The sequence below is a fragment of the Streptomyces sp. NPDC031445 genome, from assembly GCF_055581365.1.
The window spans coordinates 113,927-170,188 of sequence record NZ_JBVIJO010000006.1; the positions used below are offsets into that span (position 1 = coordinate 113,927).

Sequence of the window (56,262 nt, forward strand, 5' to 3'; positions counted from 1 at the left end):
AAGGAGACCGATGGTGGAAGCCGTGCAGGATGCGGGAGTGGTCGTCACCGGAGCCGGCGGGGGGATCGGGGCGGCGCTGGCCCGGCGGTTCGCCGCCGAGGGGGCGCGGGTCGTGGTGAACGACCTGGACGCCGTGCGGGCCAAGGCGGTGGCCGACGAGATCGGCGGGACCGCCGTGCCCGGTGACGCCTCGGCGATCGTCGCCGAGGCCCGCGACGCGCTCGGCGGCACGGTGGACGTCTACTGCGCCAACGCCGGCGTCGCCTTCGAGGACGGCGACCTCGCGGGCACCCTGGACGAGAAGACCTGGGCCACCTCCTGGGACGTGAACCTGATGGCCCACGTCCGGGCCGCGCACGCGCTGCTGCCCGACTGGCTGGAGCGGGGCGGCGGGCGGTTCGTCTCCACCGTCTCGGCCGCCGGGCTGCTCACCATGATCGGCGCGCCCTCCTACAGCGTCACCAAGCACGGCGCGTACGCCTTCGCCGAGTGGCTGTCGCTGACGTACCGGCACCGGGGGATCAAGGTCCACGCCATCTGCCCGCAGGGCGTCCGCACCGACATGCTGGCCGCCACCGGCAGCGCGGGCGACCTGGTGCTCCAGCCGACCGCGATCGCGCCCGAGGCCGTCGCCGACGCCCTGTTCGAGGGCATCGCACAGGACCGCTTCCTGATCCTGCCGCACCCCGAGGTCGCCGGCTTCTACCAGGCGCGGGCCGGCGAGCCCGACCGCTGGCTCACGAACATGAACCACCTCCAGCGCAAGTGGGAGGCCGCCCGGTGACCGCCTCCCCGTACGCGGCCCGCCCCTGGCTGGCGCTGCTGACCGAGGCCCAGCGCGCCCCCGTCGACGCCGCCGACTCGCTCGTGCACGCCCTGGGCGACGCCGTCGCCCAGGCCCCCGACCGCACCTTCCTCGCCTACTTCGACGGCCGGATCAGCTACCGGGAGGCCGACGAGCTGAGCGACGCCGTCGCCGCCCACCTCGCCGCGCGCGGCCTGGAACGCGGCGACCGGGTGGCCGTCCTGCTCCAGAACTCCCCGCACTTCGTGCTCGCCGTGCTCGGCGCCTGGAAGGCCGGCGCGACCGTCGTCCCGGTCAACCCCATGTACAAGTCCGGGGAGGTGGCGCACGTCCTGCGGGACGGCGAGGTGGCCGCGCTGATCTGCTCCGACCGGGCCTGGGAGGCGTACCTGCGGGAGACGGCCGCCGGCTCGCCCGTGCGGATCGTGCTCACCGCCTGCGAACGGGACCTCCAGACCCGCGACGACCCGCGCGTGCTGGGCTTCGAGCGGCTGCCCCAGGCCCCGGACGCCGACGACCTGGTGGCCGTCGCCCGGCAGGGCGGCCGGGCCCCCGAGGGCCGCTCGCCGCGCCCGGACGACATCGCGCTGATCAGCTACACCTCGGGCACCAGCGGCACGCCCAAGGGCGCCACCAACACGCACGCGAACGTCATGCACAACGCCGGGCGGCAGGCCGCCGGGCTCGGCCTGCCCGAGGCGCCCGTGTACTACGCGCTCGCGCCGCTGTTCCACATCACCGGCATGGTCTGCCAGTTCGGCGCCTGCCTGGTCGGCGCCGGCACCCTCGTGCTCACCTACCGCTTCGAGCCCGGCGTCGTCCTGGACGCCTTCGCCGAGCACCGCCCGCACTACACCGTCGGCCCCTCCACCGCCTACATGGCGCTCGCCGCCCGGCCCGACGCCACCCGCGAGCACTTCGCCTCGTTCGTGAACCTGTCGTCGGGCGGCGCCCCCGTGCCGCCGGCCCTGGTGGAGGCGTTCCGGGAGCGCTTCGGGCCGTACCTGCGCGTCGGCTACGGCCTCACCGAGTGCACCGCCCCCTGCGCCTCCGTCCCGCCGCACCTGGAGGCGCCCGTGGACCCGGTCTCCGGGACGCTCTCCGTGGGCCTGCCCGGCGCCGACACGGTCGTGCGCATCCTGGACGAGCAGGGCGCGGAGGTGCCCTTCGGGCAGCACGGCGAGATCGTCGTGCGCGGGCCGCAGGTGGTGCCGGGCTACTGGCGGCGGCCGGACGCCACCGCCGAGACCTTCCCGGACGGCGAGCTGCGCACCGGCGACATCGGGTTCATGGACGAGCGGGGCTGGCTGTACGTCGTCGACCGCAAGAAGGACATGATCAACGCGTCCGGCTTCAAGGTGTGGCCGCGCGAGGTCGAGGACGTCCTCTACACCCACCCGGCGGTGCGCGAGGCGGCCGTCGTCGGCGTCCCCGACGGGTACCGTGGCGAGACCGTCAAGGCCTACATCAGCCTCCGTCCGGGGGCCGGGACGGACCCGGGCGAACTCGCGGCGTACTGCAAGGAGAGACTGGCCGCCTACAAGTACCCGCGCCAGGTGGAGATCCTGCCCGACTTGCCCAAGACGGCGAGTGGGAAGATCCTCCGGCGGGAACTGCGTTCCCGCGACAGCGAGTGACCTCACGGAAAGGCAGGTGGCGGCAGTGCCCAGGACGACGGACGGAGACGGGACGCCCGTCCCGCAGCGGCTGCTGGCCGCCGCCACCCGGCTCTTCGCGGAGCAGGGCTACGACCGCACCTCCGTGCAGGAGATCGTGGAGGCGGCCGGCGTCACCAAGGGGGCGCTGTACCACTACTTCGGCTCCAAGGACGACCTGCTGCACGAGGTGTACGCGCGCGTGCTGCGCCTCCAGCAGGAGCGTCTCGACACCTTCGCGAACGCCGACGAGCCGGTGGAGAAGCGGCTCAGGGACGCGGCGGCGGACGTCGTCGTCACCACGATCGAGAACCTCGACGACGCGATGATCTTCTTCCGGTCCATGCACCACCTGAGCCCGGAGAAGAACAAGCAGGTCCGCGCCGAGCGCCGGCGCTACCACGAGCGTTTCCGCGCGCTGGTGGAGGAGGGCCAGAAGGCGGGCGTGTTCTCCACGGCGACCCCGGCCGACCTGGTCGTGGACTACCACTTCGGCTCGGTCCACCACCTGTCGACGTGGTACCGGCCGGACGGCCCGATGGGCCCGCAGGAGGTGGCCGACCACCTGGCCGACCTGCTGCTGCGGGCCCTGCGGCCGTAGCGCGCCTCGGCGGCCGGGGGCCTCCGAGGCGCCTGCGGCCTCAGAGGTACTTCTTCAGCTCCCGGCGGGCCAGCGACCGCTGGTGGACCTCGTCCGGGCCGTCGGCGAGCATCAGCGTGCGGGCGCTCGCGTACAGCTCGGCCAGCGGGAAGTCCTGGCTCACCCCGCCCGCGCCGTACAGCTGGATCGCCCGGTCCAGGATGCCGACCACCGCGCGCGGGGTGGCGATCTTGATGGCCTGGATCTCCGTGTGGGCGCCCTTGTTGCCGACGGTGTCCATCAGCCACGCCGTCTTCAGCACCAGCAGCCGCAGCTGCTCCACGGTGACCCGGGCGTCGGCGATCCAGTTCTGGACCACTCCCTGCTGGGCCAGCGCCTTGCCGAACGCCGTACGGGTCACGGCCCGCCGGCACATCAGCTCGATCGCCCGCTCGGCCATCCCGATCAGCCGCATGCAGTGGTGGATGCGGCCGGGGCCGAGCCGGGCCTGGGCGATGGCGAAGCCGCCGCCCTCCTCGCCGACGAGGTTCGCCGCGGGCACGCGCGCGTGGTCGAAGACGACCTCGGCGTGGCCGCCGTGCGAGTGGTCCTCGTAGCCGAACACCCGCATCGCGCGCTTCACGGTGACGCCCGGCGTGTCGCGCGGGACCAGGACCATGGACTGCTGGCGGCGGATGTCCGTCCCGTCCGGGTCCGTCTTGCCCATCACGATGAAGATCTTGCAGTCCGGGTTCATCGCCCCGGAGATGTACCACTTGCGGCCCGTGACGACGTACTCGTCCGTGCCGTCGGAGGCGCGCTCGATGCGCGTGGTGATGTTGGTGGCGTCCGAGGACGCCACCTCCGGCTCGGTCATCGCGAACGCCGAGCGGATCTCACCGGCCAGCAGCGGCTCGAGCCACTGCTTCCGCTGCTCCTCGGTGCCGAACTGCGCCAGCACCTCCATGTTCCCGGTGTCGGGCGCGGCGCAGTTGGTCGCGGTCGGCGCCAGGTGCGGGGAACGGCCGGTGATCTCGGCGAGCGGCGCGTACTGGAGGTTGGTCAGCCCGGCGCCGTACTCGGCGTCGGGCAGGAAGAGGTTCCACAGGCCCTGCCTGCGGGCCTCGGCCTTCAGCTCCTCGACCACGGCCGGCGTGTCCCAGGGGGACGCCAGCCGCGCCCGCTGCTCCTCGGCGACCGCCTCGGCCGGGTACACGTGCTCGTCCATGAAGGCGAGGAGCCTGCCGCGCAGCTCCTCGGTGCGCGCGTCGAACGCGAAGTCCATGCCGGTCAGCCTTCCTGAAGGGTCGTCAGTCCGTGGTCGATGAAGACGGGCACGAGGTCGCCGATGCGGTCGAAGCCGCGGCCGACCGTCTGGCCGAGCGTGTACCGGTAGTGGATGCCCTCCAGGATCACGGCGAGCTTGAACCAGGCGAACGCCGTGTACCAGGAGACGGCCGAGACGTCCCGGCCGGAACGGGCTGCGTACCGCTCGACCAGCTCCCGCGGGTCGGGGTGCCCGGGCGCCTCGGCGGTCGTGGACACGGGCGAGTCGGGCATGCCGAGCGGCAGGCTGTACATCACCAGCAGACCCAGGTCGGTGAGCGGGTCGCCGAGCGTGGACATCTCCCAGTCGAGAATCGCCTTGATCGTGTCGTCCTCCCCGATCAGGACGTTGTCCAGGCGGTAGTCGCCGTGGACGACGGCCGGGGCGGGGGAGGCGGGCAGCCGGCGGCCGAGGGCCGCGTGCAGCTCGTCGATGCCCGCCAGCTCGCGGTTGCGGGAGGCGTCCAGCTGCTTGCCCCAGCGGCGCAGCTGGCGGTCGAGGAACCCCTCGGGGCGGCCGAAGTCGGCGAGGCCCACCTCGGCGGGGTCCACGGCGTGCAGCTCGACCAGCGTGTCCACCAGCGACAGCACCGCGTTCCGGGTGCGCTCCGCGCCGAGCGGGGCGAGCTGGTCGGCGGTGCGGTACGGCGTGCCCGCCACGAACTCCATGACGTAGAAGGGCGCCCCGAGCACCTCCTCGTCCTCGCACAGCAGCAGCGGGCGGGGGACCGGCACCCGGGTCGGGTGCAGCGCGCTGATCACGCGGTGCTCGCGCTTCATGTCGTGCGCGGTGGCCAGTACGTGGCCGAGCGGCGGCCGGCGGACGACCCACTTCGAGGTGCCGTCCGAGAGCGCGTAGGTGAGGTTCGAGCGTCCGCCCTCGATCAGCCGTCCGGTCAGGGGGCCGTTCACCAGACCGGGGCGCTCGCGGTCGAGCAGGGCGCGCAGCCGGTCCGGGTCGAGACCGGGTGGGTGGTCGGCGCTCATACGTCACTCCTACGAACGGGCGAACAGGTCTGGACTCATGATGCCGACCGGTCGGTATGCCGTCCAGTGCGCGTCGTGAAGATCGGGCGGAACGTGACCGGAGCCACGATAGGCCGACGGCCCCCGGGCGCGCCGCCCGGAAGCCGTCGCCGTACCTCCCCGGTGGGTCAGTGGTCGTCCCAGTGGTCCCCGTGCTCGGCGTGCCGGTGCCCGCCGTGCAGGTAGTCCACGTGGTCGCCGTGCGGCACCTGCGCGTGCCCGCACTCGTCGTGGTGCACGTGCTCATGGCCCTCGTGGACGGCGTGCCCGGCCGGCTCGCACTCGTCCCAGTGGCCCTCGTGCTCCCGGTGCAGATGGCCGTCGTGGACGTAGTCGACATGGTCGCCGTGCGGCACGGCGTTGTGCCCGCAGTCCGGTCCGTGACGGTGCGTCGCGTGCTCGGCGTGTTCCTGGTGGACGGTGGTCATGGTGCTCACCTTCGAGGGGGGCGGGGTGCCTGACGCCGGAAGACTGCCACGCGAAAGCCGCGTACCAGGGCATTCCGGTCGTGTGGCGTCCGAGTACCCCGGAGGACCGGCGCACCGCGGAGGAGCCGCCGCCGGCGGAGCGGGACCGGGCCCTAGACCACCAGTACGGCGGCGCACACCGCCATCGCCACCGCGCACAGGACCGCCGCCGTCGCCTGGCGCGGGGCGAGCGCGGGCGGTGGGGTGCCGGCCGCCAGGGCGTGGATGCGGAGGTGGGCGACCCGGAGGAAGGCCAGGCACAGCCCGCAGCACAGCGCGCCCAGGACGGCGGCGCCGGCCGAGACGCCGCCGTGCAGCGCCGCCCGCACGGCCAGTACGGCGGCCACGGCGGCCGACAGGGTCGTACGCCGCCAGGCCAGCCGGGTGCGCTCCGGCTGGAGCCCGGGGTCCCGCCCGGCCCCCGCCTCCCCGGCACTCACCCTTCCCACCCCACCAGGACCACCAGCACCATCACGACGGCCACGGCCGCCACGACCAGGCTCAGCAGCACGGGAAAGCGGGACGCGGGCAGGTCCTCGCCGCGGCGCATCGCGCGCTCGCAGCGCACCCAGTGGTTCACCGCGCGCAGGGCGCACAGGACGCCGGCCGCGAGCAGGGCCAGCGCGAGTCCGACCCGCCAGGCGCGGCGCAGGTCCGGGAGGAACTGGTCCACCGCGAATCCGCCGCCGATCAGTGCCAGCGCGGTGCGCAGCCAGGCGAGGAAGGTGCGCTCGTTGGCCAGCGAGAAACGGTAGTCGGGGGTCCCGCCCTCGTCCCGCAACCGTTCCGGCGCGAACCACAGCCGGATGTTCCGTACGAATTCGCTCACGCGGCCGACCCTACCCGGCGGTCACCGGCCCGCCCGGAGCGCCCGCAGCCGCTCGTGGGCCGCCAGCCCGTCCGGCACCCACTCCCACTCGCCGAGCCGCCGCGCGACCTCCTCCCCGGACAGGAAGGCGTGCCACTGGACCTCCTCCGCCTGCGGCCGCACCGGCAGCTCGCAGCGGACCTCGTACACCGCCGACCACCAGCTGTTCCCGGCGCCGTCGTCGTAGAGGAACTTGAAGAGGAACTCCGGCCGGGGCAGCCCGGTGACGCCCAGCTCCTCCTCGGCCTCCCGCAGCGCCGCCTCGTCGTAGGACTCGCCGGCGCCGACGACCCCGCCGACGAACAGGTCGTACAGGGAGGGGAACACCAGCTTGGCCGCCGTGCGCCGGTGCACGAAGAGCCGGCCGGCCGCGTCCCGGACCTCGATGAACACGCACCGGTGACGCAGCCCGCGGGCATAGACCTCGCCGCGCGGATACCGGCCGACGACCCGGTCGTGCTCGTCGACGATGTCGAGAATCTCGTCAGCAGGATTCATACCGATCATTCTGGCCGGGAGGAATCGCCCCGGTTGCCCGGGGTCGCCCCGACCGGCGGCAGGGTGGCCCCATCCGGGCAGGCCCCCCACCCGGGAACGGGCAGGCCACCCACCCGGGAACAGCCAGGGGGCCGAACGGGGCTCAGCGGCGTTGGAGGTCTCGGGGGTCCGGTTCCTGTTCCGTCGTGCCGCACGGCATCGCCGGGTGCAGGCCGAGCAGCACGATGCCCGCCACCACCGCCGCGAGCCCGGCCGCCTCCCCGGCCAGCGCGCCGGCGTCGGTGCGCAGCCGGTCGCCCATGAAACCCACCCCGCACAGGATCCCGGTCAGCGGCTCGGCCGCCGTGAGCGCCGGCAGCGACATGCGCAGGGGGGCGGTCTCGAACGCGCTCTGCACCAGGACGAGACCGGTGACCCCGCAGGCCACCACCCCGTACGGCTGCCAGCCGGAGAACAGCTCGGTGAGGCCGCCGGCGGAGAAGCGGGTGCCGCTCACCCGGGTCAGCGCGTCCTGGACGCCGTAGAGCAGTCCGGCCGCCAGGGCCAGCAGCACCGGGCCCCAGCTCAGCCGGGACCGCTTGGCGTACGTCGTCAGGACCAGGGCCGCGCCCACCACCGCTCCGATGATCAGCCAGTGCCGCAGCGGATCGGTGACCGCCGTGCCGCCGCGCGGCTCGCCCGCGACGATGAACGCGCTCACCCCGCCCGCGAGCAGCAGCAGCCCGGCCCAGCCCTGACGCCCGAGCGGTTGCCCGGTCTGGTGCCGGGAGAGGGCGAGGGCGAACAGCAGGTTGGTCGCGAGCAGCGGCTCGACCAGGGAGATCTCACCCTTGCCGAGGGCGATCGCCCCCAGCACCATGCCGGCCACCATCAGCCCTAGACCGCCCAGCCAGCGCGGTATCCGCACCAGGTCGATCAGCAGGCGGAAGGAGAGGAAGTCGCTGAGCGGTGCCTTCTGCGCCGCGTCCTGCTGGAGGACGAACCCGAAGCCCAGACAGCAGGCCGCGCTCACGGCGAGAAGGAGAACCAGAACCGACACGCTGTGTACCTCGATCATCCGGCCGTACCACGGGCGGTAGTGGCCGACTGTAGCGCTCCCAGGACGACATTGCCCCGGAAGTACCCGGAACCGGGCGATTGACTCGCCATGATCCGGGTCCGACTCGCCATGGTCCGGGGCCGGGGACCCGCGGCGCCATGGCCTGCGCCACAGAAGCCGGGGCGTACGCCCCGGAAAACGGGATGGCATACGCCACAGGAACCTTTCCGGCCCCGGACGGCCGCGCCCCGGCCCACCTGCGCCGGGACGATCAAGTTCCGCTTCTGACAAGGTACTTGAAGCTCGCACCACCGCCGTTCCGCTTGACGCGACCCTTGGCTGAGGGTTTGCTGTGCGTGATCGGTCGATGGCAGCCCGACAAACAGGAAGTCCCGCGGTGTCCCCTCTCCCGCCCCTGCTCGGCGCTCGCCGGGCCCCCACGGAACCGTCCGGCGAGACAGCCGCCGGCGCTTCCGGAGCCTTCGACGCCGCCCTCGACGACGCGGAACTGCGCACCGCGCGCGCCGCGCTGGCCCAGGGCCGGCGGCAGGCCGCCCGCTCGCTGCTGGTGCACACCGGCGACGACTGGGACCGCCGCGGCCACCGCCTCACCGTGCTCGCCCAGGACGCCCGCGCCGCCGCCTGGGCGACCGACTGGCTGACCGCCGAACCCGGCTCCGCCGACGCCGCCGCCCTGCTCGCCCTGGCCCTGGTGCACCGCGCCGTGTGCGGCGGGGAGGAACCCGGCCGGGCCCACGAGGCGTGCGGCACGGCCGCCGCGCTGGCCCCCGACGACCCCACCCCCTGGCTCGGCCGGCTGCTGCTCGCCCGCGCCCTGGGCCCGGAGCGGGAGGTGCTCGCCGCCTTCGCCGAGCTGCGCCGCCGCCACCCCGAGCACCACCACGCCCACCACCTGCTGGTCGCCCGCCTCGCCGAACGCCCCGCCGGCGGCCGTGCCGAGGCCCACGAGGTGTACGACGTCGCCGAGCTGGCCGCCGCCGAGGCCCCCGCCGACTCCCCGCTGGCCGTCCTGCCGGTCGTCGCCTACGCCGAGCGCCACCGGGTCCTCGCCGCCACCGGCCTCGCCCCCGCCGACCCCGCCGCCCGCGGGCACTGGTCCGGCCCGCGCGCCCGGCGCATCCTGCGCGCCTGCTTCGACTGGTGGCTGGAGTGGGAGCACGACGAGCACCCGCGCCGCCACGTCGACCTCAACCACCTCGCGTTCGCCCTGTCCTGCGCCGGCCGCCCGGCCGAGGCGGCGGCCCTCTTCCAGCGCATCGGCGCCCACGCCACCCCCGCACCCTGGTCGTACACGCATCCCGACCCCCTGGCGGCCTTCCGGACGGCCCGCGCCCGCGCGCTCGGACACTGAGACACCGGGGCCCGGACGCCGTACACAACAAGCGACGCATGCGAGAAGCGACGCGTGTGAGAAGCGACGCACGTAAGAAGTGATTACGGAAATCTGACCAGTGGCCCGAACGCCTGGCCCCGCGCGGCCCCGAGTGCTCGAATGAAACACGTGAACGCTGAACGATCCGAGGAACAGGCGCACGAGCGGGACGGCAGGCCCATCGGCCGCCGCGTCTTCCTCGGCACCCTCGGCCTGGGTGCGCTCGGCGTGGTCGCGGCGCCCGCGCTGCAACGCGGCGTCGAGGGCTTCCTCGGCGGCGTCGCCGGCAAGGACCCCACCGGCCTGACCGGTCTGCTGCCCAACGGCGGCGGCTTCCGCTACTACTCCGTCGCCGCCTCCGTGCCGCACAGGACCGCAGCGGACTACCGCCTCACCATCGACGGCCTGGTCGACCACCCGCGCGGCTACACCCTCGACGAGCTGCGCGCCCTGCCGCAGACCCGGCTGGTCAAGGACGTCCAGTGCGTCACCGGCTGGCGGGTCCCCGGCACTCCCTTCGAGGGCGTACGCCTGTCCCACCTGCTCGACGCGGCGGGCGTCCGCTCCTCCGCCAGGGCCCTGCGCTTCACCTGCTTCGACGGCACCTACACCGAGAGCCTCACCCTCGGCCAGGCGCGCCGCCCGGACGTGCTGGTCGCCCTGCGCATGCAGGACGAGGACATCGGCCACGACCACGGCGGCCCGGTCCGCCTCTACGTCGCCCCCATGTACTTCTACAAGTCCGCCAAGTGGCTCTCCGGCATCACCGTCACCGACCGGGTGGAGCCGGGCTACTGGGAGGACCTCGGCTACGACGTCGACGCCTGGGTCGGCCGCTCGAACGGACGCGACGATGAGCCTACGAGCTGAGACCCCGGCCCCGCCGAGCGCCCGCGTCCACCGCTTCACCCGCGCCGAACGCTGGGTGCACCGCGCGACGGCCGCGCTGATGGGCGTGTGCGTGCTGACCGCGGCCTTCCTCTACGTCCCCCAGCTGGCGGTCCTGGTCGGCCGCCGGGAACTGGTCGTCCGGGTGCACGAGTGCGCGGGGCTCGCGCTGCCGGTGCCGGTCCTGCTCGGCCTGGCCTCCCGCGCCTTCCGCGCCGACCTGCGCTTCCTCAACCGCTTCGGCCCGCACGACCGGGTCTGGCTGCGCGCCGCGCTGCGCCGCGACCGGCGCCCCGCATCGCGTCCCGCGGGCAAGTTCAACGCCGGCCAGAAGGTCTACGCCGCCTGGATCGCCGGGGCGGCCCTGGTCATGCTCGGCACCGGCCTGCTGATGTGGTTCACCCGGCTCACCCCGCTGGTGTGGCGGACCTCGGCGACCTTCGTCCACGACTGGCTGGCCCTGACGATCGGCGTCGTCCTGGCCGGCCACATCGGCATGGCCCTGGGGGACCCGGAGGCGAGGCGGGGACTGCGGACGGGAACGGTGACGGGGGAGTGGGCACGCCGGGAGCACTCCCTGTGGCGCCCCTGACGCGGAACACCGACTGCCCGTTTCCCTTCGCGCCGTCAGAACTCCAGCAGCACCTTGCAGGACCGCTCCCGGTCGGCGGCCAGCGCGAACGCGGACTCGGCCTCGCGCACCGGGACCACAGCGCTGACCAGGCCGTCGAACTCCCCACGGGACGCCAGCAGTTCGAGCGCCTCGTCGAACTCGGCGGCGAACCGGAACGCGCCCCGCACTTCGATCTCCCGGCTCACCACCAGGTTGCCGGCGAACGGCGTCCGCCCGGCCGGCAGCATCCCGAGCTGGACGACCACGCCCCCGCGCCGCACCCGCCGCAGACAGGTGTCCAGACCGGCGGCCACCCCCGACGCCTCCACGGCCACGTCCACCTCCGGCGGCCACCCGGGATCGTCCGGATCGTGGGCCCGCACCAGCGTGTCGGCCCCGGCGACGGCCGCGTACCCCAGCGCCTCGGGCACCAGGTCGGTCACCGTCACCCGCGCCGCGCCCGCCGCCTTGGCCGCCGCGACGACCAGGCACCCGATCGGCCCGGCCCCGGTGACCAGGACGTGCCGTCCGGTCACCTCCCCGGCCCGCCGCACCGCGTGCAGCGCCACCGACAGCGGCTCGGCCAGCGCGGCCCGGCGCAGCCCGAGCCCGTCCGGCAGCGCCCTCAACTGGCCTGCGGGGACGGCCACTTGCGCCGCGAACGCGCCCTGTACGTGCGGAAAGCGCGCCGCACTGCCCAGATAGCGCGTGTCCCGGCACACGTTCGCCCGCCCGTCGGCGCACTCCGGGCACGTCCCGCACGGCGTGGCCGGGTGCACGGCGACGGCCGTACCCGGGGCGGGACCGGTGGCGCCGGGGCCGTAGGACACGACCGTGCCGACCACCTCGTGCCCCAGCACCATGGGCTCGCGGAGCCGGAAGTCCCCGACCCCGCCGTGCCGCCAGTAGTGCAGGTCGGACCCGCACACCCCGCCGTACCTGACCGCGACCAGCGCCTGGCCGGGCGCGGGCCGAGGGGGCGCCAGCTCCTCCACCCGCAGCTCGCCCGCCCCGTGGATCACACAGCCCAGCACGCCCGCCGCCCCTTTCACAGCACGCTCGTCATGCCGCCGTCGACGTACAGCACCTGCCCGCCGACGAAGTCCGCCGCCGGCGAGGCCAGGAAGAGCAGGCCGCCCACCAGGTCGCCGGTACGGCCCCAGCGCCCGGCCGGGGTGCGGCGGCGCACCCACGCGCTGAACTCCCCGTCCTCCACCAGGGGCCGGGTCAGCTCGGTCTCGATGTAGCCGGGGCCGAGGCCGTTGACCTGGACGCCGTACGGCCCCCAGTCGGCGCACATGCCCTTGGTGAGCATCTTCAGCGCGCCCTTGGTCGCCGCGTACGGCGCGATGCCGGGCCGGACGACCTCGCTCTGCAGCGAGCAGATGTTGACGATCTTGCCGTGGCCGCGTGCCGTCATCCGCCGGGCGGCCTCCCGGCCGACGAGGAAGGCGCTGGTGAGGTTGGCGTCCAGGATGCGGTGCCAGTCGGCGTCGGCGAACTCCAGCAGCGGGGCGCGCAGTTGCATGCCCGCGTTGTTGACCAGGATGTCGAGCGGGCCCACCCGCTCCTCGACGTCCGCGATCCCGGCGGCCACGGCCGGACCGTCGGTCACGTCGAACACCGCCGTGCGCACCTCGCCGGGAAGGTCCGCGGCGGCCTCGGCCAGCCGGCCCGAGTCGCGCCCGTTGAGGACCACCGTGCAGCCGGCCTCGGCCAGGCCCCGGGCCAGCGCGAGGCCGATGCCCCGGCTGGACCCGGTGACCAGGGCCGTGCGGCCGCTGATGTCGAAGAGGGGGTGAGCCGTCATCGCCGTACCCCTAGACGACCAGGGAGAGGAGCAGGACCAGGCCGCCGGCGACCACCGAGATGATGGTCTCCATCACCGACCAGGTCTTCACGGTCTGTCCGACGCTCAGCCCGAAGTACTCCTTCACGAGCCAGAAACCGGCGTCGTTGACATGGCTGAAGAACAGCGAGCCCGCGCCGACGGCCAGGACGAGCAGGGCCGCGTGCGTGGTCGACATGTCGGCCGCGAGCGGCGCGACCAGGCCGGCCGCCGAGACCGTCGCCACCGTCGCCGAACCGGTCGCCAGCCGGATCGCCACCGCGATCAGCCAGGCCAGCAGCAGCGCCGGGATCGACCAGTCCTTGGAGACGTCCAGGATCATCTGGCCCACGCCCGAGTCGATCAGCGTCTGCTTGAAGCCGCCGCCCGCGCCCACGATCAGCAGGATGCCGGCGATGGGCATCAGGCCCTTCTCGACGGTCTGCTGGAGCCGGTCCTTGGTGAACCCGGCCGGCCTGCCCAGCGTGAAGAAGCCGACGATCACCGCGGCGAGCAGCGCGATCAGCGGGGAGCCGACGACGTCGAAGACGCGCTGGGTCGTGTCCGTGGGGTCGTCCACGACGATGTCCACCAGCGCCTTGGCCAGCATCAGCACCACCGGCAGCAGCACGGTGGCGAGCGTGGCGCCGAAGCCCGGACGCCGCTCGAGCTCCTCCGAGGCGCGCTGCGGCAGCATCCGGTCCGGCGCCGGCACGTCCACCCAGCGGGCCGCGACCTTCGAGAACAGCGGACCGGCGATGATCACCGTCGGGATGGCGACCACGAGGCCCAGCGCCAGGGTCACGCCCAGGTTGGCCTTGACCGCGTCGATGGCGACCAGCGGGCCGGGGTGCGGCGGGATCAGGCCGTGCATCACGGACAGGCCGGCGAGCGCCGGGATGCCGATGCGCATCAGCGAGTAGTTGCCGCGCTTGGCGACCATCAGCACGACCGGGATCAGCAGCACGATGCCGACCTCGAAGAACAGGGGCAGGCCGATCACGGACGCGATCAGAACCATCGCCCAGGGCATGGCGCGCCCGCCGGCCTTGGCGAGGATCGTGTCCACGATCTCGTCGGCGCCGCCGGAGTCGGCGAGCAGCTTGCCCAGGATCGCCCCGAGCGCGATCAGGACGCCGACGCCGGCCACGGTGGAGCCGAGTCCGGTGGTGAAGCTGGTGATGGCCTTGTCGAGGGGCGCCCCGGCGACCGCCCCGAGCGCCAGCGACCCGATGGTCAGCGCCAGGAAGGCATGGAGCTTGAACTTGGTGATGAGCAGCACGATGACCGCGATGCCCACCAGGACGGCTATGCCCAGCTGGGCGTGTCCTGCGGAGGTGATCGGCGGAGGCGCGTCCGCTGCCAGCATCTCGACGCTGAGTCTGGTCACGGGGGTTCCCTTGCGGTTACTTGGGTGTTCTGACGGGCGCTACTGAGCGCTGCCCGCGGTGTCGGGAAGCGAGTCGAGTGCGTGAACGGCACGCTCGGTGATGTCCTGGGGGCTGCCGCTGACGTCCACGGCGACTCCCGCCTCGTCCGGCTCCAGGGGCTGGAGCGTCGCGAACTGGGAGTCCAGCAGCGCGGTGGGCATGAAGTGCCCCTGACGCTGCGACATCCGCTCCTCGATCAGCTGACGGTCACCCGTCAGGTGCAGGAACACGACCCCGGGGGCCACGGCCCGGAGCCGGTCGCGGTACGCCCGCTTCAGCGCCGAGCTGCTGACCACCCCGCCCAGTCCGGCCCGGCCGTGCGCCCAGTGCCCGATGGCCTCCAGCCACGGCCACCGGTCGGCGTCGTCGAGCGGGATCCCGGCCGACATCTTGTCGATGTTGGCCTGGGGGTGGAAGTCGTCGCCCTCGGCGTACGGCACGCCCAGCCGCGCGGCGAGCAAGGGACCGATGGTGGTCTTGCCCGTCCCCGCGACGCCCATCACGACGACGACCTGGGGGGTTCGCATCACTGCCTCGCTGTCTTCCTCGACATCGACGCCACTGCGGCGTCGCCACACTGAAACCCATTAGGTACGACGAATTCAAGAGTCTGTGACGTATAAGTCTGACTTTTTGTCGCTGTGATCCACGCCGTACGCTGAGTGCATGAGCACAGCGGGCCGGGGGCTGCACGGCCATGTACTGGACACCCTCGGCCCCGCGATCACAGCGGGCGAGTACCCGCCGGGCAGCGTGCTGCGCACCGACGAGCTGGCCCAGCACTTCGAGGTGTCACGCTCCGTGATGCGCGAGGCGGTCCGCGTGCTCGAATCCATGCACCTGGTCGAGTCCCGCCGCCGGGTGGGCGTCACCGTCCGCCCCAGGGCCGAGTGGAACGTCTACGACCCGCAGGTCATCCGCTGGCGCCTGGCGGGCGCCGACCGCCCGCACCAGCTGCGCTCGCTCACCGTGCTGCGCTCCGCGGTCGAACCCGTCGCGGCCGGCCTCGCCGCGCAGCACGCCACGGCCGAGCAGTGCGCCGAACTCACCGAGTGCGCGCTCGGCATGGTGGCCAACTCACGCGGCCACAAGCTGGACAAGTACCTGGTCCACGACATCGCCTTCCACCGGGTCGTCCTGACGGCCTCGGGCAACGAGATGTTCGCCCGCCTCGGTGACGTCGTCGCCGAGGTGCTGGCCGGCCGCACCCATCACGAGGTCATGTTCGAGGACCCCGACCCGGCGGCCGTCACCCTGCACGTCCAGGTGGCCGAGGCGGTCCGCGCGGGCGACGCCCCCCGCGCGCAGGAGCTGACCCGGCAGATCACCGTCGGCGCCCTCCAGGAACTGGACATCCTGGCGCCCTAGCGAGGGACGGGCCCCGGCCGGGCTACTCGCCCGGGAAGTCCCCGTCCACGTACACCCACGCCCCGTCCACCCGCTCGAACCGGCTCCGCTCGTGCAGCGAGCCGCCCCGGTAGGAGGCCCGGAACGTCACCGTGCCGGTGCGGTGGAAGGCGGACCCGTCGGCGGTGTCCAGGATCTCCAGCCCCGTCCACCGCACCCGCGGGTCGAGGTCCAGCCGCGCGGGCCGGGTCCGCGGATGCCAGGTCCGCAGCAGATACCCCGCGTCCCCCTTGACGAACGCGCTGTACCGCGAGCGCATCAACAGCTCGGCCGTCGGCGCGGCCGCCGCGCCGGTGTGGAAGCGGCCACAGCAGGCGTCGTAGGACCGGGGGAGCCCGCAGGGGCAGGTGCGCGAGGTCATGGCCCACATTCTGCCCCCGGCAGGGGAGGCGTCCCCAGCGGGTCGGGTGCACAGTGGAAGTGCCGGACTGGAGCGCCCCTCACGGGCGCGGGGAACTGCGCGACCAGCCACGATGGACCGGCGGACGGCCGGCGGCCCGTCGCGGCACGGCCCGCGGAGCGAGGTGGCGGACGATGACCGGACCCATGAACAGCCGTCCCGCCGTCAAGGAATGGCGGCTGAACCTGTACCTGTCCGAGCACGATCCGGACACCACGGCCCGGATCATCCTCGACACCGGCGACAACGTCCTGGAGAGCCACGCGGAGGCCCGCCGCAACCCCTACGACCGGGCGATGCCCGACATCGGCGACGAGCTCGCCGCCGGCCGGGCGCTCATCGCCATGGGCCGCCTGCTGCTGCGCGCCGCCGACGGCGACATGAAGGCGACCGGAGCCGCCGACACCGAGGCCCCGGCCCCGCTCTGGCAGCCACGGGAGTGAAGGAGCCGGCCGTGCACTTCACGAACCGCCTGGAAGCGGGACGCACACTGGGCGAACGCCTGGAGTACCTCAGGGGCCAGGACGTCGTGGTGCTCGGGCTGCCGCGGGGAGGGGTGCCGGTCGCCGCCGAGGTCGCCGCGGCGCTCGACGCGCCCCTGGACGTCTGCCTGGTGCGGAAACTGGGCGTGCCGTACCAGCCCGAGCTGGGCATGGGGGCGATCGGCGAGGACGGCGTCCGCGTGATCAACCAGGAGGTGCTGCGCGGCACCGGTGTCTCCGCCGAGGACCTCGCCCGCGTCGAGGAACGCGAGCGCCGGGTGCTGGGGCAACGGGCCGCGCGCTACCGGGGCGCCGCACCCGCCGTCTCCGTCGCCGGCCGGACCGCCGTCGTGGTGGACGACGGCGTGGCCACCGGCTCCACCGCGCGGGCCGCCTGCCGGACCGTCCGCGCCCGGGGCGCCGCCCGCATCGTGCTGGCCGTCCCCGTGGCCCCCCGGGACTTCCCCCGGCGCCTCGGCGGGGACGCCGACGAACTGGTCTGCCTGGACACCCCCTGGCACTTCGCCGCGGTCGGCCAGTTCTACGCCGACTTCGCCCAGGTCGACGACGAGGAGGTCACCGCATGTCTGCGCCGGGCCGCGAGCCGCCACCGGCACACCGCGGGCGCCGGCTCCACCGACCGGGAGGTGACGGTGACCGCGGGCGGCGTCCGGCTGGGCGGACGCCTCACCGTGCCCGAGGACGCCACCGGAGTCGTGGCCTTCGCACACGGCAGCGGCAGCAGCCGGCACAGCCCGCGCAACCGGTTCGTGGCCGCGGGACTGCACCGGGCCGGCCTCGGCACCCTGCTGTTCGACCTGCTCACCGACGCCGAGGAGGCCGACCGGGGCAACGTGTTCGACATCGCCCTGCTGGCCGGACGGCTGCTGGACGCCACCCGCTGGCTGCGCGAGGAACCCGGCACCGAGGGCCTCGCCGTCGGCTTCTTCGGCGCCAGCACCGGCGCGGCCGCCGCCCTGTGGGCCGCCGCCGACCCCGGCGCGCGGCCCGCCGCCGTCGTCTCCCGCGGCGGCCGCCCCGACCTCGCCGGACCCCGGCTGGCCGCGGTGACCGCGCCCACCCTGCTCGTCGTCGGCGGCGCCGACCAGCAGGTCCTCGCCCTCAACCGGGACGCGCGGGCACAGCTCAGGTGCGAGAACCGGCTGGAGGTGGTCCCCGGCGCCACCCACCTCTTCGAGGAGCCCGGCACGCTGGAGCGGGTGACCGAGCTGGCACGTGACTGGTTCACGGACCACATGGCACCCGCGCACGTATAGCCCCGCGTCATGGGCGAGAACGCCGTCACCCTGTTCCTCGCCGGCGACGTCATGCTCGGCCGGGGCGTCGACCAGGTCCTCCCGCACCCCGGCGACCCCGCCCTGCGCGAGGACTACCTCCGCGACGCCCGCGACTACGTCGCCCTGGCGGAGGCCGCGAACGGACCGGTACCCCGGCCCGTGGACCCCGCCTGGCCCTGGGGCGAGGCGCTGCCCGTCCTGGAGCGTGCCGCCCCGGAGGTGCGCGTGGTCAACCTGGAGACCGCCGTCACCCGGGACGGCGACTACGCCCCCGGCAAGGCCGTCCACTACCGGATGCACCCGGCCAACCTGCCCAGCCTCGCCGCCGTCCGGCCCGACGTCTGCGTCCTCGCCAACAACCACGTGCTCGACTTCGGGCCCTCCGGCCTCGCGGAGACCCTCGGCTCCCTCGCCGACGCCGGGCTGCGCACCGCCGGGGCGGGCCCGGACGCGGACGCCGCCTGGCGCCCGGCGACCGTCCCGCTGCGGCCGGGCGGACGCGTCCTGGTCTTCGCCTTCGGCATGCCGTCCAGCGGCATCCCGCACGGCTGGGCCGCCACCGCCGACCGCCCCGGCGTGGCCCTCGTCACCGCGCCGGCCCCCGCCGCCGCGAAGGACTTCGCCGACCGCCTGCGGCGCACCGGCCGACGGCCCGGCGACCTCGTCGTCGCCTCCGTCCACTGGGGCCCCAACTGGGGCTACCGGCCCTCCCGCGACGAGGTCCGCTTCGCCCACGCGCTGATCGACGCGGGCGTCGACGTCGTCCACGGGCACTCCTCCCACCACCCCCGCCCACCGGAGGTCTACCGGGACCGGCTCGTCCTGTACGGCTGCGGCGACCTCGTCGACGACTACGAGGGCATCGGCGGTCACGAGCGCTACCGCGACGACCTGCGGCTGCTGTACCTCGTCTCGGTGGAGCCCGGCACCGGCCGGCTCACCGGCCTGCGGATGGTGCCCTTCCAGGCGCGCCGGCTGCGCCTGGAGCACGCCTCCCGCGAGGACACCGCCTGGCTGCGCACCGTCCTCGACGGGCACGCCCGCGCCCTCGGCACCCGCGTCGAGGACGGCGAGGACGGCACGCTCACGGTACGGCCGCCGCGCTGACCCTCAAGGCCGCCCGCCCTTGCGCAGGAACCTCCGCAGCCGGGTCAGCGTCCAGGTGTTGATCACGTCCTCCCCGGTGAGCCAGCCGCGCTGCGCGGTCGCCACCCCGTAGCGCAACTGCCCGAGGTGCGGCACGGAGTGCGCGTCGGTGTTCACGGCGAACCTCACCCCGTGCTCCCTGGCCCGCAGGATGTCCTCGTCCCGCAGGTCCAGCCGGTCCGGCTGGGCGTTGACCTCCAGCGCGGTGCCGGTGCGCGCGCAGGCCGCGAACACCTCGTCCCAGTCGGCGTCCACACCCGGCCGCCTGCCGATCAGCCGGGTCGTGGGATGCCCGATGATGTTGACGTACGGATGCTCACAGGCCCGCACCAGCCGCCGCGTCATCGCCGCCCGGTCCAGGTCGAAGTGGGAGTGCAGCGAGGCCACGCACAGATCGAAACCGGCCAGGAACTCCTCCGGCCAGTCCACCTCCCCGTCCGGGCCGATGTTCAGCTCGGTGCCGTGCAGCAGCCGCATCCGGCGCCGGGTGCCGTCCAGCTCCCGCAGCCGCTCCCGCTGGGCGAGGATCTTCTCGTCCGTCATGCGCTGCATGTACAGGTTGGGCGCGTGGTCGGTGACCGCGTAGTACGCGTGACCGCGCTCGGCGGCGGCCTCCACCATCGCCTCCAGCGGGGCCAGGCCGTCCGTGAGATCGGTGTGCGTGTGCAGGTCGCCGCGGATGTCCCGCTCCGTCACCACCTCGGGCAGGCCGTCGCCCAGCGCCGCCTCGATCTCCCCGCGGTCCTCGCGCAGCGTCGGCGGGATCCACGGCAGGCCGAGCCGCGCGTACACCTCCTCCTCGGTGCGGGACGCCACCGACTCCCCGCTGCCGGTGTCGAACACGCCGTACTCGGAGAGCTTCAGTCCCTGGTGCACGGCGATGGTCCGGGTGCGGATGTTGTGCGCCTTGGACCCGGTGAAGTACTGCAACGCGGCGCCCCAGGACTCCGGCGGCACCACCCGCAGGTCCAGCTGGAGCCCCTCGCCGGTGCGCACCGACGTCTTCTTCGTGCCCCGCGCGATCACCTCGGCGGTGACCGGCAGCCCGCACAGCGCGTCCATGAACGGCGCCGGCCGCCGCGCCGAGACCAGCACGTCCAGGTCGCCGACGGTCTCCCGCATCCGCCGCAGCGAACCGGCGTACCCGCAGCGCTCGCAGCCCGGCACGGCGGACAGCTCGGCGACGATCCGCTCGGCGGTGTCCAGCGCCGACGACAGCGGCACCCGTCCGCCCGCCTGCCGGAGCAGCTCGATCCCGTGCCGGATGTTCTCCTGCGTCTTCTCGCCGAATCCCTTCAGACCGGCCAGCGCGTCCGCCTCGATGGCCGCGGCCAGCTCGCTCACCGAGGAGATGTGCAGGTCCTCGTAGAGCCGCAGCGCCTTCTTCGGCCCCAGGGTCGGGATCGTGATCAGCTCCCGCACCCCCGCCGGGATCCTCGCCCGGCGCTCCTCCACCACGGCCATCGTGCCCGTGCGCAGGTACTCGGCCACCTTCTCGGCGATCGACCGGCCCACGTTCGGGATCTCCCGCAGCCCGTCCGCGTCCAGTGCCGCGACGTCCGCCGGGTACCCGCCGATCGCCCGCGCCGCCTTCTCGTAGGCACGCGCCTTGAACGCGTCGCCTCCGGTGATCGCGATGAGATCGGCGTACTCCCTCAGGAGCGCCTCGACCTCGTCGTTGCGGCGGGCCACGCCTCAAGTCTAGGAAGCGGCGCCGGGGCACGCGAAAGGCCCCTGCCGGGCAGGGGCCTCACTGGTGTCCGAGGGGGGACTTGAACCCCCACGCCCGATAAAGGGCACTAGCACCTCAAGCTAGCGCGTCTGCCATTCCGCCACCCGGACAAGGTGTCTGTCGTGCGAGGTTCCCCGGTGGGGCTCCCTCGCGGCGACGAAGGAAACATTACCAGGCTTTCGCGGGTGCCTGATCACCCCCGGTCGCGGGGCCGGCCGGGCGTGAACGGCGTGTGACGGGCCGGGACCGGTCTTGGGCCCGGGGCGGCAGCGGAGAGAGGATGACAGGGACCACCAGCAGTGACAGTGGGAGGAAGCAGCGTGAGCGAGACGGACACGACCAGGACCGTCACCGGCGAGGACGAGGTCGTGGACCTCTGCCGCGAGCTGATCCGGTTCGACACCAGCAACTACGGCGACCACTCCGGCCCCGGCGAGCGCAAGGCCGCCGAGTGGGTCGCCGAGAAGCTCGCCGAGGTCGGGCTGGAGCCCAGGATCTACGAGTCGCACCCCGGCCGCGCCTCCACGGTGGCCCGCATCGAGGGCGAGGACCCGTCCCGGCCCGCGCTGCTCATCCACGGCCACCTGGACGTCGTACCGGCCAACGCGGTCGACTGGACCCACGACCCGTTCTCCGGCGAGATCGCCGACGGCTGCGTGTGGGGACGCGGGGCCGTCGACATGAAGGACATGGACGCCATGACGCTGGCGGTCGTCCGCGACCGGCTGCGCAGCGGGCGCCGGCCCCCGCGGGACGTCGTCGTCGCGTTCCTCGCCGACGAGGAGGCCGGCGGCACGTACGGCGCCCGGTACCTGGTCGACCACCACCCCGAGCTGTTCGAGGGCGTGACCGAGGCGATCAGCGAGGTCGGCGGCTTCTCCTTCACCGTCGACGACCAGCGGCGGCTCTACCTGATCCAGACGGCCGAGAAGGGCATGCACTGGATGAAGCTGACCGTGGCCGGTACCGCCGGGCACGGCTCGATGATCCACCGCGACAACGCCATCACCGAGCTGTCCGAGGCCGTCGCCCGGGTCGGCCGGCACAAGTTCCCGGTGCGGGTCACCAAGACCACCCGGGCCTTCCTCGACGAACTGGGCGACGCGCTCGGCACCGAGCTGGACCCGGAGGACATGGAGTCCACGCTCGCCAAGCTCGGCGGCATCGCCAAGCTCATCGGCGCGACCCTGAGCAACACCGCCAACCCCACCCAGCTGACCGCCGGCTACAAGGTCAACGTCATCCCGGGCGAGGCTACCGCGCACATCGACGGACGCTTCCTGCCCGGCCACGAGGAGGAGTTCCTCGCCGACCTCGACCGGCTGCTCGGCCCGAAGGTCCGCCGGGAGGACGTGCACGCGGACAAGGCCGTCGAGACCACCTTCGACGGCGCCCTGGTCGAGGCCATGCAGGCCGCGCTGCTCGCCGAGGACCCGACCGCCAAGGCGATCCCGTACATGCTCTCCGGGGGCACCGACGCCAAGTCCTTCGACGACCTCGGCATCCGCGGCTTCGGCTTCGCGCCGCTCAAGCTGCCGCCGGAGCTCGACTTCGCCGGCATGTTCCACGGCGTGGACGAGCGGGTGCCGGTGGACGGCCTGCGGTTCGGCGTCCGCGTGCTCGACCGGTTCCTCGACGCGTCGTGAGCCGGACCCCGTCCGGGGCGCGCACGGCGGGAATCGGGCAGCCGTACGAGATCGACTGAGAAGGGTGAATGCGACGATAGGCTCGTAGCTTCATCAGCCCCTCCTCGTTGCATCCGATGTGACCCCGCGCCTTGGGGTCGCATTGCCAACTAGGAGGAAGAATGATCAAGAAGGTCGTCGCTGCTGCGGCTGCCACCGGTGGGCTGGTTCTCGCGGGCGCGGGCCTGGCCGTGGCCGACTCCGGCGCCCAGGGTGCCGCCGTGCACTCCCCGGGCGTCGTCTCCGGCAACGTCATCCAGGTGCCCGTGCACGTCCCGGTGAACGTGTGCGGCAACACGATCAACGTGATCGGGCTCCTGAACCCCGCCTTCGGCAACGCCTGCGTCAACAAGTGACGCCGGCTCCCTGAGGGGCGTCTTTTACGAGCCGTCGGCCCCGGAGCGCGCGCCATGCGCTCCGGGGCCGACCGGTCTTTGAGGATCGAAGACAGGGAAGGCAGGGGGGAATCCAGCATGCGACAGGGCACACGCAAGAGCCTGATGACCATGGCCGCCGCGACCGGTGTCATCGCCGCCGCGGGCGGCTACGCACACGCCGACTCGGGCGCGGCCGGCTCCGCCGGGGGCTCACCCGGCGTACTGTCCGGCAACACGGTGCAGGCGCCCGTGCACGCGCCGGTGAACATCTGCGGCAACACCGTGAACGTCGTCGGGCTCCTGAACCCGTCGGTGGGCAACAAGTGCGCCGGCCACGGCGGCGGCCCGGGGGGTCACCACGGCGGCTCGCACGCGGGCGGCCGCACCGGCGGCTCCCCGGGCGCCGGCTCCGGCAACACCGTGCAGGTGCCGCTCGACGTCCCGGTCAACGTGTGCGGCAACAGCGTCGACGTCATCGGGGCGGGGAACGCCGCGGTGGGGAACGACTGCGCCGACGACGGCGGGTACGGCAATCCGCCCGGGAAGCCGGGGCACCCCGGACACCCGGGCCACCCGGGGGAGCCCGGGCATCCGGGGAAGCCCGGTGAACCCGGGCAGCCGGGCCATCCGGGGAAGCCTGGTGGGCCGGGAGAGCCGGGGCACCCCGGGCAGCCGGGTCACCCTGGTAAGCCCGGCGAACCGGGACAGCCGGGCCACCCCGGCTCCGGCACCCAGACCGGCTCGGGCGGCTCGGGGACGCACGGTACGTCCCAGGTCAGGACCCAGGTGGGCCGCGACGGCCGGCCCCTGGGCGCCGCCCAGCTCGCCCACACGGGCAGTGACGTGCCGCTCGGCATCGCCCTGCCGGCCGGCGCGGGCGCGCTGCTCGCGGGCGCGGTGCTCTACCGCAAGGCACGCGCCAGGGCGTGACCCGCGACGGAGCGGGCCCTGCCGTGCCGGCGGGGCCCGCTCCGTTCACCTGTCCACCCTCATCCTGTGATCACGCTCACCATGTCGCGCGCACCTGGCGGATGATCCGCCGGCGCAACCGCACTCTGCGGCTGCCGTCGCGCAACAGGCTCAGTCGGTCCAACTCCCAGTGTCCGTACTCGGCATGGTCCGTCAGCAGACGTGTGGCCTCCTTGCGGGAGACCCCGCGAGGCACATACACGTCGACAAATTCGTATTCCGGCATCGCATCTATTGTGCGGGCTGGTGCCCGGTACGGATAGCGTCTGCACTATGTCTGATGCTGCGCAGCCCACCGCTGCCGAGGTACGCGCCGCCGCCGAGGCCGTCAAGACCGCGCTCGACCGTCATCTCGCCGCGGTCGAACGCAGGTCGGGGGAGGACGACCCGGCCGTGTCCGAGGCGTTCAACCAGCTGGCCGCTGCCGCCGAGGCGTACGACGAACTGCTCTACGACCGCCACGACGAGGTCACCCCCTTCGAGATCCCCAGCGCGGACGAAGCGCTGCCGCCGTACGCGGGCCCGGAGGAGCCGAACGCGATCAGTGTGCTGATCCGCCGCGACTACACCGTGGCGGAACCCCAGCGGCTGCTCGCGCAGGCCCAGCGGGTGGAGGCGGCGGAGTACGACGACGCCGTGGACGAAGACGATGCCGCCGGGACGGTCCCGGGGGCGCTGGGCGTCCTCTTCGGCGAGTTCGAACCGGACGAGATCGCCTCCCGGCACAAGGAGTTCGGCCTGGAGGAGGGCGACTCCACGCTCTGGGTCACCGCTGCCGAGGAGCCGCCCGAGGCCGGGGAGTGGCTGGAGGCGCCGTTCGAACACATCGATCCGCAGCAGGTGGTGTGCCGCTTCGACGTGAGCGCGGTGTTCGACGACGAGGTCTCCGACGACGAGGACGACATCGACTTCGTCGACGAGGACGAGGAAGAAGAGGACGGGGACGGGGAGCTGGAGCCGGTCAACGCCGAGAAGTGACAGGGCGGACGTGACCGGGGCGGCGGTGCCGCCGGCCTGGGGCCGGTACGGCACCGCCGGACTCCGCCGCCGTGACGAGGGCCTGCGCACGGCGGGCCTGCCGGGGAAGGCGCGCGGACGAAGGCTCAGGTCGCCGGGACCTGCGTGCGCAGCAGCGTCTGCAGGCGGGTCGTGCGCGGCCTGGGCGGGACCTCGGCCACCGCTTTCGGCAGGGCCTGTTCCACGCCGTGCACGACGGACAGGTGCCGTTCCGCCCGGCCGAACGCCGTGTACACCCACGGGCGGCTGAGGGCCTGCGCGGCGTCCCCGGGCAGGACGACCACCACCGCCGGCCAGCGGGTGCCCACCGCCTGGTGCGCGGTCAGCGCCCAGCCGTGCCGGACGCTGCCCTCCACCCGCTCGCGCGGTACGACGACGGGGGCGCCGGCGCACGACAGGTGCAGTCCGTCGGCGTCGGCCCTCACCACCACACCCGGCACGGTGCGTCCCGGCGCGGGGGAGTAGGCGATCCGGTCGCCGGGGTCGAAGCCGCCGAACCGGCCGGGGCCGGGGTTGAGGCGCTCCTTCAGGGCGGAGTTGAGGGCGCGGGTGCCCGCGGCGCCGCCGTGGCCCGGAGTGATCACCACGGTCTGGTCGGCCGGGACGCCGATCGCCCGCGGCACCGAGTCCGCGACCAGCTGCACCGTCCGGTGCACGGCCTCGCCCGCGTCCCGCACCGGCACGATGACGATCTCCTTGCCCGGTGCGGCGACCTGGTTCAGCTCGCCGACGCCGACGCCGGAGACCAGCTCGCCGAGCGGACCGGGGTCGGGCACGCGGGACGCGATCTGCGGGCAGGCACGGGCCGCGAGGAGATCGGCGAAGACACGGCCCGGACCGGCCGACCACAGCACCCCGGGGTCACCGCAGAACAGCAGCCGGGCCCCGTCGGGCAGCGACTCCACCAGCATCGCGGCGCTCTCCACGTCCAGCTGGGGCGCGTCCGGCACGATCAGCAGATCGAGTTCCAGGGCGCCGTCCGCGTCGCGGCCCGGACCCTCGTCACCGGACAGCAGCCCCGCGACCGTGCCCGCGCCGTGCTCCGCCGTCTCCCCGCCCAGCCGCTCGGCCAGACGCCGGCGCCCGTCCGGGGTGTGGCAGGCGGCGAAGGCCCGCAGGCCCGCCGCACGGGCGGCACCGAGCAGCGCCGCCGGTTCGGCGCGGGCCGCCTCCCCGCCGGTGTGCAGCACCAGGCCGTGCCCGGCGACCGCGCGGGCCAGCTCGGCGGCACCGCCGGACAACCCGGCCGCGGTGGCCTCCCAGGCCTGCCCCGGCTCCTTCGCCACGGAGTTGACCAGCCGGGCCAGGCCGTCCGCGAGGCTCTCCTCGGCCAGCGCGTACCGCTCCAGGCCGACGAGGACCCGGACCGGCCGCTCCCGCTCCTCGTCGGCGTCCTCGTCGCCCGCCTGGGGCGCGGCGGCGCCGGGCTCCTCCAGGGCGTCCTGGAAGGCCAGTGCCTCGCCCTCGGCGAGCGCGCCCTGCACCGCCGCGTCCGGGTCGGGCACGCCCTGCTTGCCGAGCGCCGCGACGAGCGTGGGCAGCTCCAGCGCGGTGTGCCCGGCCACGGCCGCCTGTTCCAGCAGCCAGACGGTCAGGGCGCGGCCGCGCCGCTCGTCGTCCGGGCCGCAGGCCGCGCCGAGCAGCGCCCGGGCGAAGCCGTCGGCCTGGTCCGGGCGTACGCCGCCGACCCGGAGCAGCTGCCAGGGGTCCTCCCTCAGCGCGGTGCCGGCGCCCTCGCCGAGGGCCGCGGCGACCTGAGGGGCCAGGGTGTCGGGCGCGCCGCCCTCGGCCAGCACGCGGCGCACGGCGTCGACGGTCTCCGGGGCGGGGCCGCCGGGCGCGACCGGGGCGGGGGCCGGCTGGGGCCTGCGCACCGGTTCCGGGGCGGCGCGGCGCGGTGCCGGTGCGGGCTCCTCGAACACCGTGGCCGCCGGCTTCTCGCCGCTCTCCACGGCCCGGATGGCCGCGAGCAGGTCGGCCGCCTTGCCGCTGAGCTTGGCGCCGCTGTCGATCGGGCCCCGCTTCTCGGCCTTGCGCCGCTCGATCCGCTCCCGCTCGACCCGCTGCGCGGCCAGCTCGGCCTCCGCCTCGGACGCCCCGGCAGCGGCGGCACCCCCCTCAACAGCCCCGGAGCCACCGCCGGTCTCCACCCCGGCCGAGCCCTCGTCGGCGTCCACGCCGTCCGAGCCGTCCGCGGCCTCGGTACCGTCCGCCCCGTCCGGGTCGCCGGCGGCACCCGTGTCGGTCGTGCCCCCGGCCGTGACGGCCCCGTCGGTGCCGTGCTCCGTGGTCCCCGGTGTGTCCGGCGTCCCCGGCCCGGCTTCCTCCGTGGTCTCCGGCTCCGTGCTCACAGCGTGCTCCAGTCGTGATCGGGATAGCGGTGCACGGGCGCCGACACATCGTCCAGCGCCCGGCAGATCTCGTCAGGAAGACTAAGGGCCTCCACTGACAACGCCGCCGTGAGCTGCTGTGCGTTGCGCGCGCCGACGATCGGCGCGGCCACCCCGGGCCGGTCCCGCACCCAGGCGAGGGCCACCTGGAGCGGGGTGACCGCGAGCCCGTCGGCCGCCGTCGTCACCGCGTCCACGATGCGGGTCGCCGTGTCGTCCAGGTACGGCTCCACGAACGGCGCCAGGTGCTCGGAGGCGCCGCGCGAGTCCGGGGGAGTGGCGTGCCGGTACTTGCCGGTCAGCACGCCCCGGCCGAGCGGCGAGGAGGGCAGCAGGCCCACCCCGAGGTCGAGCGCGGCGGGCAGCACCTCCCGCTCCACGCCCCGCTGGAGCAGCGAGTACTCCATCTGCGTGCTGGCCAGCCGGGTCCGGACGCCCGGCGCGGCGAGCTGCCAGGTGGCCGCCTTGGCCAGTTGCCAGCCGCAGAAATTGGACACTCCCGCGTACCGGGCCCGGCCGCTGCCGACCGCGAGGTCGAGGGCGTGGAGCGTCTCCTCCAGCGGGGTGCCGGGGTCGTAGGCGTGGACGTGCCACAGGTCGACGTAGTCGGTGCCGAGGCGGGCCAGGGACGCGTCGAGCGCGGCGAGCAGATGGCCGCGGGAGCCGTCGAAGCGGCGGTCGGGGTCGGGCACGCTGCCCGCCTTGGTGGAGATGACCAGGTCACGGCGCGGCACCAGACCGTCGATGAGCTGCCCCAGCAGATACTCCGCGTCCCCGTCGCCGTACACGTCCGCGGTGTCGACCAGGGTGCCGCCGGCCTCCCAGAACGCCTTCAGCATGTCCGCGGCGTCGTGCTCGTCGGTGTCCCGGCCCCAGGTGAGGGTGCCGAGTCCGATCCGGGACACGCGCAGGCCGGTCCGGCCGAGATGCCTCTGCTCCATGACCGCGAGATTACTGGCCAGAACCGGTGCGGTGGGTTGCCTGTGGACAACCCGTTCGGAGTGCTCCGAGGGGCCCGGGAACCCGCGCTGCCGCCCCCTTCGGCCGGCGGCGCACGCGCCACCGGGGGATCCCGCCGAGCCACCACCGGCGAACGACCGGGGAATCGCCGAAGCCGGGCACTCTGCCCCCGGCGCCCGCCCCCGCGCTAAGGTCTGCCGCACAGGGACGTTACTCATGGGTAAGGGGATTCGGCCATGCAGCTCGGGATCAACCTCGGCTACTGGGGTGCCGGAATGGACGGCGACAACCTGGCCGTGGCGCAGGAGGCCGACCGGCTGGGCTACGCGGTGTGCTGGGCCGCCGAGGCCTACGGCTCCGACGCCGCGACCGTGCTCAGCTGGGTCGCCGCCCAGACCGAGCGCATCGACGTCGGCTCGGCCATCTTCCAGATCCCGGCCCGGCAGCCCGCGATGACCGCGATGACCGCGGCCACGCTGGACTCGCTCTCCGGCGGCCGGTTCCGGCTCGGCCTCGGCGTCTCCGGCCCGCAGGTCTCCGAGGGCTGGTACGGCGTCAAGTTCGACAAGCCGCTCGCCCGCACCCGGGAGTACGTGGAGATCGTCCGCAGGGCGATGAGCCGGGAGCGGCTGACGTACGAGGGCGAGCACTGGACGCTGCCGCTGCCGGGCGGACCGGGCAAGCCGATCAAGCTGACCGTGCACCCGCAGCGCGAGCACATCCCGCTCTACATCGCCGCGATCGGCCCGAAGAACCTGGAGCAGACCGGTGAGATCGCCGACGGCGCGCTGCTGATCTTCCCCTCCGCCGAGCACCTGGAGGAGACCACGATCACCCACCTGCGGGCCGGCCGCGAGAAGGCGGGCCTGACGCTCGACGGCTTCGACGTGTGCCCGACCCTGCCGCTCGCGGTCGGCGACGACAAGGACGTGGCCCGGCTCGCGGACACCTTCAGGCCGTACACCGCGCTGTACGTCGGCGGCATGGGCAGCGCCAAGCAGAACTTCTACAACAAGCTCGCGCAGCGCATGGGGTACGAGAAGGAGGCCGCCGAGATCCAGCAGAAGTACCTGTCCGGGGACAAGCAGGGCGCCGCGGCGGCGATCCCGCACGACCTCATCGACAGGACCACGCTGCTGGGCTCGGTCGACCGCATCGCCGACCGGATGAAGGCCTACGCCGCCGCCGGGGTCACCACCCTCAGCCTGGCGCCGGCGGGATTCACGCTGGAGGAGCGGATCGCCTCCCTGCGGGCCGGCAGCGAGGCCCTGGAGCGCGCCGGGCTCGCGTAAGGGATGTCAGCGGCCGTGGTGGGGGCTCGGGGGTCTTCCCCGCCACGGCCGTCACCGAGAACAACGCGCCCGGCCCCGCCCGGTTACGACCGGGCCCCGTACTTCCCCGCCGCCACCACGTCTCCGGCGGTACGCGCCGTGAGCCGCGCCTGGGCGCCCCGCGCCGCGCCTGTTCGCCCGGGCGGCGCTCACAGCCAGCCGCGCCGCTTGAACTGCCGGTACAGCAGCACCTCCAGCACCGCCATCACCAGGATCACCGCCGGGTACGACCACAGCCAGTGCAGCTCGGGCATGTGGTCGAAGTTCATGCCGTAGATGCCCGCGATCATCGTGGGGACCGCCGCCATCGCCGCCCACGCGGAGATCTTCCGCATGTCGTCGTTCTGCCGCACGCTCATCTGCGCCAGATGGGCGGAGAGGATGTCCGACACCAGCCGGTCCAGGGCCTCCACGGACTCGTTCACGCGCATGAGGTGGTCGCCGACGTCCCGGAAGAACGGCCGCGCCTTGTCGTGCACGAAGGGCACCGTGCCGCCCATCGGCCCGTTGCCGGCCAGCCGGGCCAGCGGCAGCGTCAGGGGCCCCGTGGCCCGGCGGAACTCCAGGACCTGCCGCTTGAAGGTGTAGATCCGCGACGCGGTGCTGCGGGAACCGCCGGTCTCCGGCTGGAACACCTCCGCCTCCAGCTCGTCCAGGTCGGTCTGCAGCTCCGTCGCCACCTCCAGGTAGTGGTCGACGGTGGCGTCCGCGATGGCGTACAGCACGGCGGTGGGGCCCTTGTCGAGCATCTCCGGCTCCTCCTCCAGCCGGTGCCGCACCGCCGCCAGCGGAGAGCACTCGCCGTGCCGGACGGTCACCACGAAGCAGTCGCCGATGAACACCATCACCTCGCCGGCGGAGACCGCGTCGCTCTCGGGCTCGTACACGACCGGCTTGAGCACCATGAACAGGGAGTCGTCGTACACCTCCAGCTTGGGCCGCTGATGTGCCTTGAGGGCGTCCTCCACGGCCAGCGGATGCAGCCCGAACTCCTGGGTGACCAGGTCGAACTCCCGCTCGGACGGCTCGTGCAGCCCGATCCACACGAAACCGCCGGCCGCCCGGGCCTCGGCGAGCGCGTCGGACAGGTCCTCCGGTCCCTCGGTCCGGTGCCCGTGCCGGTAGATGGCGCAGTCAACGATCACGCCGCGCATTCTCCCTTCGCCCAGCCGCCGGCGCACACCCGCATGCGCCTACCCTGGTCCGCATGCCCACGCTGATCCTCGTCAGGCACGGACGTTCCACAGCCAACACCTCGGGTGTGCTCGCCGGGCGGGCGCCCGGCGTCGCCCTGGACGAGCGCGGCGCCGCTCAGGCCGCCGCGCTGCCCGCACGGCTCGCCGGCCTGCCGCTCGCCGAGGTCGTCACCAGCCCGCTCCAACGCTGCCAGGAGACCGTACAGCCGCTGCTGGAGGCCCGCCCCGGCCTGCCCGTCCACACCGAGGAGCGGATCGCGGAGTGCGACTACGGCGACTGGTCGGGCCGCAAGCTCGCGGAGCTGAAGGACGAGCCGCTGATGGAGGTCGTCCAGGCCCACCCGTCCGCCGCCGCCTTCCCCGGCGGGGAGTCCATGCGGGCCATGCAGACCCGGGCCGCCGAGGCCGTACGCGAGTGGAACGCGCGCGTGGAGCGCGAGCACGGCGCCGACGCCGTCTACCTGATGTGCTCCCACGGCGACATCATCAAGTCGCTCGTCGCCGACGCCCTCGGTCTTCACCTGGACCTCTTCCAGCGCATCTCCGTGGAGCCCTGCTCCGTCACCGCCATCCGCTACACCCGCCTGCGGCCCTTCCTCGTCCGCCTCGGCGACACCGGGGACTTCGCTTCGCTCGCCCCGCGCGAGGAACCCGGTGAGGGCGACGCACCGGTCGGGGGTGGTGCGGGCGCACCGTGATCGTCGGCCGCAGTAGGGTGAAGCGATCCACCCCGCCGCGTGTCCCCACGGCCCGCACCGCCGAACCGCTCGAAACCACGACATCAATGGAGACAGGACGTGTCCCGTCAGGTGTTCCTCTACGACCAGCCGGACCGCTTCGTGGCCGGCACGGTCGGACTGCCCGGGCGCCGTACCTTCTTCCTCCAGGCCACGGCAGGCCCCCGGGTGACCAGTGTGGTCCTGGAGAAGACCCAGGTCGCCGCGCTCGCCGAGCGCATGGACGAACTGCTCGACGAGGTCGTACGCCGTAGTGGCGGCAGCGCCGCGGTCCCCGCCGTGGCCCCCTCCGAGATCGCCGACACGGCGCCGCTGGAGACCCCCGTCGAGGAGGAGTTCCGCGTCGGCACCATGGCCCTGGCCTGGGACGGCGAGGACCAGCGCATGATCGTCGAGGCGCAGGCCCTGGTGGAGCTGGAGGCCGACACCGAGGAGGACCTGGCCGAGGCCGAGGAGCGGTTGCTCCAGGACGAGGAGAACGGACCCCCGATGCTGCGGGTCCGGCTGACCGGCGCGCAGGCCCGGGCCTTCGCCAAGCGCGCCCTCGACATCGTCAACGCCGGGCGGCCACCGTGCCCGCTGTGCAGCCTCCCGCTCGATCCGGAAGGACACGTATGTCCGCGCCAGAACGGATACCGCCGCGGAGCGTGACGGCCGATCCGAACCCCGCCGAACTGCTCGCGCGGGGCGAGCTGACCGTACGCGGCCGGATCCGCGAGGCGTCCAACGCGGCGTTGTTCTGCACGGTCGCCCTGGACGGCCGGGAAGCCTCCTGCGTGTACAAGCCGGTGGCCGGGGAGCGCCCCCTGTGGGACTTCCCCGACGGCACCCTCGCGGGCCGCGAGGTGGCCGCCTACGAGGTCTCCGAGGCCACCGGCTGGGGGCTCGTACCGCCGACCGTGCTGCGTGACGGGCCGTACGGCGAGGGCATGTGCCAGCTGTGGATCGACGTCCAGCCCGAGGCGGAGCTGCTCGCCCTGGTCGACGGCGAGGAGCCGGAGCCGGGCTGGAAGGCGATCGGGTTCGCCGAGGTCGGCGAGGGGCGCACCGCCCTGCTGGTGCACGCCGACGACGAGCGGCTGCGCCGGCTCGCCGTCCTGGACGCGGTGATCAACAACGCCGACCGCAAGGGCGGCCATCTGCTGCCCACCGCCGGGGGCGGCCTCTACGGCATCGACCACGGCGTCACCTTCAACGTCGAGAACAAGCTGCGCACCCTGCTGTGGGGATGGGCCGGGGAGCCCCTCACCCCGGAGGCCGTCGACGTCCTCAAGGGGCTGCGGGACGGCCTGGGGGGCGAGCTGGGCCGCCGGCTGGCCGCACTGATCACGGCGGCCGAGATCGACGCCACGCGCGCGCGTGTCGACGCGCTGCTCACCGCGGGCGTGCATCCGGAGCCGAGCGGGGAGTGGCCCGCCATCCCCTGGCCGCCCGTGTGAGCACATCCGGCGCCGAGGCACAAGACCGCGGAACCGGCCATCCAGCCGGATCCCATTCGTATCCGCAGCTCGGCGCCGGTTAGGCTCATGTACATGCATGCCTGGCCCGCTTCCGAGGTCCCCGCCCTGCCTGGTCAGGGCCGCGACCTGAGGATCCACGACACCGCGACCGGCGGCCTGGTCACCCTCGACCCCGGTCCCGTCGCCCGCATCTACGTCTGCGGCATCACGCCGTACGACGCGACCCACATGGGTCACGCGGCGACCTACAACGCGTTCGACCTGGTTCAGCGCGTGTGGCTCGACACCAAGCGGCAGGTCCACTACGTCCAGAACGTCACCGACGTCGACGATCCGCTGCTGGAGCGGGCGGACCGGGACGGCGTCGACTGGGTCGCCCTCGCCGAGAAGGAGACCGCCCTCTTCCGCGAGGACATGACCGCCCTGCGGATGCTCCCGCCGCGGCACTACATAGGCGCCGTCGAGGCGATACCCGGCATCGTCCCGCTCGTGGAGCGGCTGCGCGACCTCGGCGCTGCCTACGAGCTGGAGGGTGACGTCTACTTCTCCGTCGAGTCCGACCCGAACTTCGGCAAGGTGTCGAACCTGGACGCCGCCGCCATGCGGCTGCTGTCCGCCGAGCGCGGTGGCGACCCGGACCGGCCGGGCAAGAAGAACCCGGTCGACCCGCTGCTGTGGATGGCGGCCCGGCCCGGCGAGCCCAGCTGGGACGGCGGCTCCCTCGGCCGGGGCCGGCCCGGCTGGCACATCGAGTGCGTGGCCATCGCCCTCGACCACCTCGGGATGGGCTTCGACGTCCAGGGCGGCGGCTCCGACCTCGCCTTCCCGCACCACGAGATGGGCGCCTCGCACGCCCAGGTGCTCACCGGCGAGTTCCCGATGGCCACGGCGTACGTGCACGCCGGCATGGTCGCCCTGGACGGCGAGAAGATGTCGAAGTCCCGGGGCAACCTGGTCTTCGTCTCGGCGCTGCGCCGAGACGGCGTCGACCCGGCCGCGATCCGCCTCGCGCTGCTCTCCCACCACTACCGCGCCGACTGGGAGTGGGCCGACCAGGTCCTCCAGGACGCCGTCGCCCGCCTCGGCCGCTGGCGCGCTGCCGTCTCCCGCCCCGACGGCCCCTCCGCCGACGCGCTGGTGGAAGAGGTCCGCGAGGCACTGGCGAACGACCTGGACGCCCCCGGCGCCCTCGCCGCCGTCGACCGCTGGGCGGCCCGCCAGGAGCAGGAGGGCGGCACCGACACCGGCGCCCCCGGCCTGGTGTCGCGCACGGTGGACGCGCTGCTCGGGGTGGCCCTCTAAGCACCGTCGGGCACGGCGAAGGGGCGGTTCCCGCGCGGGAACCGCCCCTTCGCCGTGCCCTCAGTCGTCCGGGTTGTCCTCGTCCTCGTCCTTGGGCACGCCCCCGGCCGCCGGGGGCCTCGGCTTGCCGCCCGGAGGGCCCACGTCCCGGCGGCGCAGGTACCGCTCGAACTCGCGGGCGATCGCCTCACCGGACGCCTCCGGCAGCTCCGCGGTGTCCCGGGCCTCCTCCAGCGTCTGCACGTACTCGGCGACCTCGCTGTCCTCGGCGGCGAGCTGGTCCACGCCCACCTGCCAGGCCCGCGCGTCCTCGGGCAGCTCGCCCTGCGGGACGCGCAGGTCGAGCAGGTCCTCCAGGCGGTTGAGCAGTGCCAGCGTCGCCTTGGGGTTGGGCGGCTGGGAGACGTAGTGCGGTACGGCCGCCCACAGCGACACCGCCGGGACGCCCGCGTGCGTGCACGCCTCCTGCAGGACGCCGACGATGCCCGTCGGCCCCTCGTACTTGGTCTCCTCCAGGTCCATCCGGCGGGCCAGGTCCGGATCGGACGTGACCCCGCTGACCGGCACCGGACGCGTGTGCGGGGTGTCCCCGAGCAGGGCGCCCAGGATGACCACCAGCTCCACGCCCAGCTCGTGCGCGAAGCCCAGCAGCTCGTTGCAGAACGAACGCCAGCGCATGGACGGTTCGATGCCCCGGACCAGCACCAGGTCGCGCGGCTTGTCACCGCCGACGCGGACCACCGACAACCTCGTCGTCGGCCACGTGATCTTGCGCACACCGCCGTCCATGAACACCGTGGGGCGGTTCACCTGGAAGTCGTAGTAGTCCTCGGCGTCCAGCGCCGCGAACACCTCGCCCTTCCATTCGCGTTCCAGATGCGCGACCGCCGTGGAGGCGGCGTCGCCGGCATCGTTCCAGCCCTCGAACGCGGCCACCATGACTGGGTCGATCAGCTCGGGAACCCCCTCCAGCTCGATCACCCAGTGCCTCCTTCCGACGTGCCCTCGCTTGACTCACCAACCTTACGGCGTCCGGCGGGGGCGCCCGCAGCCCCCTTGCGTGGGGGAGTGAACGGATCACTGCCCCGTTCACCACCGCGGAACACGCGCGAGCAGCCAACTCCCGGAGCCGGCCGCCCGCAGGCTCACAGCGTGGACCGCAGCCACTGCTCCACGCTCGCGATGTGCACGGTCGCCCAGGAGCGCGCCGCCTCCGCGTCCCGGTCGCGCAGCGCGCCCAGGATCGCCCGGTGCTCGCGCAGGGTGCGGCCGACGGCGTCCTCCTGGGTGAGCCCCCGCCAGATCCGGGCCCGCGTGGTGGGCCCCGACAGCCCGTCCAGCAGGGAGCACAGCACCGAGTTCCCGGCGCTCTGCACGATGCCGCGGTGGAACTCCAGGTCGGCCGCGACCAGCTGCTCCACCGACGGCTCCGCGCCCAGCGCGTCCAACTGGGCCTCCAGCGCGTCCAGTCGCCCGGCATCGATCCGGGGGGCCGCCAGCGCGGTCGCGGCCGGCTCCAGGATGCGGCGCACCGCCAGGAACTCCAGCACCGTGTCGTCGCGGTGGAAGTCCACGACGAAGCTCATCGCCTCCAGCAGGAGCTGGGGGTCGAGACTGGTGACGTAGGTGCCGTCGCCCTGCCGTACGTCGAGGATCCGGATCAGCGACAGCGCGCGCACGGCCTCCCGCAGGGAGTTGCGGGACAGGCCCAGCTCGGCGGCGAGCTCGCTCTCCTTCGGCAGCCGGTCGCCCGGGCGCAGCGCACCGGAGACGATCATGCCCTTGATCTTCTCGATCGCCTCGTCGGTGACTGCCACGGCCGGCCTCCTGTCGCCCCAGACATCGGATGTCAGCACATTATGCGGCGGTGCCGGCGGGGCGCGGAGCGTGTTCCGGGGCGCGGAGCGCGTTCCGGGGCGCGGGGAAGCGGAAGGGGCGGCCCCGTCGGCAGGGGCCGCCCCTCGCGGCGCGCCGGATCGTGCGCGCCCGCTCGCTACTTCCCGTCCAGCAGGTCCTGGACCTTGGCGCGGACCTCGTCCGTGGCCAGGCCCCGGATGGTCAGCGTGGTGCGGCGGCGCAGCACGTCGTCCGGCGTCTCGGCCCACTCGTGGTCACGGGCCCAGACGACCTGTGCCCAGATCTCCGGGGCGTCGGGGTGGACGCGCTCGGCCAGCTCCGGGCTCTCGTTCGCCAGGCGGGCGATGTCGAAGGCCAGGGAGCCGTAGTGGGTGGCCAGGTGCCTGGCGGTGTCGGCGGCCATGCGCGGACCCGGGGCCGGGCCGTCGACCAGCAGCCGGTGGGCGACCGCGCGCGGGTTGGCGACACCGGGCAGCGGCAGCTTCTTCGGCAGCGAGGAGATCGGCTCGAAGTCGTCGCCGAGCGGGTGACCCGGCAGCGCCTCCAGCTTCTTCATGATCGTCCGGCCGATGTGGCGGAACGTCGTCCACTTGCCGCCCGCGACGGACAGCATGCCGCCCTTGCCCTCGGTCACCACGGTCTCGCGCTTGGCCTTGGCGGTGTCGCCGGGACCGCCCGGCAGCACCCGCAGACCGGCGAACGCGTAGGTGATGAGGTCGCGCTGGAGCTGCTGGTCCCGGACGGAGAACGCGGCCTCGTCCAGGATCTGGGCTATGTCCTTCTCGTTGACCGCGACGTCCGCGGGGTCGCCCTCGTACTCCTCGTCGGTGGTGCCGAGCAGCAGCATGTCCTCCCAGGGGAGGGCGAAGGTGATGCGGTACTTGTCGATGGGGGTCGCGAGCGCGGCCTTCCACGGAGACGTCCGCTTCAGGACCAGGTGCGCGCCCTTGGACAGACGGATGGACGGCGCCGCGCCCGGGTCCTCCATCCGGCGCAGGTGGTCGACCCAGGGGCCGGTCGCGTTCAGCACCAGGCGGGCGTTGACGCCGAACTCCTCGCCGGACAGCCGGTCCCTGAGGTCGGCGCCGGTGACCCGGCCCCTGGTGAAGCGCAGCCCGGTGACCTCGGCGTGGTTGAGGACGACCGCGCCCGCCTCGACGGCCGCGCGGACCGTCATCAGCGCCATCCGGGCGTCGTTCATCTGGTCGTCGCCGTAGACGGCCACGGCCTTGAGGTTCTCGGTGCGCAGCTCGGGCACGTCCTGCGCCGCCTTGGCGGGGGAGAGCAGGTGGCCGACGCCGTCGCCGAACGCGGAGAGCGCGGAGTAGGCGAAGACGCCCGCGCCGAGCTTCGCCGCGCCGTGCGGGCCGCCCTTGTACACGGGGAGGTAGAAGGTGAGCGGGTTCGCCAGGTGGGGGGCCACCTGGCGGGAGACCGCACGGCGCTCGAAGTGGTTCTCCGCCACCAGCTTCACCGCGCCGGTCTGCAGGTAGCGCAGACCGCCGTGGAGCAGCTTGGAGGAGGCGGAGGAGGTGGCGCCGGCGAAGTCGCCGGCGTCGACCAGCGCCACCCTGAGCCCGGACTGAGCGGCGTGCCAGGCGGTGGAGATGCCCAGGATGCCGCCGCCGATCACAAGAAGGTCGTACGACGCCTTGGCGAGCTGCTCCCTGGTCTCGGCCCGGCTCGGGTTGGAGCCGGAGGCCGGGTGCGTCCCCAGGGCGGGCACGGTCTGCAGGGTGGACTGACTGGTCATGTCGGGTACTTACTCCTCGTCAGAGATGGCTGAGCCGGGAAGGGCCGCTCAGCTCTCGTCTTCGAGCCAGCCCATGGTCCGGTCGACGGCCTTGAGCCAGTTCTTGTACTCACGGTCGCGGGTCTCCGCGTCCATGCGGGGGGTCCACTCGGCGGCCCGGCGCCAGTTGGCGCGCAGGTCGTCGGTGCTGTTCCAGAAGCCGACGGCGAGACCGGCGGCGTAGGCGGCGCCGAGGCAGGTGGTCTCGGCGACCATCGGGCGCACCACCGGTGCGTCGAGGACGTCCGCGAGGGTCTGCATCAGCAGGTTGTTGGCGGTCATGCCGCCGTCGACCTTCAGGGTCACCAGCTCGTCGCCGGAGTCCTTGACCATGGCGTCGGCGATCTCCCGGGTCTGCCAGGCGGTGGCCTCCAGGACGGCGCGCGCGAGGTGCGCCTTGGTCACGTACCGGGTCAGGCCGGCGATCACACCGCGGGCGTCGGAGCGCCAGTGCGGGGCGAACAGGCCGGAGAAGGCCGGCACGAAGTAGGCGCCGCCGTTGTCCTCGACCGAGAGCGCGAGCGTCTCGATCTCGGCCGCGGTGGAGATCAGGCCCATCTGGTCGCGCATCCACTGCACCAGCGAGCCGGTGACGGCGATCGAGCCCTCCAGGGCGTAGACCGTCGGCTCGTCGCCGATCTTGTAGCCGACGGTGGTCAGCAGACCGGCGTAGGAGTTGATGATCTTGCTGCCGGTGTTCATCACCATGAAGGTGCCGGTGCCGTAGGTCGACTTGGTCTCGCCCTCGGAGAAGCAGGTCTGGCCGAACAGGGCCGCCTGCTGGTCGCCGAGCGCGGAGGCGACCGGGATGCCGCCGAGCAGCTCGCCGAGCTTGCCGCCCGTGATCTCGCCGTAGACCTCGGCGGAGGAGCGGATCTCGGGCAGGATCTGCATCGGCACGCCGATGGACTCGCAGATCCTCTCGTCCCACTGCATCGTGTGCAGGTTCATCAGGAGGGTGCGGGAGGCGTTGGTGACGTCGGTGACGTGCTTGCCGCCGTTGACACCGCCGGTCAGGTTCCAGATGACCCAGCTGTCCATGGTGCCGAAGAGGATGTCGCCGGCCTCGGCGCGCTCCTGCAGGCCGTCGACGTGGTCGAGCAGCCAGCGGGCCTTGGGCCCGGCGAAGTAGGAGGCCAGCGGCAGGCCCGTCTCGCGGCGGAAGCGGTCCTGGCCGACGTTGCGGGCCAGCTCCCTGCAGAGCGCGTCGGTGCGGGTGTCCTGCCAGACGATGGCGTTGTGGACGGGCTCGCCGGTGTTCTTGTCCCACAGCACGGTGGTCTCGCGCTGGTTGGTGATGCCGATGGCCTTGATGTCGTCCCGGGTGATGCCGGCCTTGGCGACGGCGCCGGCGACGACTTCCTGGACGTTGGTCCAGATCTCGTTGGCGTTGTGCTCGACCCAGCCCGGCTTGGGGAAGATCTGCTCGTGCTCCTTCTGGTCGACGGAGACGATGCGGCCGTCCCGGTCGAAGACGATGCAGCGAGAGGAGGTCGTGCCCTGGTCGATCGCCGCGATGAAGGGGCCTGCGGTGTGGGCGTCGGTCACTGTGTGCTCCTGGAAGGTCCGTGGTGAGGGGGCTGAACGTACGGCGCGTGCGCGAAGCCTCGGTGCTTGGTCGGGCTTCTCACGAGGCTTCTCAGGCGAAGGCGACGTTGTAGATGCCTGCACCGATGGCGCCGCCGATCAGCGGGCCGACCACCGGGATCCAGGCGTAGCTCCAGTCGGAACCGCCCTTGTTGGGCAGCGGCAGCAGCGCGTGCACGATGCGCGGGCCCAGGTCGCGGGCCGGGTTGATCGCGTAGCCCGTCGGGCCGCCGAGCGACAGACCGATCGACACCACCACGAGCGCGGTGATCAGACCGCCGAGGACGCCGAGGCCGTTGCCCTTGTCGTTCAGGCCCTGGGTGAGGACCGCGAGGATCAGCACCACGGTGCCGATGATCTCCGTGGCGAGGTTCTGCACCACGTTCCGGATCTCCGGACCGGTGGAGAAGATGCCGAGGACGGGGCCGGCGCCCTGCTCCTCGGCCTCGACCGCCTTGGCCGCCGTGGCCTGCGCGCCCGGACCGCCGACGATCTCCTTGTCGGTCAGGTGGGCGTAGAACTGCCCGTAGTAGGCCACCCACACCAGAGCCGCGCCGATCATCGCGCCGAGCAGCTGGCCGGCGAAGTAGGTCGGAACGTTGCTCCAGTCGCCGTCCTTGATGGCGAGGGCGACGGTGACGGCCGGGTTGAGGTGGGCGCCGGACAGCGGTCCGGAGATGTACACGGCCGTCATGACGGCGAAGCCCCACCCGAAGGCGATGGCGAGCCAGCCGGCGTTACGGGCCTTGGAGGCCTTCAGCGTCACGGCGGCGCAGACACCGCCGCCGAGCAGGATGAGTATGGCGGTACCGATGGTCTCGCCGATGAAGATGTCGGAGCTGGACACCCGCGACTCCTTTGTCCTTCGTCCAGGGGTAAGCCGAACCCCGGTCCCAGCGGGGGTTCTGGCGCCCTCGGGGATGAGAGCGATGCCGGCCCTTGGCGTTGTCACACTCTAGCGCGTATTGCCGGAAGGTGTTCGACAATGCCGACCGATGGACGGGAGTCTCGCTTCGGCGTTACACGTGAGTCAAGGGTTCTGTTATCGAAAACAGGATCGTTATTGATCGCTGCGCCTTATCAACGTTCGTGCCCGGACATACGATCTAGCCGTTTTTGCCGATTTCAGGGTAGATCGACGACCGGAACGCCGCCTGGCGTCCCGGTCGTCCCGGTTCTTCCGTTCGTTGCCCGCCCGCGCCCGCGGTCAGAACCGCCCGCCGCCCAGATCGCGGGAGACCGCGCGGGCGCAGTCGCGCACCGCGGCGATCAGCTCCGGGCGCAGCTCGCCCTCCCGGCACAGCCGCTCCACGGCGCCGGTGATGCCGACCGCGCCCACGGGCATCCGGCGCCGGTCGTGGATGGGCGCGGCGATCGATGCCACGCCCTCCCAGGTCTCCTCCACGTCGGCCGCGTACCCACGCGCGCGCGTGACGTCCAGGAGGTGCTCGAAGTCGCCGGCGTCGCACACCGTGCGGTCCGTGAAGGCCTTCCGCTCGGTGTCCAGCGCCTCGCTGTGCGCGACCGGGTCGTACGCGGAGAGCACCTTGCCGAGGGCCGTGGAGTGCAGCGGCTGCATGGCCCCGATCTCCAGCACCTGCCGGCTGTCGTCGGGCCGGAAGACGTGGTGCACGATCAGGACGCCCTGCTGGTGCAGGACGCCCAGGTGCACGCTCTCCCCGCTGGACCTCGCCAGGTCGTCGGTCCACACCAGCGCCCGCGCGCGCAGCTCGTGCACGTCGAGGTAGGTGGTGCCGAGGCGCAGCAGCTCCGCGCCCAGCTGGTAGCGCCCGGAGGCGTCGTCCTGCTCCACGAACCCCTCCTGCTGGAGGGTGCGCAGGATGCCGTGGGCGGTGCCCTTGGCGAGGCCCAGTGACGAGGCGATGTCCGAGAGGCCGAGCCGCCGCTCGCCGCCCGCGAGCAGCCGCAGCATCGCCGCCGCCCGTTCGAGCGACTGGATGTTCCGTGCCATCGCCGTCCTGCCTCCGTCCCCTTCGACCGTGCCGCGGTGCCCAGGCGAAAATCACCGTTCGGCAATGCCGAACACTACCGGTCCATGCCGACCTCCCGCTAACGGTCGGACGGCACCTGTTACATCAGACGTGATCCGTGCGTGGCACGCGAGCCACCGCGTCCGTCTCGTGGACGCCGGTGCCCATCCAAGCCGACTCCCGGTTACTCTGGCGCCGTGCGGCAACCCGGCCGGTCCGGGCAGCCGCATAGCCGACAGCCGTCGCACCCAAGGGAGCCCTTATATGGCCTCGTCGCCAACGTCCCCTTCCGCCGACAGCCGGACCCGTGTGTCCGCGCTCCGCGAGGCGCTCGCCACCCGGGTGGTGGTCGCCGACGGAGCCATGGGCACGATGCTCCAGGCGCAGGAGCCCACCCTCGAGGACTTCGAGAACCTCGAAGGCTGCAACGAGATCCTCAACCTCACCCGCCCCGACATCGTCCGCTCCGTCCACGAGGCGTACTTCGCCGTGGGCGTCGACTGCGTCGAGACCAACACCTTCGGGGCCAACCACGCGGCCATGGCGGAGTACGACATCGCCGACCGGGTCCACGAACTCTCCGAGGCCGGCGCCCGCATCGCCCGGGAGACCGCGGAGGAGTTCTCCGCGCGCGACGGCCGGCCCCGCTGGGTCCTCGGCTCCATCGGCCCCGGCACCAAGCTGCCCACCCTCGGCCACATCGGGTTCACCACCATCCGGGACGGCTTCCAGGCGAACGCCGAGGGCCTGCTCACCGGCGGCGCGGACGCCCTGATCGTCGAGACCACCCAGGACCTGCTCCAGACCAAGGCGTCCGTCCTGGGCGCCCGGCGCGCCATGGAGCGCCTCGGCACCGAGGTCCCCCTGCTCGTCTCGATGGCCTTCGAGACCACCGGCACCATGCTGCTCGGCTCCGAGATCGGCGCCGCGCTCACCGCGCTGGAGCCGCTCGGCATCGACATGATCGGCCTGAACTGCTCGACCGGCCCGGCCGAGATGAGCGAGCACCTGCGCTACCTCACCCGGCACTCCCGCATCCCGCTGCTGTGCATGCCCAACGCCGGCCTGCCCATCCTCACCAAGGACGGCGCCCACTTCCCCCTCGACGCCGAGGGCCTGGCGGACGCCCAGGAGAACTTCGTACGCGACTACGGCCTCTCCCTGATCGGCGGCTGCTGCGGCACCACCCCCGAGCACCTGCGCCAGGTCGTGGAGCGGGTGCGGGACCTGACCCCGCCCGAGCGCGAGCCGCGCCCCGAGCCGGGCGCCGCCTCCCTCTACCAGTCGGTGCCGTTCCGGCAGGACACCTCGTACCTGGCCATCGGCGAACGCACCAACGCCAACGGCTCCAAGAAGTTCCGCGAGGCCATGCTGGAGGGCCGCTGGGACGACTGCGTGGAGATGGCCCGGGAGCAGATCCGCGAGGGCGCCCACATGCTCGACCTGTGCGTCGACTACGTCGGCCGGGACGGCGTCGCCGACATGGAGGAACTGGCCGGCCGCTTCGCCACCGCCTCGACCCTGCCGATCGTCCTGGACTCCACCGAGGTCGACGTCATCAGGGCCGGCCTGGAGAGGCTCGGCGGCCGCGCGGTGATCAACTCCGTGAACTACGAGGACGGCGACGGCCCCGACTCCCGGTTCGCCAAGGTCACGCGGCTGGCGCGGGAGTACGGCGCCGCGCTGATCGCGCTCACCATCGACGAGGAGGGCCAGGCCCGCACCCCCGAGAAGAAGGTGGAGATCGCCGAACGGCTGATCGACGACCTGACCGGGAACTGGGGCATCCGCGAGGAGGACATCCTCATCGACACCCTGACCTTCACCATCTGCACCGGTCAGGAGGAGTCCCGCAAGGACGGCATCGCCACCATCGAGGCCATCCGCGAGCTGAAGCGGCGCCACCCGGCCGTGCAGACCACGCTGGGCCTGTCGAACATCTCCTTCGGCCTCAACCCGGCCGCCCGCATCCTGCTGAACTCCGTCTTCCTGGACGAGTGCGTCAAGGCCGGGCTGGACTCGGCGATCGTGCACGCCTCCAAGATCCTGCCGATCGCCCGGTTCAGCGAGGAAGAGGTCCGCACCGCCCTCGACCTGGTCTACGACCGCCGCGCCGAGGGCTACGACCCCCTCCAGAAGCTCATGCAGCTCTTCGAGGGCGCCACGGCGAAGTCCCTGAAGGCCGGCAAGGCCGAGGAACTGGCCGCGCTGCCCCTGGAGGAGCGGCTCAAGCGCCGCATCATCGACGGCGAGCGCAACGGCCTGGAAGCCGACCTCGACCAGGCGCTCCAGGACCGCCCGGCGCTCGACATCGTCAACGAGACCCTGCTGGACGGCATGAAGGTCGTCGGCGAGCTGTTCGGCTCCGGCCAGATGCAGCTGCCCTTCGTCCTGCAGTCCGCCGAGGTCATGAAGGCCGCCGTCGCCTACCTCGAACCGCACATGGAGAAGTCGGACGCCGAGGGCAAGGGCACGATCGTCCTCGCGACCGTGCGCGGCGACGTGCACGACATCGGCAAGAACCTCGTCGACATCATCCTGTCCAACAACGGCTACAACGTCGTCAACCTGGGCATCAAGCAGCCGGTCTCCGCGATCCTGGAGGCGGCCGAGGAGCACCGGGCCGACGTCATCGGCATGTCCGGGCTCCTGGTGAAGTCCACGGTGATCATGAAGGAGAACCTGGAGGAGCTGAACCAGCGCGGCCTCGCCGCCCGCTTCCCGGTCATCCTCGGCGGCGCCGCCCTCACCCGGGCCTACGTCGAACAGGACCTGCACGAGATCTACGAGGGCGAGGTCCGCTACGCCCGCGACGCCTTCGAGGGCCTGCGCCTGATGGACGCCCTCATCGGCGTCAAGCGGGGCGTGCCCGGGGCGAAGCTGCCCGAGCTCAGGCAGCGCCGGGTGCGGGCCGCCGCCGTGGAGATCGAGGAGCGCCCGCAGGAGGGCCACGTCCGCTCCGACGTCGCCACCGACAACCCGGTCCCCGAGCCGCCCTTCTGGGGCACCCGGGTCGTCAAGGGCATCCAGCTCAAGGAGTACGCGAGCTGGCTGGACGAGGGCGCGCTGTTCAAGGGCCAGTGGGGCCTGAAGCAGGCCCGCACCGGCGAGGGCCCGACGTACGAGGAACTGGTCGAGACCGAGGGCCGGCCCCGGCTGCGCGGCCTGCTCGACCGCCTCCAGACCGAGAACCTCCTGGAGGCGGCCGTCGTCCACGGCTACTTCCCGTGCGTGTCCAAGGACGACGACCTGATCATCCTGGACGAGCAGGGCAACGAGCGCACCCGCTTCACCTTCCCGCGCCAGCGGCGCGGCCGGCGCCTGTGCCTGGCCGACTTCTTCCGCCCGGAGGAGTCCGGCGAGACGGACGTCGTCGGCTTCCAGGTCGTCACCGTCGGCTCGCGCATCGGCGCCGAGACGGCGAAGCTCTTCGAGGCCAACGCCTACCGCGACTACCTGGAGCTGCACGGACTGTCCGTCCAGCTGGCCGAGGCCCTCGCCGAGTACTGGCACGCCCGCGTGCGCGCCGAGCTCGGCTTCGGCGGCGAGGACCCGGCCGCCATCGAGGACATGTTCGACCTGAAGTACCGGGGCGCCCGCTTCTCCCTCGGCTACGGCGCCTGCCCCGACCTGGAGGACCGCGCCAAGATCGCCGAACTGCTCGGGCCGGAGCGGATCGGCGTCCACCTGTCGGAGGAGTTCCAGCTCCACCCGGAGCAGTCCACGGACGCGATCGTGATCCACCACCCGGAGGCGAAGTACTTCAACGCACGCTGAGGCGTGTCCCACCCAGCAGACTGATCGGACACGTCGTACACTGGTCGGTCCACCGCAGGCCGGTTCCCCGCACGGGAACCGGCCTGGTCGTCCCTCAAGGAGGTGCGCCCGGATGACCAGTACGGTCCCCGCGCTCGGAACCCGTACAGCCGAAGGCTCCGCCCTGCAGGCGGTGCTGCTCGACATGGACGGCACCCTGGTGGACACAGAGGGCTTCTGGTGGGACGTCGAGGTGGCGGTCTTCGCCGCCCTCGGCCACACCCTGGACGAGTCCTGGCGGCACGTCGTGGTCGGCGGCCCCATGACCCGCAGCGCCGGCTTCCTCATCGAGGCGACCGGCGCCGACATCACCCTCGCGGAACTCAGCGTGCTGCTCAACGAGGGCTTCGAGGACCGGATCGGGCGCACACTGCCGCTGATGCCGGGCGCCTCCCGGCTGCTCGCCGAACTGCACCTGCACGGCATCCCCACGGCCCTGGTCTCCGCCTCCCACCGGCGCATCATCGACCGGGTGCTCACCGTGCTCGGGCCGCACCACTTCGCCCTCTCCATCGCCGGCGACGAGGTCTCCCGCACCAAGCCCTTCCCGGACCCGTACCTGCTCGCCGCCGCCGGACTCGGTGCGGATCCGGCCAGATGCGCGGTGGTCGAGGACACCGCCACCGGCGTCGCCGCCGCCGAGGCCGCGGGCTGCCGCGTGGTCGCCGTCCCCTCCGTGGCCCCCATCGGCCCGGCCGAGGGGCGCACCGTCGTCTCCTCCCTGGAAGAGGTCGACCTGGCATTTCTGCGGGGCCTGATGACGGAAATGCGCTAGCCGTTCACCCAGCGTGTTAAGTCCATTGACGACTGTGGACACATTTCCGGGGAAGTACACCCGAGGGGAATTCGCCGACGGCGGAGCGGCCGAATTCCGCTGACTGACCGCACAGTTGGCTGTGTGACGTTCCCCACGTCGGCTGGGCTCGACAACGTGGGCCAAGTGTGCTGACCGGGCCCGTCCCGGGTGTTTCCGCGCGACCTTGTGTCCCGATTGATGGGAAGCTGCACTAATCCTGCCGCTGTCGGGTTTTCGGTGTGTCCGCGGCCGGTTCCACTGCGTGATGGGGGGTCAACTCACGCGGCTGCGAACCCGGCTGCGGGCGCGGACTAATCTCGTCGCGAGAACATCGCCGAGAACCCCCGTGATCCGCCGCCTCACCCCTGCATGCCGGATACACGGACCCGAACAGCTCTGGAGAAACTCCCGCATGAACCGCAAGACTTTGGTGCTGCCGGCGCTGGCCGGCCTGCTCACCCCGGTTCTCGCCGCGTGCGGCGGAACCGACAGCGGGAGCAAGAGCGGTGACGCCATCGTCGTCGGTACCACGGACCAGTTCACGGCCACCAAGGACGCCCCGGCGCCGCTCGACCCGGCCTTCGCCTACGACGTCGGCACCTGGAACATCCTGCGCCAGTCCGTGCAGACCCTGATGGCCCAGCCCAAGGGCGAGGGCGACCCCGTCCCGGACGCCGCCGAGAGCTGCTCCTTCACCGACAGCGGCAGCGAGCGCTACGCCTGCAAGCTGCGGGAGGGCCTGAAGTTCGCGAACGGCGACCCGGTGACCGCCGCGGACGTCAAGTACTCCATCGAGCGTGCCCTGCGCATCAACGTGGCCGGCGGCCCGGCCGCCCTGCTGAACACCATCGACACCGTCGAGACGCAGGGCGAGCGCGAGGTCATCTTCCACCTCAAGACGGCCGACGCCACCTTCCCGTACAAGCTGTCCACTCCGGTCGCGGGCATCGTCAACCCGAAGGACTACGCGAAGGACAAGCTGCGGGACGGCTTCGAGATCGACGGTTCCGGCCCGTACACCTTCAAGGCCGACGTCAAGGACAACGCGATCGTCGACGCGACCTTCACCAAGAACCCCAACTACAAGGGCAGCGCGACGGTCAACAACGACAAGGTCGAGCTGCGCTCCTTCGCCGACGCCGACGCCATGGGCGCCGCGATCGACAAGGGTGACATCGACGTCATGACCCGCGCCATGTCGCCCGCGCAGATCCAGAAGCTGGACGCCGGCACCGACGGGAACGTCGACCTGGTCGACATGCCCGGCCTGGAGATCCGCTACCTGGCCTTCAACACCGACGCCGACAGCGTCAAGTCCAAGGCCGTGCGCCAGGCCATGGCCCAGCTCATCAACCGCGGCGAGCTGGTCTCCAAGGTCTACGGCACCCAGGCCGAGCCGCTGTACTCGCTCGTCCCGGCCACCGTCACCGGCCACTCCAACTCCTTCTTCAACAAGTACGGCAACCCCAGCGTCGACAAGGCCAAGTCGCTGCTCACCAAGGCCGGCATCACCACCCCGGTGAAGTTCACCCTGCACTACACCACCGACCACTACGGCTCGGCCACCAAGCAGGAGTTCGAGGTGCTGCAGAAGCAGCTCAACGACAGCGGCCTGTTCGACGTCTCCATCCAGGGCGCCCCCTGGAAGACCTTCCGGCCCGCCGAGCAGAAGGGCCAGTACGACGTCTACGGCATGGGCTGGTTCCCGGACTTCCCGGACGCCGACAGCTTCATCGCGCCCTTCCTGGACAAGGACAACACCCTCGGCTCGCCGTACAACAACGCCACCATCCGGCACACGCTGATCCCGCAGTCCCGCCGCGAGGCCGACCGCCTCAGCGCCTCCAAGAGCCTGAACCAGATCCAGGACATCGTCGCCGAGGACGTCCCGGTCCTGCCGCTGTGGCAGGGCAAGCAGTACGTCGCCGCGCGGGACGACGTCACGGGCGTGGCCTACGCCCTCAACTCCTCCTCGACGCTCCAGCTCTGGGAGCTCAGCCGCGGTGTGAGCGGCTGACACGAGGGCTGACGCCCGGTCACGGCAAAGGCGCCCTTCCCCACCGGGGGAGGGCGCCCTTCGGCGTCGTACCGCTGCTTCCCGTCCTACTGCGCGCCGGGACGCACCAGGCCGCTCTCGTAGGCGTACACCGCGGCCTGCACCCGGTCCCTGAGCCCCAGCTTGGTGAGCACATGGCCCACATGCGTCTTCACGGTCGTCTCGCTGACGAACAGGTCGGCCGCGATCTCCGCGTTGGACAGCCCGCGCGCCACCAGCTTCAGGACCTCCACCTCGCGGTCGGTGAGGGTGTGCAGGGTGTCCGGCACCGGCTCCTCGCCGGACGGCAGGTGCGTGGCGTACTTGTCGAGCAGCCGCCGGGTGATGCTCGGCGCGAGCATGGCCTCGCCGGCCGCGACCACCCGGATCGCCTGCACCAGCTCGTTGGCGGGCGCGTCCTTGAGCAGGAAGCCGCTGGCCCCCGCACGCAGCGCCTCCACCACGTACTCGTCCAGGTCGAACGTGGTCAGCACCAGCACCTTGGCCGGGCCGTCCCGGCCGGGCCCGGTGATCTGCCGGGTGGCCTCCACACCGTCCATGCGCGGCATCCGGATGTCCATGAGCACCACATCCGGCTGCAGCGCGCGCACCTGGTCGAGGGCCTGCAGGCCGTCACCGGCCTCGCCGACGACCGCGATGTCCTGCTCGGCCTCCAGGATCATCCGGAAACCGGTGCGCAGCAGGGGCTGGTCGTCGACCAGTAGGACGCGGATGGCCACGTGACACTCCTTCGCTAGTCCGGGCCCATTCTGCCCTGCCGGTGTCCGCGGGCTCACACGGTCCCAGGCCCCGGCGCCGTGACCGGCAGCGGGTAGGGCGGGGGAGTGCCGCCGAACTCCGGGCAGTGCGCCCGGTGGTCGCACCAGCCGCACAGTTTGGTGGGCCGGGGCCGCCAGTCGCCGCTCCGGGTGGCCTGCTCGATGGCCTCCCACAGCGCGTGCAGCTTGCGCTCCACCCGCTCCAGGTCGGCGAGGACGGGGTCGTACGTCAGCACGTCCCCGCTGCCCAGGTAGACGAGCTGGAGCCGCCGCGGCACGACCCGCTTCAGCCGCCACACCACCAGGGCGTAGAACTTCATCTGGAACAGCGCGCCCTCGGCGTACTCGGGCCGGGGCGCCTTGCCCGTCTTGTAGTCGACGATCCGCACCTCGCCGGTCGGCGCCACGTCCACCCGGTCGATGATCCCGCGCAGCCGCAGCCCCGACTCCAGCTCGGCCTCCACGAACAGCTCGCGCTCGGCCGGCTCCAGCCGCGTGGGGTCCTCCAGCGTGAACCAGCGCTCCACGAGCCGCTCGGCCTCGGCCAGCCATCCGGCCAGCCGCTCGCCCTCGGGGTCGTCGGCGAACAGCTCGGTCACCTCCGGGCGGCTCTCGCGCAGCCGGTCCCACTGGCCCGGGATCAGCGCCTTGGCGCGCGGCGCCGTCCGTTCCCCGGCGGGCGCGTCGAACAGCCGCTCCAGCACCGCGTGCACCAGCGTGCCCCGCGTCGCCGCCTCGCTCGGCTTCTCCGGCAGCCGGTCGATCACCCGGAACCGGTACAGCAACGGGCACTGCATGAAGTCACCGGCCCGGGAGGGCGACAAGGAGGTCGGCGCGACGGGGCCCCGCTCCTCGCCCGTGCCGCTCGTGCCGTCCGTGGCCGGGGGCGGGACCGGGGCCGTCGGCGGCGCCGCTTGGCCTGCTGCTTCCCCTGCCGGTTCCGTGGCCGCGGGCATCGCGGGGTCCGGCGCCGGGAGCGGGGTGGCCGGGGGCGTCCGTCCGGCGCCGCCCGGCTGGGCCGCCGCCTCGTCGATGCTGCTGTCCATGTCCACAGACCTTACGGCCCACCACTGACAGTGACCCAGCCGCCGCCCGCGCCGGCCGCGCGTTGCCGGGGCGAACACAGGGTGCCGGGGCGGAACGTGCCACCACCGCCGCATACCATCGACTGGAGACCCTTCCGTCCGGCAGGTGCGGAAGGACGCTTCGAACGAGGGGACACCGTGGACGTGAGCGGCGGGAGCGGGCAGCCGCGGTCGGGCAACGACGAGCCGGCCGAGCACTCCGCTGACCCTACGGCCCCGGCGACCGGCCCCACCGGCCACCCGGGCCCGGAGCCCGGACCCCCGCGCCCCGCCGACCGGGCCGAGAGCGGCACCGAGGAGCCGGCGGAAGAGGCTCCGGCGGGCAGGACCGGAACGGGCGGCGCAGACGGTACGCAGCCCCCTACGAACGACGGCACCACCGACACGGCCCCCCAGCCCGACGCCCCGGCCCCGACGTCCCCCAGGCCCGATGCGGACAGCGCTCCCGCCGCCACCCCGGCCGAGGGGGACCACGGAACCCCGGCCGAGACTCCCCGGCCCGCCACCGCCCCGGCCGAGCGGGATCACCGGTCCTCGGACGAGACTCCGCGACAGGGCGCCACCCCGGCGGAGCCGGACCACCGCGCTTCGGACGAGGCTCCCCGACCCGCCGCCACCCCGGCCGGGCCAGACCACCGAACCCGGGACGAGGCTCCCGGAGAGGACGCTGCCCCGGCAGAGCCGGACCGCCGCGCCTCGGACCACCGGGCTCAGGGCGACTCCGACCGGTCCGCCGCCGCCCCGGCCGAGCGGAATCACCGGACCCCGGCCGAGACCCCCCGGCAGGGCCCCCACGTTCCCACGCATCACGCCGCCGCCCCCGAGCACCGTTCCCTCGCCCACTCCGGTATCGCCAAGGGTGAGCCGCCCGAGCCGCGGCCGAAGGAGCCCGGCGGCGGCATTCTCATGGGGCGCCCCTTCGGCGTGCCCGTCTACGTCGCGCCGAGCTGGTTCCTCGTCGCCGCGCTGATCACCTGGGTCTTCGGCGGGCAGCTCGACCGGGTGCTGCCCGAGCTGGGCGCCGCCCGCTACCTGGTCTCCCTCTTCTTCGCCGTCGCCTTCTACGCCTCCGTGCTGGTCCACGAGCTGGCCCACACGGTCGCCGCGATCCGCTTCAGGCTCCCCGTCCGCCGCATCCAGCTCCAGTTCTTCGGCGGCGTCTCGGAGATCGAGAAGGAGGCCGAGACCCCGGGCCGGGAGTTCGTGCTGGCCTTCGTCGGCCCGCTGCTCTCCCTCGCCCTCGCCGGACTGTTCTACCTCGCCATGAAGCCCGTGGAGCCCGGCACCGTGCCCGGCGTCCTGCTGGCCGGGCTCATGATCTCCAACCTGATCGTGGCGATCTTCAACCTCCTCCCCGGCCTCCCGCTCGACGGCGGCCGCATGCTCCGCGCCGTCGTCTGGAAGATCAGCGGCAAGCCGATGACCGGCACGGTCGCCGCCGCCTGGGTCGGCCGCGCCCTCGCCGTCTCCGTCCTGATCGGCCTGCCCCTGCTCAACCAGTCCGGCGCCTTCGGCGGCGGCGGCGAGGACGTGGGCGGCATGGACACCGTCACCGACGCCCTGCTCGCCGCCATCCTCGCCGCGATCATCTGGACCGGCGCCGGCAACAGCCTGCGCATGGCCCGGCTGCGCGAGCACCTTCCCGAGCTGCGCGCCCGCACCCTCACCCGGCGGGCCGTGCCGGTGGAGAACGACACCCCCCTCTCCGAGGCGCTGCGCCGCGCCAACGCGGCAGGGGCCCGCGCCCTGGTCGTGGTCGACGCCGACGGCAACCCGCTCTCCCTGGTCCGCGAGGCCGCCATCGTCGGCGTGCCCGAGCACCGCCGCCCCTGGGTCTCCGTCAGCGGTCTCGCCCAGGAGCTGACCGACGGCATGCGGGTCTCCGCCGAGCTGGCCGGCGAGGAACTGCTGGACGTGCTGCGCGCCACCCCGGCCACCGAGTACCTGGTGGTCGAGGAGACCGGCGAGATCTACGGCGTCCTGTCCGCCGCCGACGTGGAGCGGGCCTTCGTGCGGGCCATGGCACGGCCGGCCTGACACCGCCGCCGTCCCCCGCCCCCGCGCGCCGCCCACCCCCTCCGCCGGTCAAGCCCCCGGCGGGGAACCGGTAGGCTGGGCACATGTCCGAACCGACCGGTGCCGCCCGCAGGCGCGGGCCCTTCAAGGTCGGGGACCAGGTACAGCTGACCGACCCCAAGGGTCGCCACTACACGTTCACGCTCGAAGCCGGGAAGAACTTCCACACCCACAAGGGCTCCTTCCCGCACGACGAACTGATCGGCGCTCCCGAGGGCAGCGTTGTCCGGACCACCGGCAACGTCGCCTACCTCGCGCTGCGCCCCCTGCTCCCCGACTACGTCCTGTCCATGCCCCGCGGGGCAGCCGTCGTCTACCCGAAGGACGCGGGGCAGATCCTCGCCTTCGCCGACATCTTCCCCGGCGCCCGCGTCGTGGAGGCCGGCGTCGGCTCCGGTTCGCTCAGCAGCTTCCTGCTGCGGGCCATCGGCGACCAGGGCATGCTGCACTCCTACGAGCGCCGCGAGGACTTCGCCGACATCGCCCGGCAGAACGTGGAGCGCTACTTCGGCGGCCCGCACCCCGCCTGGCAGCTCACCGTCGGCGACCTCCAGGACAACCTGTCCGACACCGACGTCGACCGTGTCATCCTCGACATGCTCGCCCCCTGGGAGTGCCTGGAGGCCGTCTCCAAGGCGCTCGTCCCGGGCGGCATCCTGTGCTGCTACGTGGCCACCACCACCCAGCTCGCCCGGACCGTGGAGTCCATCCGGGAGATCGGCTGCTTCAACGAGCCGACCGCCTGGGAGACCATGATCCGCAACTGGCACATCGAGGGCCTGGCCGTCCGCCCGGACCACCGGATGATCGGCCACACCGGCTTCCTGCTCACCGCCCGCCGCCTCGCGGACGGCGTGGAGCCGCCCATGCGCCGCCGCCGCCCCGCGAAGGGCGCCTACGGCGAGGACTACGCCGGCCCGAACGCCGACGGCGGCACCGCCCGCTGACCGGCCGCACACCGGTACAACGCGAGGGCGCCGTGCCCGAGTTCCCGGCCGCATCGGGGAACTCGGTCACGGCGCCCCTCCGTTGGCACGGCACCGGCACCGACGCCTCCCACGCGCGCGCGTGGGTGTGCACACGATCCGGCCGGCAATCCCCGACCCCGCCGTTCCCGCGCACTGTGACGTGTGGCACCATGCAGCCCATCCCACCGGCACAGCCCTCACAGGAGACGCTCCTCGTGCAGCAATCCGCCGTTCCGGAGCTCGCGCACACCCAGACCCGGCCCATCCACTGGGTCGCCACCGCCACGGCCGTCGCGGGTGTCGTGGCCCTCTCCTCGGTCGTCCAGCCCGGCTCGGCCACGGCAGCCCAGTCCGCCCCCGCCCCCGAGGGCAGGTCCGCCGCGGCGGCCGTCGCCCCGCCGGACACGGCCGGTGTGCGGTTCCCGCTGGACTGCGGCCCCGTGAAGGCGGTGGTCGTCAAGAAGGCCACCGGGGACCTGGACGGCGACGGCAGGCCGGAGACCGTCGCGGTCGTGCACTGCGACGCGCCCATGGGCACCCCGCCCGACGGCGTCTACGTCCTCACCCGCTCCGCGAACGGCGGCAAGCCGCGCGTGGTCGCCACCCTCGTCGAGCCGAAGGAACGGCTCACGGTCACCGGCTTCGCGCTCCGCGCGCGTGCGGTCTCCGCCACGCTCCTCGGCTACTCCTCGGACTCCGTGCCCAGTTGCTGCCCGGACGTGAAGACCCCGGCCTCGTGGCGGTGGAACGGCAGCGCCTTCCTGCGCACCACCCCGGCCGGGACCCAGAGCGTCTGAACCGGGCTCACTCCGCGTCGGGCCCGTACACCTCGACCTTGTCCAGAACCCGCCGCACGTGGATGCAGTCGCCGGGACACTCCTTCGCGGAGTCCACCACGTCGGCCAGCAGCGGCAGCGGCACCGGCGTGGTCGCCCCGGGCGCCTGGAGCAGCTCGTCGTCGGCGCCCTTCACATAGGCCAGCCCGTCGATGTCCAGCTCGAACACCTCGGGGGCGTACTGGGCGCAGATCCCGTCGCCGGTACACAGGTCCTGGTCGATCCAGACCTCCAGCGCCTCGCCGCCCGGGGCCTCCTGCTGCACGGTCATCTCTCCTGCCGTCGGTTCGCCGGGCGGTCCGGGCACCCCGAGGGCCAGCCGGGTCCGCTCCAGCGGCTGTTGAACACCCCCGACCCTACCTCCGCCCGGTTCGCTGCCGTGTGGGAGCGGTCCGGGGTTTCCGGCCCGGCCCGCTCGGGTACCAGCGCCGGACCGGGAAAGGGGTTTCCCGGCGGCCGGGTCGATCACTTCAGGCCGCCGCGGCGGTCACACCATCCGCCGACACCGTCGCTCTGCGTGATGATCGTACGAGCGCTCTGTGTGCTGCCCGTATACGGGCCGATCGGTAGGGTGCGGACAACTCCGGTCAGCAATGAAGGGATTCGACCACGCCATGCGTGGAACAAGCTGCTTTCCCTTCACGTTGAGTGGGTATCCCCTCCGTGCGAGGGAGTGTGCACCGGGTGACCGACGACACACCTTGACAGTCTTTGTGATCTAGGGGTTTCAATCGACACCCACCCAGGTAGGGTCTGGAAGCGTCCAGCTCCCCTTGGAGGAGGTGAGGACCGTGGCAGCCCACGACGACGACATGAACCGCGGCATCCGCCCGGGACGCGGGTCCGACGACCCGGCCGGGCAGATTGCCTACCTTGAGCAGGAGATCGCCGTCCTGCGCCGCAAGCTCGCCGACTCTCCGCGCCACACGAGGATTCTCGAAGAGCGGATCGTCGAGCTGCAGACCAACCTGGCCGGCGTGTCCGCCCAGAACGAACGACTGGCCAACACCCTCCGCGAGGCCCGCGACCAGATCGTGGCCCTCAAGGAGGAGGTCGACCGGCTCGCTCAGCCGCCGGCCGGCTTCGGTGTCTTCCTGCAGGCCAACGAGGACGGCACCGCCGACATCTTCACCGGCGGCCGCAAGCTCCGGGTGAACGTCAGCCCCAGCGTCGAGGTCGACGAGCTGCGGCGCGGCCAGGAAGTCATGCTCAACGAAGCGCTCAACGTGGTCGAGGCCATGGAGTTCGAGCGCGTCGGCGACATCGTCACCCTCAAGGAGATCCTGGAGGACGGCGAGCGTGCCCTGGTGCTGGGGCACACCGACGAGGAGCGGGTGGTACGGCTCGCCGAGCCGCTGCTGGACGTCACCATCCGCGCCGGCGACGCGCTCCTGCTCGAACCGCGCTCGGGCTACGTCTACGAGGTCGTGCCCAAGAGCGAGGTCGAGGAACTGGTCCTCGAAGAGGTCCCCGACATCGGCTACGAGCAGATCGGCGGTCTCGGCAACCAGATCGAGGCCATCCGCGACGCGGTCGAGCTGCCGTACCTCTACCCGGACCTGTTCAAGGAGCACGAGCTGCGCCCGCCCAAGGGCGTCCTGCTCTACGGCCCGCCCGGCTGCGGCAAGACGCTGATCGCCAAGGCCGTGGCGAACTCGCTGGCCAAGAAGGTCGCCGAGGTCACCGGCCAGGCGGCGGGCAAGAGCTTCTTCCTGAACATCAAGGGCCCCGAGCTGCTCAACAAGTACGTCGGCGAGACCGAGCGGCAGATCCGCCTCGTCTTCCAGCGTGCGCGTGAGAAGGCCAGCGAGGGCACCCCCGTGATCGTCTTCTTCGACGAGATGGAGTCCCTCTTCCGCACCCGCGGCTCCGGTGTCAGCTCGGACGTGGAGAACACCATCGTCCCGCAGCTGCTCGCCGAGATCGACGGCGTGGAGGGCCTGCAGAACGTGGTCGTGATCGGCGCCTCCAACCGCGAGGACATGATCGACCCCGCCATCCTGCGCCCCGGCCGGCTCGACGTGAAGATCAAGATCGAGCGTCCGGACGCGGAGGCGGCGAAGGACATCTTCGGCAAGTACCTCACCGAGCGTCTGCCGCTGCACGCGGACGACCTCGCGGAGCACGGCGGCGACAAGGGCTCCACGGTCCAGGGCATGATCCAGACCGCGGTCGAGCACATGTACGCCGAATCCGAGGAGAACCGCTTCCTGGAGGTCACCTACGCCAACGGCGACAAGGAAGTCCTCTACTTCAAGGACTTCAATTCCGGCGCCATGATCGAGAACATCGTGGGCCGCGCCAAGAAGATGGCGATCAAGGACTTCCTGGAGAAGAAC

51 protein-coding genes, 1 tRNA gene and 1 pseudogene (1 of these 53 running past the window's edge) are annotated in these 56,262 nt (G+C 72.8%); 26 read left to right on the forward strand and 27 right to left on the reverse strand.

Annotation, left to right across the window (positions count from 1 at the left end; translation table 11 throughout):
* Positions 1–10: 10 nt before the first annotated feature.
* The 3 genes from ACZ5DC_RS17810 to ACZ5DC_RS17820 are packed head-to-tail and all read left to right on the forward strand — an operon-like array spanning position 11 to position 3,061.
* A complete protein-coding gene (locus tag ACZ5DC_RS17810) occupies positions 11–784 on the forward strand; it encodes an SDR family oxidoreductase (protein ID WP_366750708.1) in 774 nt (257 codons plus the stop codon).
* Entirely contained in the window at positions 781–2,442 is a 1,662-nt protein-coding gene (locus ACZ5DC_RS17815) for a class I adenylate-forming enzyme family protein (protein ID WP_468653723.1), read from the forward strand. The genes ACZ5DC_RS17810 and ACZ5DC_RS17815 overlap by 4 nt, the downstream gene beginning before the upstream one ends.
* A gap of 25 nt (positions 2,443–2,467) precedes the next feature.
* Positions 2,468–3,061 carry a TetR/AcrR family transcriptional regulator gene (locus ACZ5DC_RS17820; RefSeq protein WP_041665058.1) on the forward strand — a complete coding sequence of 198 codons (594 nt, stop codon included), beginning with the start codon at positions 2,468–2,470 and terminating at the stop codon, positions 3,059–3,061.
* A gap of 40 nt (positions 3,062–3,101) precedes the next feature.
* On the opposite strand, the gene ACZ5DC_RS17825 is transcribed toward ACZ5DC_RS17820, so the two are convergent.
* From ACZ5DC_RS17825 to ACZ5DC_RS17855, 7 genes are all read right to left on the reverse strand, one after another.
* On the reverse strand, positions 3,102–4,325 hold the full coding sequence (locus ACZ5DC_RS17825; protein ID WP_468653725.1) for an acyl-CoA dehydrogenase family protein: 1,224 nt from the start codon (positions 4,323–4,325) through the stop codon (positions 3,102–3,104).
* 5 nt (positions 4,326–4,330) lie between these two features.
* On the reverse strand, positions 4,331–5,353 hold the full coding sequence (locus tag ACZ5DC_RS17830; RefSeq protein WP_468653727.1) for a phosphotransferase family protein: 1,023 nt from the start codon (positions 5,351–5,353) through the stop codon (positions 4,331–4,333).
* 167 nt (positions 5,354–5,520) lie between these two features.
* Complete coding sequence (locus ACZ5DC_RS17835) at positions 5,521–5,820, reverse strand: hypothetical protein (RefSeq protein WP_366750712.1); 300 nt, start codon at positions 5,818–5,820, stop codon at positions 5,521–5,523.
* Positions 5,821–5,972: 152 nt separating this feature from the next.
* On the reverse strand, positions 5,973–6,299 hold the full coding sequence (locus ACZ5DC_RS17840; protein WP_468653730.1) for a DUF202 domain-containing protein: 327 nt from the start codon (positions 6,297–6,299) through the stop codon (positions 5,973–5,975).
* Positions 6,296–6,688 carry a YidH family protein gene (locus ACZ5DC_RS17845; RefSeq protein WP_468653732.1) on the reverse strand — a complete coding sequence of 131 codons (393 nt, stop codon included), beginning with the start codon at positions 6,686–6,688 and terminating at the stop codon, positions 6,296–6,298. Before ACZ5DC_RS17845 ends, ACZ5DC_RS17840 begins: the two co-directional genes overlap by 4 nt.
* 21 nt (positions 6,689–6,709) lie before the next feature.
* Positions 6,710–7,225, reverse strand: a complete 516-nt coding sequence (locus ACZ5DC_RS17850) for an NUDIX domain-containing protein (RefSeq protein ID WP_468653734.1) — start codon at positions 7,223–7,225, stop codon at positions 6,710–6,712.
* 142 nt (positions 7,226–7,367) lie between these two features.
* Entirely contained in the window at positions 7,368–8,264 is an 897-nt protein-coding gene (locus tag ACZ5DC_RS17855) for a DMT family transporter (RefSeq protein ID WP_366750716.1), read from the reverse strand.
* Positions 8,265–8,661: 397 nt separating this feature from the next.
* Here ACZ5DC_RS17855 and ACZ5DC_RS17860 point away from each other — a divergent pair, with 397 nt between their 5' ends.
* The 3 genes from ACZ5DC_RS17860 to ACZ5DC_RS17870 all read left to right on the forward strand — a co-directional run bounded on the left by ACZ5DC_RS17860 (position 8,662) and on the right by ACZ5DC_RS17870 (position 11,137).
* Entirely contained in the window at positions 8,662–9,636 is a 975-nt protein-coding gene (locus ACZ5DC_RS17860; protein WP_468653736.1) for a hypothetical protein, read from the forward strand.
* 141 nt (positions 9,637–9,777) lie between these two features.
* Positions 9,778–10,527: a molybdopterin-dependent oxidoreductase gene (locus tag ACZ5DC_RS17865; RefSeq protein WP_468653738.1), complete on the forward strand. Its 750-nt coding sequence runs from the start codon at positions 9,778–9,780 to the stop codon at positions 10,525–10,527.
* Positions 10,511–11,137, forward strand: a complete 627-nt coding sequence (locus tag ACZ5DC_RS17870; RefSeq protein ID WP_468653740.1) for a cytochrome b/b6 domain-containing protein — start codon at positions 10,511–10,513, stop codon at positions 11,135–11,137. Before ACZ5DC_RS17865 ends, ACZ5DC_RS17870 begins: the two co-directional genes overlap by 17 nt.
* A 35-nt stretch (positions 11,138–11,172) precedes the next feature.
* Here ACZ5DC_RS17870 and ACZ5DC_RS17875 read toward each other — a convergent pair whose 3' ends face one another.
* The 4 genes from ACZ5DC_RS17875 to ACZ5DC_RS17890 are packed head-to-tail and all read right to left on the reverse strand — an operon-like array spanning position 11,173 to position 14,943.
* Positions 11,173–12,192, reverse strand: coding sequence for an L-idonate 5-dehydrogenase (locus ACZ5DC_RS17875; RefSeq protein WP_468653742.1), 1,020 nt, complete (start codon positions 12,190–12,192; stop codon positions 11,173–11,175).
* Between the two features lie 14 nt (positions 12,193–12,206).
* Entirely contained in the window at positions 12,207–12,968 is a 762-nt protein-coding gene (locus ACZ5DC_RS17880) for an SDR family oxidoreductase (protein WP_468653744.1), read from the reverse strand.
* Positions 12,969–12,978: 10 nt separating this feature from the next.
* Positions 12,979–14,376, reverse strand: a complete 1,398-nt coding sequence (locus tag ACZ5DC_RS17885; RefSeq protein WP_366750723.1) for a GntP family permease — start codon at positions 14,374–14,376, stop codon at positions 12,979–12,981.
* Between the two features lie 39 nt (positions 14,377–14,415).
* On the reverse strand, positions 14,416–14,943 hold the full coding sequence (locus tag ACZ5DC_RS17890; RefSeq protein ID WP_468653746.1) for a gluconokinase: 528 nt from the start codon (positions 14,941–14,943) through the stop codon (positions 14,416–14,418).
* A gap of 139 nt (positions 14,944–15,082) precedes the next feature.
* Here ACZ5DC_RS17890 and ACZ5DC_RS17895 point away from each other — a divergent pair, with 139 nt between their 5' ends.
* Entirely contained in the window at positions 15,083–15,784 is a 702-nt protein-coding gene (locus ACZ5DC_RS17895) for a FadR/GntR family transcriptional regulator (protein WP_366750725.1), read from the forward strand.
* A gap of 22 nt (positions 15,785–15,806) precedes the next feature.
* Here ACZ5DC_RS17895 and ACZ5DC_RS17900 read toward each other — a convergent pair whose 3' ends face one another.
* Complete coding sequence (locus tag ACZ5DC_RS17900; protein ID WP_366750726.1) at positions 15,807–16,184, reverse strand: YchJ family protein; 378 nt, start codon at positions 16,182–16,184, stop codon at positions 15,807–15,809.
* A 173-nt stretch (positions 16,185–16,357) separates the two neighbouring features.
* On the opposite strand from ACZ5DC_RS17900, the gene ACZ5DC_RS17905 reads away from it, so the two are divergent.
* From ACZ5DC_RS17905 to ACZ5DC_RS17915, 3 genes are read left to right on the forward strand one after another with little or no spacing between them, the layout of a single operon-like run.
* Positions 16,358–16,666: a dsRBD fold-containing protein gene (locus ACZ5DC_RS17905; RefSeq protein WP_366750727.1), complete on the forward strand. Its 309-nt coding sequence runs from the start codon at positions 16,358–16,360 to the stop codon at positions 16,664–16,666.
* Positions 16,667–16,677: 11 nt separating this feature from the next.
* The gene (locus tag ACZ5DC_RS17910) at positions 16,678–17,982 is read left to right on the forward strand and encodes a phosphoribosyltransferase family protein (protein WP_468653749.1); all 1,305 of its coding nucleotides are present in this window, start codon (positions 16,678–16,680) and stop codon (positions 17,980–17,982) included.
* A 9-nt stretch (positions 17,983–17,991) separates the two neighbouring features.
* On the forward strand, positions 17,992–19,110 hold the full coding sequence (locus ACZ5DC_RS17915; RefSeq protein WP_468653751.1) for a CapA family protein: 1,119 nt from the start codon (positions 17,992–17,994) through the stop codon (positions 19,108–19,110).
* A gap of 3 nt (positions 19,111–19,113) precedes the next feature.
* Here the strand turns inward: ACZ5DC_RS17915 and polX are convergent, their stop codons facing one another.
* Positions 19,114–20,841: a DNA polymerase/3'-5' exonuclease PolX gene (polX, locus tag ACZ5DC_RS17920; RefSeq protein WP_468653753.1), complete on the reverse strand. Its 1,728-nt coding sequence runs from the start codon at positions 20,839–20,841 to the stop codon at positions 19,114–19,116.
* Positions 20,842–20,903: 62 nt separating this feature from the next.
* A tRNA-Leu gene (locus tag ACZ5DC_RS17925) sits at positions 20,904–20,991 on the reverse strand.
* A 210-nt stretch (positions 20,992–21,201) separates the two neighbouring features.
* Between ACZ5DC_RS17925 and ACZ5DC_RS17930 the strand changes: the two genes are divergently transcribed.
* The 3 genes from ACZ5DC_RS17930 to ACZ5DC_RS17940 all read left to right on the forward strand — a co-directional run bounded on the left by ACZ5DC_RS17930 (position 21,202) and on the right by ACZ5DC_RS17940 (position 23,873).
* Positions 21,202–22,527 carry a M20/M25/M40 family metallo-hydrolase gene (locus tag ACZ5DC_RS17930; RefSeq protein WP_366750732.1) on the forward strand — a complete coding sequence of 442 codons (1,326 nt, stop codon included), beginning with the start codon at positions 21,202–21,204 and terminating at the stop codon, positions 22,525–22,527.
* Positions 22,528–22,688: 161 nt separating this feature from the next.
* Complete coding sequence (gene chpH / locus ACZ5DC_RS17935; protein ID WP_014671723.1) at positions 22,689–22,922, forward strand: chaplin ChpH; 234 nt, start codon at positions 22,689–22,691, stop codon at positions 22,920–22,922.
* 117 nt (positions 22,923–23,039) lie between these two features.
* A complete protein-coding gene (locus ACZ5DC_RS17940) occupies positions 23,040–23,873 on the forward strand; it encodes a chaplin (RefSeq protein WP_468653755.1) in 834 nt (277 codons plus the stop codon).
* A 76-nt stretch (positions 23,874–23,949) separates the two neighbouring features.
* Here ACZ5DC_RS17940 and ACZ5DC_RS17945 read toward each other — a convergent pair whose 3' ends face one another.
* The gene (locus ACZ5DC_RS17945) at positions 23,950–24,138 is read right to left on the reverse strand and encodes a DUF5703 family protein (RefSeq protein WP_014671721.1); all 189 of its coding nucleotides are present in this window, start codon (positions 24,136–24,138) and stop codon (positions 23,950–23,952) included.
* Positions 24,139–24,185: 47 nt separating this feature from the next.
* On the opposite strand from ACZ5DC_RS17945, the gene ACZ5DC_RS17950 reads away from it, so the two are divergent.
* Positions 24,186–24,890, forward strand: coding sequence for a hypothetical protein (locus ACZ5DC_RS17950; RefSeq protein ID WP_468653757.1), 705 nt, complete (start codon positions 24,186–24,188; stop codon positions 24,888–24,890).
* A gap of 125 nt (positions 24,891–25,015) precedes the next feature.
* On the opposite strand, the gene ACZ5DC_RS17955 is transcribed toward ACZ5DC_RS17950, so the two are convergent.
* Positions 25,016–27,280, reverse strand: a complete 2,265-nt coding sequence (locus ACZ5DC_RS17955) for a helix-hairpin-helix domain-containing protein (protein WP_468653759.1) — start codon at positions 27,278–27,280, stop codon at positions 25,016–25,018.
* A complete protein-coding gene (locus ACZ5DC_RS17960) occupies positions 27,277–28,260 on the reverse strand; it encodes an aldo/keto reductase (protein WP_468653761.1) in 984 nt (327 codons plus the stop codon). The genes ACZ5DC_RS17955 and ACZ5DC_RS17960 overlap by 4 nt, the downstream gene beginning before the upstream one ends.
* Before the next feature lie 255 nt (positions 28,261–28,515).
* Between ACZ5DC_RS17960 and ACZ5DC_RS17965 the strand changes: the two genes are divergently transcribed.
* Positions 28,516–29,571 (forward strand): LLM class F420-dependent oxidoreductase, encoded by a 1,056-nt coding sequence (locus ACZ5DC_RS17965; RefSeq protein ID WP_468653763.1) that lies wholly within the window; start codon positions 28,516–28,518, stop codon positions 29,569–29,571.
* A gap of 188 nt (positions 29,572–29,759) precedes the next feature.
* On the opposite strand, the gene corA is transcribed toward ACZ5DC_RS17965, so the two are convergent.
* Positions 29,760–30,755 carry a magnesium/cobalt transporter CorA gene (gene corA, locus ACZ5DC_RS17970; protein ID WP_366750738.1) on the reverse strand — a complete coding sequence of 332 codons (996 nt, stop codon included), beginning with the start codon at positions 30,753–30,755 and terminating at the stop codon, positions 29,760–29,762.
* Between the two features lie 62 nt (positions 30,756–30,817).
* Here corA and ACZ5DC_RS17975 point away from each other — a divergent pair, with 62 nt between their 5' ends.
* From ACZ5DC_RS17975 to mshC, 4 genes are all read left to right on the forward strand, one after another.
* Complete coding sequence (locus ACZ5DC_RS17975; protein WP_468653765.1) at positions 30,818–31,504, forward strand: histidine phosphatase family protein; 687 nt, start codon at positions 30,818–30,820, stop codon at positions 31,502–31,504.
* A gap of 99 nt (positions 31,505–31,603) precedes the next feature.
* Positions 31,604–32,194: a DUF3090 domain-containing protein gene (locus tag ACZ5DC_RS17980; RefSeq protein WP_366761227.1), complete on the forward strand. Its 591-nt coding sequence runs from the start codon at positions 31,604–31,606 to the stop codon at positions 32,192–32,194.
* Positions 32,158–32,982: an SCO1664 family protein gene (locus ACZ5DC_RS17985; protein WP_366750741.1), complete on the forward strand. Its 825-nt coding sequence runs from the start codon at positions 32,158–32,160 to the stop codon at positions 32,980–32,982. The genes ACZ5DC_RS17980 and ACZ5DC_RS17985 overlap by 37 nt, the downstream gene beginning before the upstream one ends.
* Positions 32,983–33,075: 93 nt before the next feature.
* Positions 33,076–34,305 (forward strand): cysteine--1-D-myo-inosityl 2-amino-2-deoxy-alpha-D-glucopyranoside ligase, encoded by a 1,230-nt coding sequence (mshC, locus tag ACZ5DC_RS17990; RefSeq protein WP_468653768.1) that lies wholly within the window; start codon positions 33,076–33,078, stop codon positions 34,303–34,305.
* Positions 34,306–34,365: 60 nt separating this feature from the next.
* Here mshC and ACZ5DC_RS17995 read toward each other — a convergent pair whose 3' ends face one another.
* The 6 genes from ACZ5DC_RS17995 to ACZ5DC_RS18020 form a co-directional block, all read right to left on the reverse strand.
* Positions 34,366–35,286, reverse strand: a complete 921-nt coding sequence (locus ACZ5DC_RS17995) for a PAC2 family protein (RefSeq protein WP_468653770.1) — start codon at positions 35,284–35,286, stop codon at positions 34,366–34,368.
* Between the two features lie 164 nt (positions 35,287–35,450).
* Entirely contained in the window at positions 35,451–36,122 is a 672-nt protein-coding gene (locus tag ACZ5DC_RS18000; protein ID WP_468653772.1) for a FadR/GntR family transcriptional regulator, read from the reverse strand.
* A gap of 176 nt (positions 36,123–36,298) precedes the next feature.
* Positions 36,299–37,915 (reverse strand): glycerol-3-phosphate dehydrogenase/oxidase, encoded by a 1,617-nt coding sequence (locus ACZ5DC_RS18005; RefSeq protein ID WP_468653774.1) that lies wholly within the window; start codon positions 37,913–37,915, stop codon positions 36,299–36,301.
* Between the two features lie 48 nt (positions 37,916–37,963).
* Positions 37,964–39,502, reverse strand: a complete 1,539-nt coding sequence (gene glpK, locus ACZ5DC_RS18010) for a glycerol kinase GlpK (RefSeq protein ID WP_468653776.1) — start codon at positions 39,500–39,502, stop codon at positions 37,964–37,966.
* Positions 39,503–39,593: 91 nt separating this feature from the next.
* The gene (locus tag ACZ5DC_RS18015; protein ID WP_366750747.1) at positions 39,594–40,388 is read right to left on the reverse strand and encodes an MIP/aquaporin family protein; all 795 of its coding nucleotides are present in this window, start codon (positions 40,386–40,388) and stop codon (positions 39,594–39,596) included.
* Between the two features lie 360 nt (positions 40,389–40,748).
* On the reverse strand, positions 40,749–41,513 hold the full coding sequence (locus tag ACZ5DC_RS18020) for an IclR family transcriptional regulator (protein WP_366750748.1): 765 nt from the start codon (positions 41,511–41,513) through the stop codon (positions 40,749–40,751).
* A 283-nt stretch (positions 41,514–41,796) separates the two neighbouring features.
* Between ACZ5DC_RS18020 and metH the strand changes: the two genes are divergently transcribed.
* From metH to ACZ5DC_RS18035, 3 genes are all read left to right on the forward strand, one after another.
* Positions 41,797–45,309 (forward strand): methionine synthase, encoded by a 3,513-nt coding sequence (gene metH, locus ACZ5DC_RS18025; protein ID WP_468653779.1) that lies wholly within the window; start codon positions 41,797–41,799, stop codon positions 45,307–45,309.
* A gap of 112 nt (positions 45,310–45,421) precedes the next feature.
* Positions 45,422–46,123, forward strand: a complete 702-nt coding sequence (locus ACZ5DC_RS18030) for an HAD family hydrolase (RefSeq protein WP_366750750.1) — start codon at positions 45,422–45,424, stop codon at positions 46,121–46,123.
* A gap of 433 nt (positions 46,124–46,556) precedes the next feature.
* Positions 46,557–48,161, forward strand: a complete 1,605-nt coding sequence (locus ACZ5DC_RS18035; RefSeq protein ID WP_468653781.1) for an ABC transporter substrate-binding protein — start codon at positions 46,557–46,559, stop codon at positions 48,159–48,161.
* Between the two features lie 86 nt (positions 48,162–48,247).
* Here ACZ5DC_RS18035 and ACZ5DC_RS18040 read toward each other — a convergent pair whose 3' ends face one another.
* Together ACZ5DC_RS18040 and ACZ5DC_RS18045 are read right to left on the reverse strand one after the other, a co-directional pair.
* Entirely contained in the window at positions 48,248–48,919 is a 672-nt protein-coding gene (locus tag ACZ5DC_RS18040; RefSeq protein ID WP_014671700.1) for a response regulator, read from the reverse strand.
* A 53-nt stretch (positions 48,920–48,972) separates the two neighbouring features.
* Complete coding sequence (locus ACZ5DC_RS18045; protein WP_468653783.1) at positions 48,973–50,004, reverse strand: RecB family exonuclease; 1,032 nt, start codon at positions 50,002–50,004, stop codon at positions 48,973–48,975.
* Positions 50,005–50,454: 450 nt separating this feature from the next.
* Here ACZ5DC_RS18045 and ACZ5DC_RS18050 point away from each other — a divergent pair.
* From ACZ5DC_RS18050 to ACZ5DC_RS18060, 3 genes and pseudogenes are all read left to right on the forward strand, one after another.
* Positions 50,455–52,080: pseudogene (locus ACZ5DC_RS18050) on the forward strand (site-2 protease family protein); the annotation flags it as partial.
* An 83-nt stretch (positions 52,081–52,163) separates the two neighbouring features.
* The gene (locus ACZ5DC_RS18055; RefSeq protein WP_366750754.1) at positions 52,164–53,066 is read left to right on the forward strand and encodes a tRNA (adenine-N1)-methyltransferase; all 903 of its coding nucleotides are present in this window, start codon (positions 52,164–52,166) and stop codon (positions 53,064–53,066) included.
* A 236-nt stretch (positions 53,067–53,302) separates the two neighbouring features.
* Positions 53,303–53,884 (forward strand): hypothetical protein, encoded by a 582-nt coding sequence (locus ACZ5DC_RS18060; RefSeq protein WP_468653785.1) that lies wholly within the window; start codon positions 53,303–53,305, stop codon positions 53,882–53,884.
* Between the two features lie 7 nt (positions 53,885–53,891).
* Here ACZ5DC_RS18060 and ACZ5DC_RS18065 read toward each other — a convergent pair whose 3' ends face one another.
* Positions 53,892–54,194, reverse strand: coding sequence for a ferredoxin (locus ACZ5DC_RS18065; RefSeq protein ID WP_366750756.1), 303 nt, complete (start codon positions 54,192–54,194; stop codon positions 53,892–53,894).
* A 520-nt stretch (positions 54,195–54,714) separates the two neighbouring features.
* On the opposite strand from ACZ5DC_RS18065, the gene arc reads away from it, so the two are divergent.
* Positions 54,715–56,262: the 5' portion of a proteasome ATPase gene (gene arc, locus ACZ5DC_RS18070; protein ID WP_103812389.1), read on the forward strand. It continues 219 nt past the right edge of the window; the window shows 1,548 of its 1,767 coding nt (coding positions 1–1,548); its start codon is at positions 54,715–54,717; the stop codon falls past the right edge of the window.

Excerpts from the sequence above, each read along its gene's own strand:
- ACZ5DC_RS17810 (WP_366750708.1), top strand. The coding sequence starts at position 11 with ATGGTGGAAGCCGTGCAGGATGCGGGAGTGGTCGTCACCGGAGCCGGC.
- ACZ5DC_RS17825 (WP_468653725.1), bottom strand. The coding sequence starts at position 4,325 with ATGGACTTCGCGTTCGACGCGCGCACCGAGGAGCTGCGCGGCAGGCTC.
- ACZ5DC_RS17830 (WP_468653727.1), bottom strand. The coding sequence starts at position 5,353 with ATGAGCGCCGACCACCCACCCGGTCTCGACCCGGACCGGCTGCGCGCC.
- ACZ5DC_RS17835 (WP_366750712.1), bottom strand. The coding sequence starts at position 5,820 with ATGACCACCGTCCACCAGGAACACGCCGAGCACGCGACGCACCGTCAC.
- ACZ5DC_RS17850 (WP_468653734.1), bottom strand. The coding sequence starts at position 7,225 with ATGAATCCTGCTGACGAGATTCTCGACATCGTCGACGAGCACGACCGG.
- ACZ5DC_RS17865 (WP_468653738.1), top strand. The coding sequence starts at position 9,778 with ATGAAACACGTGAACGCTGAACGATCCGAGGAACAGGCGCACGAGCGG.
- ACZ5DC_RS17870 (WP_468653740.1), top strand. The coding sequence starts at position 10,511 with ATGAGCCTACGAGCTGAGACCCCGGCCCCGCCGAGCGCCCGCGTCCAC.
- ACZ5DC_RS17880 (WP_468653744.1), bottom strand. The coding sequence starts at position 12,968 with ATGACGGCTCACCCCCTCTTCGACATCAGCGGCCGCACGGCCCTGGTC.
- ACZ5DC_RS17890 (WP_468653746.1), bottom strand. The coding sequence starts at position 14,943 with ATGCGAACCCCCCAGGTCGTCGTCGTGATGGGCGTCGCGGGGACGGGC.
- ACZ5DC_RS17895 (WP_366750725.1), top strand. The coding sequence starts at position 15,083 with ATGAGCACAGCGGGCCGGGGGCTGCACGGCCATGTACTGGACACCCTC.
- ACZ5DC_RS17900 (WP_366750726.1), bottom strand. The coding sequence starts at position 16,184 with ATGACCTCGCGCACCTGCCCCTGCGGGCTCCCCCGGTCCTACGACGCC.
- ACZ5DC_RS17905 (WP_366750727.1), top strand. The coding sequence starts at position 16,358 with ATGACCGGACCCATGAACAGCCGTCCCGCCGTCAAGGAATGGCGGCTG.
- ACZ5DC_RS17915 (WP_468653751.1), top strand. The coding sequence starts at position 17,992 with ATGGGCGAGAACGCCGTCACCCTGTTCCTCGCCGGCGACGTCATGCTC.
- chpH (WP_014671723.1), top strand. The coding sequence starts at position 22,689 with ATGATCAAGAAGGTCGTCGCTGCTGCGGCTGCCACCGGTGGGCTGGTT.
- ACZ5DC_RS17940 (WP_468653755.1), top strand. The coding sequence starts at position 23,040 with ATGCGACAGGGCACACGCAAGAGCCTGATGACCATGGCCGCCGCGACC.
- ACZ5DC_RS17945 (WP_014671721.1), bottom strand. The coding sequence starts at position 24,138 with ATGCCGGAATACGAATTTGTCGACGTGTATGTGCCTCGCGGGGTCTCC.
- ACZ5DC_RS17950 (WP_468653757.1), top strand. The coding sequence starts at position 24,186 with ATGTCTGATGCTGCGCAGCCCACCGCTGCCGAGGTACGCGCCGCCGCC.
- ACZ5DC_RS17960 (WP_468653761.1), bottom strand. The coding sequence starts at position 28,260 with ATGGAGCAGAGGCATCTCGGCCGGACCGGCCTGCGCGTGTCCCGGATC.
- ACZ5DC_RS17965 (WP_468653763.1), top strand. The coding sequence starts at position 28,516 with ATGCAGCTCGGGATCAACCTCGGCTACTGGGGTGCCGGAATGGACGGC.
- ACZ5DC_RS17975 (WP_468653765.1), top strand. The coding sequence starts at position 30,818 with ATGCCCACGCTGATCCTCGTCAGGCACGGACGTTCCACAGCCAACACC.
- ACZ5DC_RS17985 (WP_366750741.1), top strand. The coding sequence starts at position 32,158 with ATGTCCGCGCCAGAACGGATACCGCCGCGGAGCGTGACGGCCGATCCG.
- mshC (WP_468653768.1), top strand. The coding sequence starts at position 33,076 with ATGCATGCCTGGCCCGCTTCCGAGGTCCCCGCCCTGCCTGGTCAGGGC.
- ACZ5DC_RS18005 (WP_468653774.1), bottom strand. The coding sequence starts at position 37,915 with ATGACCAGTCAGTCCACCCTGCAGACCGTGCCCGCCCTGGGGACGCAC.
- ACZ5DC_RS18020 (WP_366750748.1), bottom strand. The coding sequence starts at position 41,513 with ATGGCACGGAACATCCAGTCGCTCGAACGGGCGGCGGCGATGCTGCGG.
- metH (WP_468653779.1), top strand. The coding sequence starts at position 41,797 with ATGGCCTCGTCGCCAACGTCCCCTTCCGCCGACAGCCGGACCCGTGTG.
- ACZ5DC_RS18030 (WP_366750750.1), top strand. The coding sequence starts at position 45,422 with ATGACCAGTACGGTCCCCGCGCTCGGAACCCGTACAGCCGAAGGCTCC.
- ACZ5DC_RS18035 (WP_468653781.1), top strand. The coding sequence starts at position 46,557 with ATGAACCGCAAGACTTTGGTGCTGCCGGCGCTGGCCGGCCTGCTCACC.
- ACZ5DC_RS18045 (WP_468653783.1), bottom strand. The coding sequence starts at position 50,004 with ATGGACAGCAGCATCGACGAGGCGGCGGCCCAGCCGGGCGGCGCCGGA.
- ACZ5DC_RS18055 (WP_366750754.1), top strand. The coding sequence starts at position 52,164 with ATGTCCGAACCGACCGGTGCCGCCCGCAGGCGCGGGCCCTTCAAGGTC.
- ACZ5DC_RS18065 (WP_366750756.1), bottom strand. The coding sequence starts at position 54,194 with ATGACCGTGCAGCAGGAGGCCCCGGGCGGCGAGGCGCTGGAGGTCTGG.